General features: G+C 67.2%; 52 protein-coding genes. 27 read left to right on the top strand and 25 right to left on the bottom strand.

The features are described from left to right. Window positions 1–198: 198 nt before the first annotated feature. The 9 genes from rpmH to OSB52_RS12125 all read left to right on the top strand — a co-directional run bounded on the left by rpmH (window position 199) and on the right by OSB52_RS12125 (window position 7867). On the top strand, window positions 199–342 hold the full coding sequence (rpmH, locus tag OSB52_RS12165; protein WP_006337454.1) for a 50S ribosomal protein L34: 144 nt from the start codon (window positions 199–201) through the stop codon (window positions 340–342). Between the two features lie 53 nt (window positions 343–395). Next, window positions 396–833, top strand: a complete 438-nt coding sequence (rnpA, locus tag OSB52_RS12160; RefSeq protein WP_235721477.1) for a ribonuclease P protein component — start codon at window positions 396–398, stop codon at window positions 831–833. Continuing rightward, window positions 830–1210, top strand: a complete 381-nt coding sequence (gene yidD / locus OSB52_RS12155; protein ID WP_372512408.1) for a membrane protein insertion efficiency factor YidD — start codon at window positions 830–832, stop codon at window positions 1208–1210. Before rnpA ends, yidD begins: the two co-directional genes overlap by 4 nt. 3 nt (window positions 1211–1213) lie before the next feature. Next, window positions 1214–2563 (top strand): membrane protein insertase YidC, encoded by a 1350-nt coding sequence (yidC, locus tag OSB52_RS12150; protein WP_235721476.1) that lies wholly within the window; start codon window positions 1214–1216, stop codon window positions 2561–2563. 79 nt (window positions 2564–2642) lie between these two features. Further along, window positions 2643–3350: a Jag family protein gene (locus OSB52_RS12145; protein ID WP_266061882.1), complete on the top strand. Its 708-nt coding sequence runs from the start codon at window positions 2643–2645 to the stop codon at window positions 3348–3350. Window positions 3351–3534: 184 nt separating this feature from the next. Further along, on the top strand, window positions 3535–4281 hold the full coding sequence (rsmG, locus tag OSB52_RS12140; protein ID WP_266061881.1) for a 16S rRNA (guanine(527)-N(7))-methyltransferase RsmG: 747 nt from the start codon (window positions 3535–3537) through the stop codon (window positions 4279–4281). Window positions 4282–4424: 143 nt separating this feature from the next. Then, a complete protein-coding gene (locus OSB52_RS12135; protein WP_266061879.1) occupies window positions 4425–5372 on the top strand; it encodes a ParA family protein in 948 nt (315 codons plus the stop codon). A 458-nt stretch (window positions 5373–5830) separates the two neighbouring features. Beyond that, complete coding sequence (locus tag OSB52_RS12130; protein WP_235721472.1) at window positions 5831–6895, top strand: ParB/RepB/Spo0J family partition protein; 1065 nt, start codon at window positions 5831–5833, stop codon at window positions 6893–6895. A 141-nt stretch (window positions 6896–7036) separates the two neighbouring features. Continuing rightward, the gene (locus OSB52_RS12125; protein WP_266061877.1) at window positions 7037–7867 is read left to right on the top strand and encodes a hypothetical protein; all 831 of its coding nucleotides are present in this window, start codon (window positions 7037–7039) and stop codon (window positions 7865–7867) included. Between the two features lie 81 nt (window positions 7868–7948). On the opposite strand, the gene OSB52_RS12120 is transcribed toward OSB52_RS12125, so the two are convergent. The 6 genes from OSB52_RS12120 to OSB52_RS12095 form a co-directional block, all read right to left on the bottom strand. Further along, window positions 7949–9127 carry an N-acetylmuramoyl-L-alanine amidase gene (locus OSB52_RS12120; protein WP_235721978.1) on the bottom strand — a complete coding sequence of 393 codons (1179 nt, stop codon included), beginning with the start codon at window positions 9125–9127 and terminating at the stop codon, window positions 7949–7951. A 206-nt stretch (window positions 9128–9333) separates the two neighbouring features. Next, complete coding sequence (trxA, locus tag OSB52_RS12115) at window positions 9334–9672, bottom strand: thioredoxin (protein ID WP_235721470.1); 339 nt, start codon at window positions 9670–9672, stop codon at window positions 9334–9336. 75 nt (window positions 9673–9747) lie between these two features. Further along, the gene (trxB, locus tag OSB52_RS12110) at window positions 9748–10740 is read right to left on the bottom strand and encodes a thioredoxin-disulfide reductase (protein ID WP_235721469.1); all 993 of its coding nucleotides are present in this window, start codon (window positions 10738–10740) and stop codon (window positions 9748–9750) included. A 161-nt stretch (window positions 10741–10901) separates the two neighbouring features. Continuing rightward, complete coding sequence (locus OSB52_RS12105) at window positions 10902–11651, bottom strand: RsmA family anti-sigma factor (RefSeq protein WP_266061876.1); 750 nt, start codon at window positions 11649–11651, stop codon at window positions 10902–10904. Between the two features lie 158 nt (window positions 11652–11809). Further along, on the bottom strand, window positions 11810–12370 hold the full coding sequence (gene sigM, locus OSB52_RS12100; protein ID WP_235721467.1) for an RNA polymerase sigma factor SigM: 561 nt from the start codon (window positions 12368–12370) through the stop codon (window positions 11810–11812). A gap of 121 nt (window positions 12371–12491) precedes the next feature. Next, complete coding sequence (locus OSB52_RS12095; RefSeq protein WP_266061874.1) at window positions 12492–13205, bottom strand: TetR/AcrR family transcriptional regulator; 714 nt, start codon at window positions 13203–13205, stop codon at window positions 12492–12494. 156 nt (window positions 13206–13361) lie between these two features. Between OSB52_RS12095 and OSB52_RS12090 the strand changes: the two genes are divergently transcribed. Continuing rightward, the gene (locus OSB52_RS12090; RefSeq protein ID WP_266061872.1) at window positions 13362–14351 is read left to right on the top strand and encodes a sterol desaturase family protein; all 990 of its coding nucleotides are present in this window, start codon (window positions 13362–13364) and stop codon (window positions 14349–14351) included. Here OSB52_RS12090 and murJ read toward each other — a convergent pair. The 3 genes from murJ to OSB52_RS12075 are packed head-to-tail and all read right to left on the bottom strand — an operon-like array spanning window position 14330 to window position 22168. After that, window positions 14330–18205, bottom strand: a complete 3876-nt coding sequence (murJ, locus tag OSB52_RS12085) for a murein biosynthesis integral membrane protein MurJ (RefSeq protein ID WP_235721464.1) — start codon at window positions 18203–18205, stop codon at window positions 14330–14332. The genes OSB52_RS12090 and murJ overlap by 22 nt on opposite strands. Continuing rightward, window positions 18202–20979, bottom strand: coding sequence for a hypothetical protein (locus OSB52_RS12080; protein ID WP_266061870.1), 2778 nt, complete (start codon window positions 20977–20979; stop codon window positions 18202–18204). The genes murJ and OSB52_RS12080 overlap by 4 nt, the downstream gene beginning before the upstream one ends. Beyond that, window positions 20972–22168: an NUDIX hydrolase gene (locus OSB52_RS12075; protein ID WP_266061869.1), complete on the bottom strand. Its 1197-nt coding sequence runs from the start codon at window positions 22166–22168 to the stop codon at window positions 20972–20974. The genes OSB52_RS12080 and OSB52_RS12075 overlap by 8 nt, the downstream gene beginning before the upstream one ends. A gap of 195 nt (window positions 22169–22363) precedes the next feature. Between OSB52_RS12075 and OSB52_RS12070 the strand changes: the two genes are divergently transcribed. Continuing rightward, the gene (locus OSB52_RS12070; protein ID WP_266061867.1) at window positions 22364–23800 is read left to right on the top strand and encodes a CCA tRNA nucleotidyltransferase; all 1437 of its coding nucleotides are present in this window, start codon (window positions 22364–22366) and stop codon (window positions 23798–23800) included. A 55-nt stretch (window positions 23801–23855) separates the two neighbouring features. Here OSB52_RS12070 and OSB52_RS12065 read toward each other — a convergent pair whose 3' ends face one another. Beyond that, on the bottom strand, window positions 23856–24800 hold the full coding sequence (locus OSB52_RS12065) for a diacylglycerol/lipid kinase family protein (RefSeq protein WP_266061866.1): 945 nt from the start codon (window positions 24798–24800) through the stop codon (window positions 23856–23858). Window positions 24801–24820: 20 nt separating this feature from the next. Here OSB52_RS12065 and OSB52_RS12060 point away from each other — a divergent pair, with 20 nt between their 5' ends. Further along, entirely contained in the window at window positions 24821–25459 is a 639-nt protein-coding gene (locus OSB52_RS12060) for a TetR/AcrR family transcriptional regulator (protein ID WP_266061864.1), read from the top strand. Continuing rightward, window positions 25456–26994, top strand: a complete 1539-nt coding sequence (locus tag OSB52_RS12055; RefSeq protein WP_266061862.1) for a glycerol-3-phosphate dehydrogenase/oxidase — start codon at window positions 25456–25458, stop codon at window positions 26992–26994. The genes OSB52_RS12060 and OSB52_RS12055 overlap by 4 nt, the downstream gene beginning before the upstream one ends. Here the strand turns inward: OSB52_RS12055 and OSB52_RS12050 are convergent. After that, complete coding sequence (locus OSB52_RS12050; protein ID WP_266061860.1) at window positions 26988–28079, bottom strand: aminotransferase class V-fold PLP-dependent enzyme; 1092 nt, start codon at window positions 28077–28079, stop codon at window positions 26988–26990. The two genes, OSB52_RS12055 and OSB52_RS12050, sit on opposite strands and share 7 nt — an antisense overlap. 5 nt (window positions 28080–28084) lie before the next feature. Between OSB52_RS12050 and OSB52_RS12045 the strand changes: the two genes are divergently transcribed. The 3 genes from OSB52_RS12045 to OSB52_RS12035 all read left to right on the top strand — a co-directional run bounded on the left by OSB52_RS12045 (window position 28085) and on the right by OSB52_RS12035 (window position 29697). Then, on the top strand, window positions 28085–28330 hold the full coding sequence (locus OSB52_RS12045) for a hypothetical protein (protein ID WP_372512409.1): 246 nt from the start codon (window positions 28085–28087) through the stop codon (window positions 28328–28330). A gap of 240 nt (window positions 28331–28570) precedes the next feature. Further along, window positions 28571–29023: a hypothetical protein gene (locus tag OSB52_RS12040; RefSeq protein WP_266061859.1), complete on the top strand. Its 453-nt coding sequence runs from the start codon at window positions 28571–28573 to the stop codon at window positions 29021–29023. 86 nt (window positions 29024–29109) lie between these two features. Further along, the gene (locus tag OSB52_RS12035; protein WP_235721455.1) at window positions 29110–29697 is read left to right on the top strand and encodes a hypothetical protein; all 588 of its coding nucleotides are present in this window, start codon (window positions 29110–29112) and stop codon (window positions 29695–29697) included. A gap of 26 nt (window positions 29698–29723) precedes the next feature. Here the strand turns inward: OSB52_RS12035 and OSB52_RS12030 are convergent, their stop codons facing one another. After that, complete coding sequence (locus OSB52_RS12030) at window positions 29724–31058, bottom strand: MFS transporter (protein WP_266061857.1); 1335 nt, start codon at window positions 31056–31058, stop codon at window positions 29724–29726. 114 nt (window positions 31059–31172) lie between these two features. Here OSB52_RS12030 and OSB52_RS12025 point away from each other — a divergent pair, with 114 nt between their 5' ends. Next, window positions 31173–31745 (top strand): YqgE/AlgH family protein, encoded by a 573-nt coding sequence (locus OSB52_RS12025; protein ID WP_268899826.1) that lies wholly within the window; start codon window positions 31173–31175, stop codon window positions 31743–31745. A gap of 153 nt (window positions 31746–31898) precedes the next feature. Continuing rightward, window positions 31899–33887, top strand: coding sequence for a CocE/NonD family hydrolase (locus OSB52_RS12020; RefSeq protein ID WP_277615115.1), 1989 nt, complete (start codon window positions 31899–31901; stop codon window positions 33885–33887). Window positions 33888–33895: 8 nt separating this feature from the next. Here OSB52_RS12020 and OSB52_RS12015 read toward each other — a convergent pair whose 3' ends face one another. From OSB52_RS12015 to OSB52_RS12005, 3 genes are read right to left on the bottom strand one after another with little or no spacing between them, the layout of a single operon-like run. Continuing rightward, entirely contained in the window at window positions 33896–34561 is a 666-nt protein-coding gene (locus OSB52_RS12015) for a helix-turn-helix domain-containing protein (protein WP_235721451.1), read from the bottom strand. Window positions 34562–34620: 59 nt separating this feature from the next. Then, window positions 34621–35628 carry a bile acid:sodium symporter family protein gene (locus OSB52_RS12010; RefSeq protein WP_266061853.1) on the bottom strand — a complete coding sequence of 336 codons (1008 nt, stop codon included), beginning with the start codon at window positions 35626–35628 and terminating at the stop codon, window positions 34621–34623. A 5-nt stretch (window positions 35629–35633) separates the two neighbouring features. Next, complete coding sequence (locus tag OSB52_RS12005) at window positions 35634–36077, bottom strand: SdpI family protein (RefSeq protein WP_266061852.1); 444 nt, start codon at window positions 36075–36077, stop codon at window positions 35634–35636. A 152-nt stretch (window positions 36078–36229) separates the two neighbouring features. Here OSB52_RS12005 and leuS point away from each other — a divergent pair, with 152 nt between their 5' ends. Beyond that, complete coding sequence (gene leuS, locus OSB52_RS12000; RefSeq protein WP_266061850.1) at window positions 36230–39109, top strand: leucine--tRNA ligase; 2880 nt, start codon at window positions 36230–36232, stop codon at window positions 39107–39109. A 105-nt stretch (window positions 39110–39214) separates the two neighbouring features. On the opposite strand, the gene OSB52_RS25015 is transcribed toward leuS, so the two are convergent. From OSB52_RS25015 to OSB52_RS11990, 3 genes are all read right to left on the bottom strand, one after another. Beyond that, entirely contained in the window at window positions 39215–39544 is a 330-nt protein-coding gene (locus tag OSB52_RS25015) for a PDDEXK family nuclease (protein WP_308203669.1), read from the bottom strand. Next, a complete protein-coding gene (locus OSB52_RS25010) occupies window positions 39526–39885 on the bottom strand; it encodes a hypothetical protein (protein WP_308203668.1) in 360 nt (119 codons plus the stop codon). Before OSB52_RS25010 ends, OSB52_RS25015 begins: the two co-directional genes overlap by 19 nt. Before the next feature lie 157 nt (window positions 39886–40042). After that, entirely contained in the window at window positions 40043–40375 is a 333-nt protein-coding gene (locus OSB52_RS11990; protein WP_235721448.1) for a TfoX/Sxy family protein, read from the bottom strand. A gap of 84 nt (window positions 40376–40459) precedes the next feature. On the opposite strand from OSB52_RS11990, the gene OSB52_RS11985 reads away from it, so the two are divergent. Further along, window positions 40460–41659, top strand: a complete 1200-nt coding sequence (locus OSB52_RS11985; RefSeq protein ID WP_266061848.1) for an acyl-CoA dehydrogenase family protein — start codon at window positions 40460–40462, stop codon at window positions 41657–41659. Window position 41660: 1 nt separating this feature from the next. Here the strand turns inward: OSB52_RS11985 and OSB52_RS11980 are convergent, their stop codons facing one another. The 5 genes from OSB52_RS11980 to OSB52_RS11960 are packed head-to-tail and all read right to left on the bottom strand — an operon-like array spanning window position 41661 to window position 45201. After that, window positions 41661–42227, bottom strand: coding sequence for a dihydrofolate reductase family protein (locus OSB52_RS11980; RefSeq protein ID WP_266061847.1), 567 nt, complete (start codon window positions 42225–42227; stop codon window positions 41661–41663). 40 nt (window positions 42228–42267) lie between these two features. After that, entirely contained in the window at window positions 42268–43515 is a 1248-nt protein-coding gene (locus OSB52_RS11975; protein WP_266061845.1) for an alpha/beta hydrolase, read from the bottom strand. Continuing rightward, entirely contained in the window at window positions 43512–43772 is a 261-nt protein-coding gene (locus tag OSB52_RS11970) for a hypothetical protein (RefSeq protein WP_235721442.1), read from the bottom strand. Before OSB52_RS11970 ends, OSB52_RS11975 begins: the two co-directional genes overlap by 4 nt. After that, the gene (locus OSB52_RS11965) at window positions 43769–44416 is read right to left on the bottom strand and encodes a VOC family protein (protein WP_235721441.1); all 648 of its coding nucleotides are present in this window, start codon (window positions 44414–44416) and stop codon (window positions 43769–43771) included. The genes OSB52_RS11970 and OSB52_RS11965 overlap by 4 nt, the downstream gene beginning before the upstream one ends. Window positions 44417–44445: 29 nt before the next feature. Beyond that, window positions 44446–45201 (bottom strand): maleate cis-trans isomerase family protein, encoded by a 756-nt coding sequence (locus OSB52_RS11960; protein ID WP_266061842.1) that lies wholly within the window; start codon window positions 45199–45201, stop codon window positions 44446–44448. Window positions 45202–45447: 246 nt separating this feature from the next. Between OSB52_RS11960 and OSB52_RS11955 the strand changes: the two genes are divergently transcribed. From OSB52_RS11955 to OSB52_RS11935, 5 genes are read left to right on the top strand one after another with little or no spacing between them, the layout of a single operon-like run. Continuing rightward, window positions 45448–47556, top strand: coding sequence for a hydantoinase/oxoprolinase family protein (locus OSB52_RS11955; protein WP_266061839.1), 2109 nt, complete (start codon window positions 45448–45450; stop codon window positions 47554–47556). A gap of 27 nt (window positions 47557–47583) precedes the next feature. Next, window positions 47584–49905, top strand: coding sequence for a hydantoinase B/oxoprolinase family protein (locus OSB52_RS11950; RefSeq protein WP_266061837.1), 2322 nt, complete (start codon window positions 47584–47586; stop codon window positions 49903–49905). Next, entirely contained in the window at window positions 49902–51587 is a 1686-nt protein-coding gene (locus OSB52_RS11945; RefSeq protein ID WP_266061835.1) for a (2,3-dihydroxybenzoyl)adenylate synthase, read from the top strand. Before OSB52_RS11950 ends, OSB52_RS11945 begins: the two co-directional genes overlap by 4 nt. Before the next feature lie 10 nt (window positions 51588–51597). Further along, window positions 51598–53178, top strand: coding sequence for an FAD-dependent monooxygenase (locus tag OSB52_RS11940; protein ID WP_266061833.1), 1581 nt, complete (start codon window positions 51598–51600; stop codon window positions 53176–53178). Between the two features lie 18 nt (window positions 53179–53196). Next, the gene (locus OSB52_RS11935) at window positions 53197–53940 is read left to right on the top strand and encodes a TetR/AcrR family transcriptional regulator (RefSeq protein WP_266061832.1); all 744 of its coding nucleotides are present in this window, start codon (window positions 53197–53199) and stop codon (window positions 53938–53940) included. On the opposite strand, the gene OSB52_RS11930 is transcribed toward OSB52_RS11935, so the two are convergent. Then, a complete protein-coding gene (locus OSB52_RS11930) occupies window positions 53937–54383 on the bottom strand; it encodes an SRPBCC family protein (protein WP_266061830.1) in 447 nt (148 codons plus the stop codon). The genes OSB52_RS11935 and OSB52_RS11930 overlap by 4 nt on opposite strands. Before the next feature lie 484 nt (window positions 54384–54867). Here OSB52_RS11930 and OSB52_RS11925 point away from each other — a divergent pair, with 484 nt between their 5' ends. Continuing rightward, window positions 54868–55257, top strand: a complete 390-nt coding sequence (locus OSB52_RS11925; RefSeq protein ID WP_235721432.1) for a nuclear transport factor 2 family protein — start codon at window positions 54868–54870, stop codon at window positions 55255–55257. Between the two features lie 3 nt (window positions 55258–55260). Here the strand turns inward: OSB52_RS11925 and OSB52_RS11920 are convergent, their stop codons facing one another. Next, window positions 55261–55941, bottom strand: a complete 681-nt coding sequence (locus tag OSB52_RS11920; RefSeq protein ID WP_235721431.1) for an SDR family oxidoreductase — start codon at window positions 55939–55941, stop codon at window positions 55261–55263. Window positions 55942–56018: 77 nt separating this feature from the next. Between OSB52_RS11920 and ggh the strand changes: the two genes are divergently transcribed. Next, window positions 56019–57359, top strand: coding sequence for a glucosylglycerate hydrolase (ggh, locus tag OSB52_RS11915; protein ID WP_235721430.1), 1341 nt, complete (start codon window positions 56019–56021; stop codon window positions 57357–57359). Window positions 57360–57671: the final 312 nt, after the last annotated feature.

The following is a 57671-nucleotide window of genomic DNA, read 5'->3' as shown; positions in this document are numbered from 1 at the left end:
CTTGCCATCGGTTCGTTTGATTTGCGGTGCCGTACTCAGTAGTCTCGACTGGTCATCCAGGTGACGGATTTGCGTGATGGCCACCGGTCATCCATCCGGCGTCAGTTCGGCACCGCACCGGGATCAGCAGACCACCAACCAGGGATGTGGTTCGCGCGTGCTGTCGGCGCGATCACACAAGAGCACAAGGAGTCACCCATGGCCAAGGGCAAGCGGACTTTCCAGCCCAACAACCGTCGTCGCGCACGCGTGCACGGTTTCCGTCTCCGTATGCGCACCCGCGCCGGACGGGCCATCGTCAACGGTCGCCGCAGCAAGGGCCGCGCGAAGCTCACGGCCTGAGTCGACGTCGATGTCACCGGCGGTGGCGTTCCCACCGCCGGTTACTCGTATCGATGGTGGCTGCCGCTCATCGGATCTCACGTGGATCCGACTTCGATCGCACGCTGAAGAGCGGTGTGCGGGTGACGACGCGTGATCTCGTCATCCATGTGCTCCCGCTGAACACCTCACCCCCAGCCGACCCCGACGAACGACCCGCCATGGTTGCCACGGTCGGTGGTCCATGGCTGGGGCTGATCGTCAGCAAGGCCGTGGGGAACGCGGTGACCCGGCATCGGGTGGCGCGTCGATTGCGGGCCGCGTTCGCCCGCGTGCACGATCAATTCTCCGTGCCCGAGACGATGATGGTGATCCGCGCACGTCCTTCTACGGCACAACTCGGCAGCGCCGAGCTGTCCGAGCAGATCACCGCGGCGCTGTCACGACGCCGGATCCGTGAGGCGTTCGATGAGCGCCTCTCCACGAGTCATTCGCCTCGGGTCCGATCGTGACCGAGGACCCCGCAGCGCCGGATCCGGGCGCGCCCCGCACCACGTCGCCGCTGCGCTGGATCCATCGCCTGCCCCGGCAGGTGGTCATCTTCGTGATCGAGCTCTACCGCACGTGGGTCTCCCCGATGCGGTTGCCGACATGCCGCTTCGAACCGACGTGCTCCGGCTACGCCGTCGAGGCACTCTCCCGTCACGGATTTCTCTACGGAGGATGGTTGTCGGTGGTGCGGCTGCTGAAATGCGGTCCCTGGCACAAGCCGGGCTACGACCCGGTTCCCGAACGCGGTCGCCGCGAACTCTTCACCACCAGTGAACGACCAGTCACCAGTGAACGATCTGTCGAGGAATCGACACCGTCAGAGGTTAGGGGTAACTGACCCGTGCTGAACTTCATCTACTATCCGGTCTCCTGGATCATGTGGGTCTGGCATTGGCTGTTCAGCCATGTGACGCCGGACTCGCCGGGCGGCGACGGTGTGGCATGGGCGCTGTCGGTGGTGTTCCTCGTGTTCACGCTGCGCGCGATCCTCTACAAGCCCTTCGTGCGGCAGATTCGCACCACGAAGAAGATGCAGGAGATCAACCCGCAGTTGCAGGCGATCCGCAAGAAGTACGCCAAGGATCGCGTGAAGATGACCGAGGAGATGCAGAAGCTGCAGCGCGAGCACGGATTCAATCCGCTGCTCGGCTGTCTGCCGATGCTGCTGCAGATCCCGGTCTTCATCGGTTTGTTCCACGTGTTGCGGTCGTTCAACCGGATGGCGACCGGTCTCGGCCAGCCCGGTATGTCCGCCGAGGAGACGCGGTCACTCGGCAACTACGCGTTCAGCCCGGAGCTGGTGCAGAACTTCCTCGACGCCCGCCTGTTCGGGGTGCCGCTGTCGTCCTACATCACCGAGCCGGTCTCGGAATTCCAGGCCTTCGTCGAGCCGGGCTCAGCCATCGACTTCACCCGCACCCAGATCGCCATCGTGGTGATCCCCATGATGATCATCGCGTCGATCGCCACGCACATGAACTCCCGTGCGTCGGTCGCCCGCCAGCCGGAAGCGGCGCTGGAGAACCCGCAGACCCGCATGATGAATATGCTGGCGCTCTACATCTTCCCGCTGGGCATTCTGGTCACCGGTGCGTTCTTCCCGGTGGCGATTCTCCTCTACTGGATGAGTAACAACCTCTGGACTTACGGTCAGCAGCACATCGTGTTCGGTCGTATCGAACGTGAAGAAGAGGAAGCACGGCGGCTCAAACAGGAGAAGCTGAAAGCGAACGCGCCCAAGCCGGGTGCGCGTCCGGACCGTGCCAAGAAACCCGCGACGGTCGACGGTGACGTGGTGGCGCCCGAGGAAGATGCGACGACGTCGACGACCACGACGACCACGTCGGCGGGTCCGCTGGCCGGTCTGCAGCGCATGCTGGGGCTCGACAAATCGAAGTCCACGGCAGCCGGCTCGTCCGACTCATCTGCTGACACGTCGGCGGCCGCGCAGGGGGGCGACGATGACGCGGCCACCGGCACCGATGCTCATACCGAGTCGGAGAAGGACGATGCTTCCACGACTTCGTCGGGTCCGGATGCCGGCGCGGCACAGCGATCATCCGGTGGCAGATCCGCCGGCCAGGGGCAGAAGTCCGGACCGCAGAAGTCGGGCACCGCTCACGTGGCGGCCAAGAACCGCAAGGGTGGTTCGCGCCGTCGAAAGGGAGGCCGGCCCGGAGGGCGGCACTGACCTGATCGGGTGACCACTCCCCTCCCCCTCGAGTGGAACGCAGACGTTTGGTTGAGAAGCAGAGTTAGGTGGAAGTGAGATGACAGCAGAGACTGCTGCACACGACGAACAGGTTCGCGAGATCGACGACTCGGTGAGTGACGACGCCGGTGTATCGCCGGCGGCCACGGATGCGGCCTCGCAAGCCGACGAAGCGACCGGCCCGGGCTCCTCGGGTGCCGATGCCGAGACCGGATCCGACGCAGCCGCATCGCGGGATGCCGATGATGCCGCTTCGCACGGAGAGTCCGATGACTCAGCCGATGAGGAGGAGATCGACGAAGAGGATCGGCTGGTCGAAGAGGGCGAGATCGCCGGCGACTACCTCGAGCAGTTGCTCGACGTGCTGGACTTCGATGGCGACATCGACCTGGACGTCGACGGTGATCGTGCGGTCGTGAGTATCGACGGCGGTGACGACCTCGACAAGTTGGTGGGCCGCAAGGGCGAAGTACTCGATGCCCTGCAGGAGCTGACGCGACTGGCGGTTCAGCAGTCCACCGGAGTGCGCAGCCGGTTGATGCTCGATATCGCCCGCTGGCGGGCCGACCGGCGCGATCGCCTGGCGAGACTCGGAACCGACGTGGCCGAGCGAGTGCGCAAGTCTGGTGAGCGTGAGGCACTGGACCCGATGACTCCGTTCGAACGCAAGATCGTCCACGACGCCGTTGCGGCAGTGGACGGCGTCGTCAGTGAAAGTGAGGGTGCCGAGCCTAGGCGCCGCGTGGTGGTGTTGCCGTCCGCGTGACGGTCCCCCGAACTCCGACATTGACGAAAGTCCCGGTCCAGGCCGGGACTTTCGTCGTCTCTGGGTATGAGAATTACACGCTTGTGGTTTGGGCCGCTGGCGTCGTTTCACGTGAAACGCTTAGGCCGCGGTTTCACGTGAAACTGTCGGCAGCAGGCTTCCAGCAGCCCAATGCAGTGAGAGGATGTTTCACGTGAAACGCGACGAAGAAGTGGAGATCCCACATGCGCCCGAGGCATCGATCTCGGTCTTCGGTAATAACCAAACCAGGGCCGACCGCTACTGCGCCGCGTTGGCGACGGACGGTGTGCTGCTCGGCCTCATCGGTCCGCGCGAAGTGCCGCGGTTGTGGGAGCGGCACATTCTCAATTGTGCCGTCCTGGGCGACGTAATCGAAGACGCCGAGACCGTCGTCGACATCGGCAGCGGGGCGGGTTTGCCGGGTATCCCCCTTGCCATGGCTCGTCCCGACCTCTCGATCACTTTGGTGGAACCGCTGCTGCGTAGAAGTGAGTTCCTGGAGCGCATCGTGGACGAGCTGGAGCTGAATGTGCGAGTGATCCGTGGACGTGCCGAGGAGAAAGCTGTGCGATCCGACATCGGTGGCGCCGATGTGGTGACCTCGCGCGCAGTGGCACCGCTGGAGCGCCTGTCGAAGTGGTCCGCGCCGTTGGTCCGGGATGGCGGTCGAATGGTTGCGATCAAGGGTTCGTCAGCGGCCGAAGAGATCGAGCGCGACGGTGAGGTCGCACACCGGCAGGGCATTGTCGATCTCCACGTGGAACAGTGCGGTGCCGGCGTGCTGGACGTCGCAACCACCGTCGTGATCGGACACAAGCGGGCCGTCGGCGGTGCCCGCACAACGACGGGTACACAGGGTGCCAGGAGTGCGGCGAAGCGACGCGGGCGTCGTCGCGATCGGAAGGGGTGACCAGATTGGTGTGGAGTTCACGGAGGGCGCAGAATAGACGGCAGACCGGTGATCTGTCGGGTGCCGCTGAAGTCGCCGAGATCTCCGGCGGTGATACCGACCAGGGTGCCAACGGATACGAAGTGGGGCGAAGGAGTCCAGGCGTGGTCGAACAGGACCGAAGTGTTTCACGTGAAACAAGTGCCGATGGAGGCTCCTCCCCTAGGTCGGTTCCCGGATTCGATGACACCCCGATTGCTGCCGCGGCAGCTCGTGCCAGTCAGGTGCTGACGCCCGGTGGCGCCGGGGAGCTCCCCCACCCGCCGTCGCCCCGCATCATCACCATTGCGAATCAGAAAGGTGGTGTCGGGAAAACCACCACCACGGTGAACATCGCCGCGGGACTCGCGCTGCATGGACTCGGAGTTCTCGTGATCGATCTCGATCCGCAGGGCAACGCCAGCACGGCACTGGGCATCGACCACCGCGCCCCCGACATCGCGTCGGTGTACGAGTTGCTCCTCGGCGACGTCTCGTTGCGTGAGGCCACCCAGCAGAGTCCGAACAACGACCGTCTCTTTTGTGTCCCGGCGACCCTCGATCTTGCTGGTGCCGAGATCGAGCTGGTGTCGCTCGTGGCTCGGGAGAACCGTCTGCGCAACGCACTCGATGAGAATCTGCTGTCCGAACTCGGCATCGATTACGTGTTGATCGACTGCCCGCCATCGTTGGGTCTGCTGACGGTGAATGCGATGGTGGCCGCCAAGGAAGTCCTGATTCCGATCCAGTGTGAGTACTACGCACTTGAGGGTGTCGGTCAGTTGCTGCGCAACATCGAACTCGTGCAGGCCCATCTCAATCCGGGGCTGCACGTCTCGACCGTGGTGCTGACGATGTACGACGGACGCACCAAGCTCGCCGACCAGGTGGCCGAGGAAGTGCGTCGCCACTTCGGGGAGACGGTGCTCAACACGATCATCCCCCGGAGTGTGAAGGTGTCCGAGGCACCCGGATTCGGGATGACCATCATCGAGTACGACCCGGGTTCACGTGGAGCCATGAGCTACCTCGACGCGTCTCGTGAGCTCGCCCTGCGAAGCGCGCGCGCATGAGCGCTCGGGCAGCGGGGTGCAGACCGAGTACGACGGTTGCTGCCGGGTGCACGGCCGTGCGGGGAACGGCCGAGTCGGAGGCGTGGGCTCTGCTGATTTCGATACACCCCTCGCCTAGTGTCCCGCGTCGGAAATTCGATGATGATTTCGACGTCCAGGCGGCGCCTCGCTTCGTTGGCGTCGTCGCAGGTACATCCAGTACCTGCATCCTCCGCCGCCTCGCGATGCATCCACCTGGACCGCCGAACTCATGTAACGAATTTCCGGCGCGGGACACTAGCGGCTCGGGGTTACTCAATCAGCGGGTAGTTCACCGGTCGTTTGGCGGCTCGGGGTTACTCAATCAGCGGGTAGTTCACCGGTCGTTTGGCGGCTCGGGGCTGCTCAATCGGCGACGAATTGACCGGTCGTGATGTCGCCGCGAACGGTTTCACGGTGAACACAGGGAGAGGACAACAGTGAGTCAGCGAGAACCCGCACAACGTCGCGGCGGCCTCGGTCGTGGTCTTGCCGCGCTGATCCCCACCGGACCGCCGGAAGGCGACGCACCGTCGGGACCCCGCCTCGGTTCGGCGGCGGCGGACGTGATCATCGGCAAGGGTGCAGGGGCTCCCCCCTCCACCCCGACGACACCTGCGTCCGGGGCATCCGCCGAGGCAACTGACGGTGCTGCCGTCGTGTCGTCGGAGGTCGGTGCGGTGTACCGCGAGATTCCGCCGGCACAGATCCAGCCGAATCCCAAGCAGCCGCGCACGGTCTTCGACGAAGAGGCATTCGCCGAGCTGGTGCACTCCATCAAGGAGTTCGGGCTCATGCAGCCCATCGTGGTGCGGCCGTTGCCCACACCCACCGATGACGGTGTGACCTATCAGCTCGTGATGGGCGAACGTCGGTGGCGGGCCAGCAAAGAAGCCGGCTTCGACACCATTCCTGCGATCGTGCGGGAGACCGCCGACGCCGAGATGCTGCGTGATGCGCTGCTCGAGAACATCCATCGTGCACAGCTGAACCCACTCGAAGAGGCGGCGGCGTACCAACAGTTGCTCGAGGAGTTCGGGGTCACCCATGAGGAACTGGCCAATCGGCTCGGGCGGTCACGGCCACTGATCACCAACATGATCCGGTTGCTGAAGCTACCGATTCCCGTGCAACGGCGCGTCGCGGCCGGCGTCCTGTCTGCCGGCCATGCTCGCGCACTGCTCTCGATGGAGACCGGCAGCGATGCACAGGAGGCCATGGCGGCGCGCATCGTGGCCGAAGGTATGTCCGTCCGGGCCACCGAGGAAGCGGTCACTCTCGCCAACCGGGGCGACGATCAGCCCTCCTCCCCCGCGGGACCGGCGAAGCGTAAGCCGATGCAGATGCCCGGTCTCCAGGACGTCGCCGAACGGCTCTCGGATCGACTGGACACGAGGGTTACAGTCAGTCTCGGGAAGAGAAAGGGAAAGATCGTGGTCGAGTTCGGCTCGGTGGATGACCTCGAGCGGATCGTCGGCGTAATCGATCCACGAGGAACTTCGTGACCGCGTGATCGGCGCACCTATAGGTACCCGGTTGTTACGTCACAGTGACACTTCAGTAGCGAGGACGATAGTGAAAGTACGAAACATCTTGTCGCACATCACTTTCGGCACTTCGCTGCGGCCGACGTGGAGGCCGGCGGCATGAGTCTCGCAGTCACCCGCCTGGATCTCGAATCCTTCGACACGTTGCCGCTCCACACCCGCCGATGTGTTTTCTGGGAAGTCGATCCGGCGTCGACCCGCGAGGCGGAGAAGAGCATCTTCGGAGATTTCGGTTCGTTCGAGAGCGAGTTCGACAAAGAGGCGTGGATCTCGGGAGTGCTCCTCGAATGGGGAACGTGCGCCCAAGTGGCCATCGACGGCCAGACCGGCAAGGTCGTGGGCAATGCGTTCTACGCACCGCCGCGGCGGGTGCCGCGGTCGACCCTCTTCCCCACCTCTCCGGTCAGCGCGGACGCGGTTCTGCTCACTTCGATCCGCACGGAACCCGGCTTCGACGAGGCGGCACCGATTCTGCTCGACAGCGTGGTCACCGACCTGGTTCGACGTGGTGTGCGTGCCATCGAGGCCTTCGGTCTCGTGCGTACACCTGAGGAAGCTGGTCCATCCTCCGAAGTGCCCACTCCATCGGCGGAACCCGAGGACGTCGCGGAGCTGGGCGCTCTGGAGAGCATGACCGAGGACATGCGGTTGTGGGCCGACGAAGCGATCGTCGAGATCACCCGGGTGATGCACGACAATCCGCAGGCGGGATTGTGTCTGCAGTGCATGATCGATGCCGACTTCCTCAAGGACTCGGGGTTCGACTTGATCGCGTCCCATCCGCGCTTCCCACGGTTCCGGTTGGAACTCGATGAGGGCCTGGGGTGGAAGCATGAGGTGGAGCATGCCCTGGAGAAGTTGGTGGTGATGGCAGCACTGGATCTGGCGGGCCGTGAGCGGACGGCGGTACCGGTCGGTCGCCGCAGCTGACCCTGGAGCGCAGGCCTTCAGCTCAGATCATCCGACGAGGCGTGCGGCCGCTGTGTGTCGCCGGTCGGCACTCCGAGTGCGTCAGCTCGAGAGACGTTCTGCGGCAAGTAGTTCCGCGAAGGTGTAAGTGCCGGTAGGACGATCGTCGTCGCCCAGTAGATAAAGACGCTTGACAGCGACCAAGATGGCCTCGGCGATCACGTCGCGCGTCTGTGCGTCCTCGAGAAGCGCGACGTCGGCGGAGTTGGTGATATACCCGACGTCGATCAGAGCGACGGGCATCCTGGTGAGCCGCAGGACATCCCAGGTTCGTTCATGCGTTCGGCAGTCGGTCAGCGAGGTGCGCGCGACGATCTCCCGTTGGATGAACCCGGCCAGATTCCGGCCGATGGTCGAATAGGATCCGTGCGAGTTGCCGAAGTAGAACGACGCCGCCCCATGGGCCAACTCGCTGGGGTAATGGCCGCAGCGTAGTGACACCATCAGGTCGGCGCCGACCATGTTGGCGACGCGGGCACGCTCCTCGTCGCCGGGACGCCCGCGACCGTCGTGCGACAGGAAGGTCTCCATGCCGGCCGCAGCCATCCGTCCCTCGAGCCGGGAACCGAGGTCCCACAGCACCGCCGACTCGGTCTCGGCCCGAGCACCGGTCGAAAGTTTGTGTAGCCCACCGGAACCCGGATCGATCAAGATCCGCTTGCCGGACAGCTGGGGTCCGGAACGGCGCACGTGCTCTTCCTCGCGGATGGCGTGCGGCGAACCACCCGTGACGCGCGTGCCGAGACGTTCCAGCGAGCGCAGGGTGGAGGGCCCGCAGATGCCGTCCGATGACAGGCCGAACTCGCTCTGATACAGACACACCGCGTTGTGTGTGGTCTCGCCGAAGGTGCCATCGACCAGGCCGGTGTAGTAGCCCAGGTTCTGCAGCCGTCCCTGCAGGGTGGCCACATCGTCACCGACCATCGGAGCCGACAGCCGATAAAGCAGGACGCGCGCACCGAGTTGGTAGGAAGCCTCGCGCAGAACGCGGTAGGTGGCCGGGCCGACGATGCCGTCGACGATGAGGCCGCGTTGCTGCTGGAATGCGCGCACAGCGCGGTCGCACGAATCGTCGAAGACGGCTTCGGGCGGTGTCCAGCCGCTGATGGTGCCGGACAAACTCTCCGGTGCGGGTGTTGCAGTGAGCAGCCCGAGACCGACGAGGATGTTGCGGATCTCGGCCACAGCCGAGCCATGATCCCCGAGGCGGAACATCGGCATCAGCAACTCCTCGTCGATTCGGTGCGGCCGTGGCACGGGCGAAAACGCTCCACTCACCGGTGCAGGCCACGTACCGGCGCAAACACCAGGCATTCTTTCAGGTCGTGACGGCACGACCAAATGATGGCGCCGCTCGGGGCGCCATCATCGGTGTCGACGGTGCCGGCCGCATAGGTGCTGCCAGCGTATCGCCAGGTAGACGTGTGTTATGCGGGGGATCCGACCACGTCGTCGAGCTCGCGCAACAGCGCAGCCTTGCCCTTCGCGCCGACGATGGTCTTGGACGGTTTGCCGTTCTCGAACAGGATCATCGTGGGGATCGACATGATCTTGAAGTCCCGCGCGACTGCCGGGTTCTCGTCGACGTCGAGCTTGGCGACGGTGATCTTGTCGGCGTGGTCGCGGGCGATCTCCTCGAGCACCGGCGCGACCATGCGGCACGGACCGCACCAGGTGGCCCAGAAGTCGACCAGCACCGGCTTGTCGGAACCGAGTACCTGATCGGCGAAGGTCGCGTCGGTGACGGCGACGGTGTTTGCTCCCATGGGTGTCCTCCTTGTGGACTGTGGAGTTGGTGTTTGGGGAGTTTGGTGTTTGGGGTCGCGTGACTCGAGGGCCGGTCAGGCGGTGGCGTCGACGACGTACATGTCGCTCTCGACCGACGGTGCCGCTACGCCCTGGTCGGCGAGCCAGCGCTCGGCATCGATCGCCGCCGAACAGCCGCTGCCTGCCGCAGTGATGGCCTGCCGATAGGTGTGGTCCACGAGGTCGCCGCAGGCGAACACCCCGGGCACCGAGGTGTAGGTGGTGCGGCCGTCCACCTGCACATAGCCCTCTGCGTCGAGGTCGATCTGACCCTTGACCAGTTCGCTGCGCGGATCGTGACCGATCGCCACGAACATGCCGGTCACCTCGATGGAGCTGGTCTCGCCGGTCACGGTGTCGGTCAGACCCAGCGAAGTGACGGAGCCGTCGCCCACGACGGACGTCACCGCGGAGTTGGTGACAAAGCGGATCTTGTCGTTGGCGCGGGCGCGCTCGAGCATGATCCGCGAGGCCCGGAACTCGTCGCGGCGATGGATCAGGGTCACGCTGCGGGCGAACTTGGTGAGGAACGTAGCTTCCTCCATCGCCGAGTCGCCGCCGCCGATGACGGCGATGTCCTGGTCCTTGAAGAAGAAACCGTCGCAAGTGGCACACGCCGAGACCCCGCGGCCGAGCAGTTCCTGCTCGTTTTCGACACCCAGGTAGCGGGCCGCGGCGCCCATGGCCAGGATCACTGCACGGGCGCGATGCACCTCGCCAGCGACCTCGACCTCCTTGATGGGACCTTCGAGTCGAACGGTGTCCACGTCTTCCATCCGAAGGTCGGCACCGAAGCGGATGGCCTGCTCACGCATCTCATCCATGAGTGCGGGCCCCTGGATCCCGTTCTGGAAGCCGGGGAAGTTCTCGACCTCGGTGGTGGTCATCAGGGCACCACCGAACTGAGTGCCTTCGAAGACCAGCGGTGCCAGCTCAGCGCGTGCCGCGTAAACGGCGGCGGTGTAGCCGGCGGGTCCGGATCCGATGATGATCAGGTCGTGGATCTGCTGGCTGTCTGCGTGGGTCATCCGTCCTCCGTACTCGTCGACGCTGCTGGGCAGTCAGGTGATCGCGCTGCGTCGGTCTCGGCTGTCTCAACATCAGGGTAAGGGCAGATGTTCCCGCCGTCCGCGCCCGTACCGGCCGCGTCACAGGACGCGGTGTGGTTGTCGTCCGCGTGACCGGCAACTCAGTTGCCGACGGTGGTCCGGGAGATGGTCGACGGATTGTCGGTGGTGCAGTCCGAGCCGACGACCAGGGCGTCGAACACACCGGCCACACCGGTGGACAGCAGGATCGCTACGGCGTCGTCGTGGTCTCGCAGCGACACCCGGCCCGAGCCGACGATGCCGGCGTCGGCTGCGACGCCGTTGGCGGCGGTACAGCGTCGTAGGGCGGCCTCTGAGCCGAACGGGGCGAAGCCGTCGTTGCCGAGCACCGACAGCAAGGTGACCCGCTCCCCCGCGTCTGCGGTCGCCGACGGCTGGGCCTGCACCGGTGTACCCGGTTCGGGAGCGCGCGGCGCGATGACGGAGACCGCGGCGACGACGGCGACAGCGGCCGCGCCTGCCACACCGGCGGCAGCCCATCGCCGGGCGCGATGGTGTCGGCGGGCGGCCACCACTTCGCCGCCCCCGACGGCAGTCACCTCGGCGCCGAGCCGGTCGAGTGTCCGGTGGGTCCGTTCGGTGACGTCGGGTGGGACGGGTACCGGGGCGACCGCGGCGCCGCGCAGGTCGCGGGCGGTCGCATCGAGCGCATCGAGGACCGATTGCGCGTGCGGGTCGTCGACGAGTCGGGACCGGATGTGCGCGGCGACGTCGGGAGCCAGCACGTCGGCGTGCAGATCGGCGAGCAGTTCCACCGAATACGGCGGCTCGGGGTAGCGCGTGAACTCAGCAGAGGATGACGCCTCGTCGTCTGCTCCCGGCGGGACCATCGCTGCACTCTCCCACTTCTCTGGTGCACGTGCCCGGCCAGTTGCCGGGCCGTTCGATCCGACCGTGCGGCGGTCGTCAACTCGTGCTCGTCAACTGTAAGACGCACCGGCCCGCGGTCCGGTTCCATCGGATCGTGTGCAATTCTCGCCGGGGGTGATCAGTCGTCGCGCAGATGACCGAGAATCTGTGCCAACCGCAGGCGACCACGCGAACACCGGCTCTTGATTGTTCCGACCGGCACGCCCAGGCGAGTAGCCGCGTCCACGATCGTCATGCCCTCGATGTCGACGGCGACCACTGCCGCGCGCTGCTCAGGTGGCAACGCGTCGAGCGCCCGGCCGATCGACAGCGACAGATCCACGGCCGCCATCTGATCACGCTCGTCGGGGTACGGCTCGACGTCGTAGTTGGGGATCGGCACGCTCAGTCGCACCCGGTTGCGTCGGATGCGGTCGAGGCAGGAGTTCACCACGATCCGGTGCAGCCAGCTGGTGACCTTTGCGTCGGCGCGGAACTGATCGGCCATCCGATGCGCCTTGAGCAGGGCGTCCTGCAGTGCATCGGCGGCATCGTCGGGGTTGTCGCTGGTGCGGCAGGCGACCGACCAGAGATAGGCGTGATGGCGTTCGATCAGCACCGCGAAGGCGCCGGGATCGCCGTGCACGTGGGCGAGGAGCAGGTCATCGTCGCTGCGTGCATCGACGCTCCCCCGAGTCATGGGAGAAGATTAATGGAAGTGAACCGGCGATGTGCCACTGACCTGCACGTAGTCCACAGAACTGGGGACAAGATGCGTGGTGTGTGGAATCTGGTGTGCACCGCGCGGAACGCGGGCGGTGTCAGCCCAGAAGTCGCTGGTAGGCCGCCACGAACAGTTCCACGCTGACGTCGAGGATGGCGTCGAGTTCGAACAGGTCGGCGTCGGTGGCATCGCCGGGGGCGAACTCCCCCGCCGTGCTCGTATACCAATCCACCAGCAACTGGGTGACGGCGCCGACGAGGCCGATGGCCGCCAGTCGCTGCGGTCGGGCGGCGGACCGTTCGCCCAGGGCGAGCGCAAGGATGAGGTCGGCCCACCCGTGGATCGCCGTGAGCCGTAGCCGCTCGAGGGCCGGATTGACCCCGACGATCTCGACCAGCATCACCCGCGCGCGCCGAGGTTGGTCGGCGAGGGTGCCGATGAAGGCCCCCAGCGCTGCCCGCGCTACGGCTTCGGCGTCGGTGGCGAGAATTCCCACACTCTTCGCGCTCTCGCCCTCACTGACCGCTCCCCCGCTGCCGCCCACGAACGGGGCCCCAGCACCGATCGTGGCCGCCCGGGCGGTGGCGACGCAGTCCTCATACACCGCCGCGAGCAGGGCGAATCTGTCCTCGAAGGACTCATAGAAGTAGCGCTGGGTGAGCCCGGCGTGGTCACAGATCCGTTTCACCGACACGGTGGCGAATCCCTCGGTCCCGAATAGCTCGAGACCGGCGGCGATGAGGTCGCTGCGCCGACGATCTCGCCGCTGCGCCGCGTCGGCGCCGCCGTAGCGCCGTCCCCGGGTGGTCATCGTGCCGGACTCCTGCCGTTTCGGTTGGGAAAGCATCGCGAATACCAAGAACTGTTTACAGCAGCCTATCTGACACGCTACCGTGTCAGAACTATCTGACATGCACTCGTGTCAGAAACCGAAACGGTCTGGTGACCGTCGACCGAGGAGTGGCCGGTGTTGGACTTTCTGCCCGAGGCGATGCGGGAGCCGACGGTGCTGGCTGTTCCGTTCTTCGTGGCGATGGTTGCGCTCGAGTGGTGGGCGGCGTGGAAGCTGGACCACACCGAACGTGACCGGCCCGCACAGCGCGCGCACCTGCACGGGACGCGACGTTCGTCGTCGGCACCCGGCAGTTACAACATCCGTGACGCACGGGCCAGCCTGCTCATGGGTGTGGTCTCGATCGGCACGAGCGCCGCGTGGAAGGCATTGGCGCTCTTGGGATATGCGGCCGTATTCGCCTACGTGGCGCCGTGGCAGCTGCCCGCCGACGCCTGGTACACCTGGCTGATCGCGTTCGTCGGACTCGACTTCCTGTTCTACTGGGAGCATCGTCTCGCGCACCGGGTCCGGTTGATCTGGGCGACCCATCAGGCGCATCACTCCAGTGAGTACTTCAACTTCACCACGGCGCTGCGACAGAAGTGGAACAACAGCGCCGGCATCCTGATGTGGCTGCCACTCCCCCTGCTCGGCGTTCCGCCGGCCCTCGTCTTCGCGGCGTACTCATTGAATCTCGTCTACCAGTTCTGGATTCACACCGAACACCTCGGAAAGCTCTGGCGGCCGATCGAATTCGTCTTCAACACGCCGTCCCACCATCGCGTCCACCATGGCAGTGACAGCGAGTACCTGGACCGCAATTATGGTGGCACCCTGATCATCTGGGATCGGCTCTACGGCAGCTTTGCCGCGGAGGAACATCGTCCGACGTACGGATTGACCACGCCGGTCGACACCTACAACATCTGGCGGCTGCAGACCCACGAGTACGTGGCCATCGCCCGAGATGTGCGGGCCGCCCGAGGCGTGCGGACGCGGTTGGGTCTGGTGTTCGGACCGCCGGGCTGGAAGCCGGCGACGACGAATCCGCCGGTACGCGCAGGTCGTCAGCGGATGCTGGGCTCACCGCACAGGCGGGATCAGCCCGCCATCGAGACCTGAGCGATCTCTGCCTGGAAGCCACCGCCACCCGCCGGCAGCGACGTCAACCACACCATCACGAACGGACTCTCGGTGGGGTTCGGGATGGTGATGGTGGTCGACGGCTGCGACACCGTGCCGGAGGCGACTTCGGTGGTCTCGGCGAAGGTGGGTTGCGCCGACGTCGCGGTCCGGATCGACACATCGAACCCCGGCGTGGGTGTCCGGATGGTGACCGTGGCGACGGACTGGTCGCTGCCGAGGTCGAACATCAGCCCGAGACCATCCTTGAGGCCGCCGAAATCGGCTGAGCCGCGGTAGATGTCGGTGCTCCACGGAGGTGCGACACCACTGATCACATTGCCGAGATTGGTGGAACTGTCCGGCGGTTGGTTCGAGAAGTCGACCAGGTTCACCCGTTGCAGCGGGATGGGGGCCGGTGCTGGCGGCGGGGCCGCGGCCTGTTGCTGGGTCTCGGTCGCCGGAGGTGCCGACGTGGTGGTGAGGATGGAGTCGATGTCCGACGCGTCGCCGTCGGAGCCGAAGATGTTGGTCGCCCACACCACCAGCGCGATGATGACGAACAGCGCCAGCAGTCCGGCGCCGGCGAGCAACGCCACATTGCGTCGTCCGGTGCCCTCCGGCTCGGTACCGGCAGTGGTACGCGACGGCGTCGGGGTCATTGCGACCGGGGCCTGGTCGGTCTCGATCGCCGGCAACATGTCGGTGTTGAGATCGATCACCGTCGCCTGGTCGAGAACGTGCTGAATCGTGCCGGCTGTGCGGATGCCTCGATTGCCGTCGAGGGCTCGCGCGGCGACGGCCGAGATCTCGAACGGCGTGTCCGGCCGCGCCTCCCGGGGTTCGATCGGCGCGCCGTTCTTGTCCGGGCGCGCGATCGGCAGGCCGCCGACCTCGTCGGTCGTGTCGGAGGTGGTCACCAGACGGGTACCGGTGCGGCCGTCGAGCGGCCACCGTGCCAGCAGCAATGCGTAGAGCACCGCACCCAGTCCGCGGACGTCGGAGGATTTGTCGTCACCGGCGAGGGTGCCGGGGAAGGCGAGCACGGCGTTGCCGTCGGTGCTGATCCGGATGCGGTCGGGGTGGTCGATCGACAGCGCCCCACCCGAGCGGTGGGTGGCCTCGGCGGCCGCGGCCAGTGCGCGCACCGCGCGTGCCGCCCCGATGGGGGACGGCTCAGAACGGGCGACCTCGGCCAACGACGAGCCGGGCACCCATTCGGCCACCACGATGCCGCCCGAGGATCCGCGCACCACATCGAGTACACGCGCGACCCCGGCCGACGAGATCTGACCGAGTCGCAAGGTGCGCGACAGCACACCCTGGGGTCCGTCGTCGGTGACCTTGGCGGTTTCGCCGCGGCGCGGTGGCGGCGCGAGCTGCTCGGCGTCGACGAAGGTCAGCGCCACCTCACGGTCGAGATTGATGTCGAGAGCCCGCCAGAACTGCAGACCGCGGGTGCCGCCGTGGTGATCGAGCAGGCGGTATCGGCCGCCGGCGACGGCCGCCCCGGGGACCAGCCGGGGACCCCGCGGCCGCGGCTGGGTGGCCGACGGCATCCGCGTGGTCGCCGGGGCGGGGTTGGCTGGATTGTCCGATTTCGGTGTGTCCGTGGGCTTCTCGGCGCGGTCGGGATCGTCGCGACGGTCCGCGGTCGGGGTGTCCGTCGCGGATGTCTCGGACCGATCCTCGACTCGTACCGAGCCCTGGTCGGCCGGAGAGTCCGGGATGATCTCGGTGTCCTGCGTGGCACCGATCTCATTGTCACTCACGCGCCGAGCTCCTCTCCTGCGATACCGCATGTCGCGTGGCGCGTGGATCCGCATCTCGCCACCATCGCGGAGGCGCGCGGCTCCACCGCTGTGAACCGAGTACGACTGCCATGTGGCAGTGCCCCGGTCGAATCGCCGGAGCACCTGTACCTGACCAGAATACGGGAGCGATTCGTCGGTGACGGTCTGCGGAAACTGAACCGTGATGGTTGCAGTCGATTCTCTTACCGGGCTCTCAGGCGGCGCCAAGGCGGGGACGAATCTGCCCAGCACGCGGCGCACCGTCAGGCCGATCGAGACCACATCGGGCAGGCGGGCGACGGCCAGGCCGGCGTAGGTGACGCCGAGTACCACCACTGCCGTCAACGCCAAGTAGATCAGCGAACCGAACTTTCCGGCCTCGGTCATCATCAGATGTAGTCCGGAAAGCTGGGCGACGGCCCACACGATGGCGCTGATGCCCACCGAGACGACCAGCGTCACCGCGGTGGTGCGGGCGACGTCGGTCAGCCGCGCGTCGTCGAGCCGTCGGCGCAGCAGGAAGTGACCGACCACGGCGCCGACCAGATAGCCGAGCCCGTTGGACAGCGCCAGCCAGCGCACCACCAGTTCCGGGTCGGTGAACAGCACCGGACCCAGCAGCGATGCGGCCACCTTGACCACCGTGATGCCCAGCACCATCACTGTCGGTGTCCACGCGTCCTCGCGGGCATAGAACACCCGCAGCTGGACCAGCGTCATCGAGTAGGGGATGAGCGTGAATGCGCCCCAGGCGAGCACCGAACCGAGCTGGGATGCGATCTCGGCATCGAACCGGCCGAAGTTGAACACGGCCACACCGATGGCCGGGCCGAAGAATGTCATGTAGGCGACGACGGGTACCAGCGCGACCATCGTCAGCCGGGTGGCCAGCGACAGATCGTCGACGACGGCCCGGTTGTCGTCGGCGGCCGCGTTGCGCGACAGTCGCGGCATGATCGCGGTGAGGATGGTGACGCCCAGGACGCCGTAGGGCAGCTGCAGCAGCTGCCAGTGGGTGGCGTAGACGCTGATGCCGGCGGCGTCGGTGTGCGCGGCGATGCGGTAGGTGATGACCAACCCGACCTGCAGGATCGCCACGTACATGACGATCGCGAGCGCCATGTTGCCGAACCGGCGGAGCCGGGCGTCGAGTCCCCACTGCAGCTGCAGGCGGATGCCGGCCCGCTTGAGCCACGGCACCAGGATCATTGCCTGCACCACGACGCCGAGCGTGGTACCGATGCCGAGCACCAGCAGCTGCGGGTCGGTCATTCGCACCGGGTTGAGCGAGATCTCGCCGGGCATCGCCGCGTAGAGCACGAGCGTCGCGATCTGGACGATGTTGTTGAGCACCGGAGCCCAGGCGCCCGGCTTGAAGAACCCCTTCATGTTCAGGATCGCCATGAACAGGGCCGAGAGGCCGTAGAAGAGGATCTCGGGCAGCAGCAGGTAGGCGAGCGCGGTGGTCAGGTCGCGGTTGACGTCGCCGTCGCCGACGTTGAGGAAGGTCAACAGGGGAGCGGCGATCAGCGAGATCACGGTCGCGGCGCCAAGGGTGACCACGGTCAACGTGAAGATGCGGTTGATGAAGGCGCGTCCGCCGTCGGCGTCCTCCGCCTCAGCCCGCACCAGCACCGGGATGACGATGGCGGTCAGCACCGCGCCGAGGACGACCTCGGCGATCATGTTCGGCAGCACGTAGGCGGCCTGGAACGCCGAGGCGATCGCCGGACCGAGCATGGCGAGCACCAAGACGGTGCGCACGAATCCGGTGATCCGGCTGGTCAGGGTCGCCAGCGCGATGGATCCACTGGTCTTGAGGATGCTGGCGTCGGAGTCACGCGACAGGCCGGTCGACGACTCGTCGATCTCGGCCTCGGCGCGGGTCTCCGGGGTCGGTCGGCCGCCGGTCCGGGCGGCGGTGAGCGTGTCCGTACGAGTCGGTGCGGGTCGGCCACGACCGGGTGGGGTGGCGCGGCGTGGCGGCGGACCCGACGGCGCTCCCGGCGGTATCCGACGCGGGGCCGCCCGGTGGGACTCCGGTGGTCGCTGTTCGCTCATGGCCTGTCCCCGTCACTCGAGCTCGTCGTGGTCGGCTCCTGGTGGTCGTCGGTCTCGTCCGCCGAGACATCGTGGTGCTCATGCCCCGGGTGTTCTGTCTGCAGGTTACGGCGGCGTTCCTGATAGGTGGCGCCGGCCAGCAGCCGATCGTGTTCGTTGGGATCGGGCCGGTCCTCGTCGGCGGGGTCGGGTTGGCCGCGGAAGCGGTGCCACAGGCGGCGGGCCACCAACAGCACCAGGGCCACGCCGGCGGCGATGGTCACCCAGAACAACGGTTTGCCGTAGGCGTTGGCGTGCACCGACAGGAAGATCGGCGACCCGACGGAGATGCCGCTGGACGTGGTCAGACCGATGGTCACGGTGATCGCCTCCTCGGAGGTCTCCGCGCGCGTCGGCAACTGGATCTGTCGGGTGCCGCGTGCCGGGATCTCGATCACGCCGAGATCGCCGACGTCGAGTTCGGGCGGTGCGTCGACGTTGATCCGCACCCGGATCGGCAGGGACAGATCGTTGCGCACCACCAGCAGCAGCGGGCTGCGTTCGGACGCCAGCGTGTAGCGGCCACCGGGATCGAGCAGCGTGACGGAGTTGCGCATGCGCTGCAGGGTGGCGTCCACAGCGGTGATGCGTGCGGCGCGCTGCCCGCGCGCCTCGGCACGCAGTGCAGCAGACGCGGTGTCCGGGGTGCGGATCGCGCGCAGCAGATCCTCACGCAGTGGGGCCACATATCGTTCGGGGGTCGCGGCCACATCCGCCGAGCTCATCAACGATGCCTGCAGCTGGAAGGAGAGTTCGGCCTCGTCGTCGATCTGGGCGGCGACGTCGTCGGAGACGGCCATGCCCAGTTCGGCGAGCGGTCGACTGCCCGGCGGTTGGGTCAATCGGGCCGTGGTGGTGGTCGCGTCGAGGGCGCCACGGACATCGGCCAGTGGACTCGGGGTGGCGGCGCCCGACTCGAGCAGCAGCGTCGCGGTGGTGAACAGGGCGTCGGTGTCGTCGGCGGTCGGCGACCAGTACGTCGGCGGCATCACGAACTCGCTGCGTCCGGCGGTGGGCAGGTCGGCCGGGTCGGGCTGGGTGGGTGCGTCGATGGCCGGATATGCCACGGCGGCGACCGCCGCTTGCCGGCGCGCGGTGCCCGATTCACCGTCGAAGGACACCTCCTGGTCGGCCGGCGTGAGCGGTGGTGTCGTGGGGGTGTCGCCGAGACCGGCGAGGGCCGCGGTCAGCGGTGCCTCACTGGTCTGTACTGCCAGGTCACCCACTCGATAGCGGCCGGTGGGGTCCGCGCGCTCGGCGTCGACGCTGCTGGCGGAGGTCACCGCGGCGCCCACCGATGCGGAGGCGAGGACGTCGGCGCCGGTGTTGTCGATCGCGCCGAGCGCCGGCACGGTGATGCCCCGCACGCTGCGCACCCCGAGAACGGCGTCGACGACGTCTGCGGGCCCGGCCAGGGCGGCGTCGGTCAGCCCCGAATCGTTGATCCGCGACAGCGACGTGAGGTCGGCCTGCGCGAACGGCAATGCGACGACGCACATCCGGGAGGCCACGTCACGCAGTTCGGTCAGCCACTGCAGTGCGGCCGGCTGACCGGTGCCCGGGGTGGTCGGCGACGTGGGGTCCATCGGATCCGACGACACCGCATAACCCAGCGACATCGCGCGCACGGTCACCAGCAGGTCCGGGTCCACCGCCAGGCACATACTCTGCGCCAGCCGCGACGGCGCGTCCGGTGATGCAGCGCCTTCGGGTGGTGCGGCTTCTCCCGATGCCGAGGGCGGCGCGGCACCCGGAGCCGACGGTTCGGGCTCCGCCGGTTCAGCGACCGACGGTGTCGGCGACGTGGTGTCGGAAGCAGGCGCCGACCTCGCGCCGGCCGAGGATCCGGCCACCGACCGCGCGGCGTCGAGCAAGGTGTGCAGGCGCCCGCCGTCCGACAGGGAGCGGGCCATCTCCTCGCCGACCAGCCGGACCGGTTCGGTGCTGCCGCCCAACACACCCGGGGTGAGTTGGGGCGGCGCCGCCAGCGGCCACAGCATCGTGAGTTGTGCGGGGCTCGACAGATTCGCCGACACCGATCCGTCGGAGCCGAGATCGCTGTCGATGTTCGCGTCGTCGACGTCGGTGCTGGGATCGACGTACTGATCGGCTCGCGTGGCGTTGGGCGGCAGCGACAGTACCGGCAGCAGCGTGCGTGACTGGGCGAGCTTGGCTGCGTTGCCGTAGTCGGGGACGCCGTTGACGTTGACGTTGAGCGGAAACACTCCGGTTCGCTGGATGTTGAGCCCGTCGGTCGCAGACAGCTGGGTGGTGATGCTGAAGTCATCCGACTCGCCCGGCGCGAGTGCGTCGGTCACCGGGCGGAAGGCGGTGGCCGCGCTCACCGGCACCGGGGTCACCGCGAGGCTGCTGCGCAGCTCGTTGGCGTCGCTGATGGCATCGCCGCGCTCGAGGCGTATCGACAGGTCTTCCAGATCACGGTCGCCGACGTTGCGCACACTGCCGGACACCGTGACGTCGGCGCCGCCTCCGCTGGTGACGATCGACGGGGTGATCTCGTCGATCGTGAGGCGCAGGAAGCCACCGGTCCCGTCGGTGTCGGTGGTGCCGGTCGTGTCGTCGGACACGGGCGCGGCGGTGGCGAACGTGGCCGGTCCGGCGCACAGCACCACGAGCGCCACGACAGCGAACACCACCGCGGATGCGCGCGTGGATCGACCGTGCGTGAATCGATGGAGAACAAGCGGCAGCGGGGGCGGTACCGGGTCAGGCATCGCCGGCCGGTGGACGCCGCGGCCGCCTGCGCCGTCGACGCGACCGCGCCGGGGGCAACGGCTCGTTGCGGCGCTGGTTGCGGGCAGCTGCGGCTCTCTCATAGGCGTTGGGTTCGGTGCGGATGCTCTCGGCCTCGGACTGGGCCAACCGGTTGGGGTCGGCGGCGAGATCGGCGATCACGCCGCGGGCCATCCGGGCCAGTCGCCGCTCGTCAGAGTACGTGAGCTTGCGGGGCAACTCCTCGAGCGGCACCCAGGCCACCTCGCTGACCTCATAGTCGGCGTCCGAGAGCTCTCCACCGATGCTGCGCAGCAGATAATGGTGCACCGTCTTGTGAATTCGACGTCCCTCGCTGACGAACCAGTAGTCGATCTTGCCCAGCGGTGCCACCACGGTGCCGCTGATGCCGGTTTCCTCCGCGACCTCGCGGATCGCCGTCTGCTCGGCCGTCTCGCCGGTCTCGATGTGCCCCTTGGGCAACGACCACATCATCCGTCCGCGACGGTCCATGCGGCCGATCAGCGCCGCACACAATTCCTCGGTCGGCAGGTCCAGATCGGAGATGACCAGCCCGCCCGCCGACGTCTCGCGGACCGTGCGCAGGCGCTCCTGGCCGCGTTCGGGTCCCTTGCCGCCGGTGCGGCGCCGGGTCTTCGACTTCGCGGTCGTCGAGGTCGTCGCCTCGGCGCCGGCGGAGGTGTGGGTCAGTCCGGTCTTGGTGATCTTGGCGGTCACCGCGACAAGGTCGGAGGGTTTCGGGGGAGACACCCGCGTGTGAGTCGGGCGCAACTCCTCCTCGACGTGGTCGGCCTTTCCGGACCGCTTCGGCATCTGCCCGGGATTGGGCGTGTCGCGTCGTTCGGCGGCCGGTGTCTCGTCGTGTCCGGCGTCGGCGGTGCTGGGAGGAGAAGGTCGTCGTCCGCGGCGCCGTCGTCCGCGCCGCCCGCGCCGAGTGGTTCCGCCCGGGTCGTCGGTTGCGGTCGATCCGGTGCCGGTCTGAACACCGCCGCCGCGGGAGTTCGCGCGTGCGAGGTCGGCAGGGGTCACCCGGTGTCCCGTTGAGGTGTCGGCCGATCGTGCCGAATCCTGATGTCCGGAATCACGCCGTCCGGTCCCGTTGGGACCACGCGAACCCGCCATGACGTCGTCGGAGACGTCAGAGGGGTCGGTGGACGGGTCGGCGGACACGTCTCCGATGCTAGCCGCTGGCAACCTGGCGTTTGCCTGGATGGGCCGTGGCGCCGAGGGTGGTGTCGACACGGATGGGCGGCGGTTTGTGCCACGGTTCACCGCGAATCCGCCCGGTTCACCCGGAATCGGGTGGCAATACCGACCAGGGATGGGATGCGGACCCCGGCTGCGTCGACGGTAGGCTGATGTGCCGTGACCGACCCCGATCGCCGAACTCGTCTGCTGGCCGGCGCGGCCGTGTCGCTTCAGACGTTCTCGGATGTATTGGTTCCGCTCGGCACGCTGTTCGCCGATGCCGGCCACGGGCTGTATCTGGTCGGCGGGTCGGTGCGCGACGCCGTGCTGGGCCGGTTGGCCGGCGACCTGGATTTCACCACCGACGCGCGGCCCGAGCAGGTCACCGCGCTCCTGGCCGGCTGGGCGGACGCACAGTGGGACACCGGGATCGAATTCGGAACGGTCAGCGCGCGCAAAGGCGACGCGACCATCGAGATCACCACCTATCGTGCCGATTCCTATGATCGGGTGAGCCGAAACCCGCAGGTCGTCTTCGGTGATTCCCTGCGCGGGGACCTGGTGCGCCGCGACTTCACCATCAATGCGATGGCGGTGCGGATCGGCGCCGACGGTCCGGCCGAGTTCGTCGACCCCCTCGACGGCATGACCGCCCTGCTGGCAGGCGTGATCGACACACCGGCCACGCCACAGGAATCCTTCAACGACGACCCGCTGCGGATGCTGCGTGCCGTGCGTTTCGTCTCCCAACTGGGTTTCCGGGTGGCACCCCGGGTGTTCGAGGCGATCAGCGACATGTCGGAGCAGATCGAGCGCATCACCGCCGAGCGGGTGCGGGCCGAGCTGGACAAGTTGATCCTCGGCGAGCATCCGCTCGAGGCGATCGACGTGATGGTCGACGCCGGCTTGGCCGCTCGGGTGTTGCCCGAGGTACCGGGGATGAAGCTGACGATCGACGAGCATCACCAGCACAAGGACGTCTACCAGCATTCGCTGACGGTGCTGAAACAGGCGGTGGACCTCGAAGACGGCGATCCCGACCTGATCCTGCGCTGGGCGGCGCTACTGCACGACATCGGCAAACCTGCCACCCGTCGGCACGAACCGGGTGGCGGCGTCAGCTTCCATCATCATGAGGTGGTCGGCGCCAAGATGGTGCGCCGGCGGATGCGGGCGCTGAAGTATCCGAAGGCCGTCGTCGACGACGTGTCGCAGCTGGTGTTCCTGCATCTGCGGTTTCACGGCTACGGAGATGGCGCCTGGACCGACTCGGCGGTGCGCCGCTACGTCACCGACGCGGGACCGCTGCTGGATCGGCTGCACAAGTTGGTGCGCGCCGACTGCACGACGCGCAACAAACGCCGGGCGCGGCGGCTGCAGGAGAACTACGACCATCTCGAGCACCGGATCGCCGACCTGCAGGCAGCCGAGGATCTCGAGCGGGTGCGACCCGACCTCGACGGCAACGCCATCATGCAACTGCTCGGACTGCCGCCCGGCCCCAAGGTCGGCCAGGCGTGGCGCTACCTGAAGGAACTGCGTCTCGACCGCGGTCCGCTGACCCGCGAGGAGGCCGAGGAGGCCCTGCGGGAATGGTGGGCATCGCAGGGCTGACGGTCGCTGTGTGGATCGAAGGTGTCCGATGGCGGGCCTAACGCCGCGGCCCTGCTCACGACGGGGCGAACACGTTCGTCGAACCGGGCACAACCTCGAACACCGCCGGTAGCTCGCCGACGATGTCGCCGTCGATCGACACCAGCGCCGGCGGATCGCTGTACAGCTCGATCTCCGCGCCCCGCATTGTGCGGACCATCGGATGGTCGACGTGGGTTCCGCCGAACACCTTCGGGAACACGCGCGCAACGGTGGCGCGGGCGAACCGGTCCGGATGATGGGCGAGCGTGAGGTCGAGCAGTCCGTCGGTCATGGACGCGCGCGGGGTGATGTGCATCCCGCCGCCGTAGGACGTGGTGTTGCCGATGGCGGCGAACACCAGGTCGTCGTCGATCTCGACGTCGTCGGCGCGAACGTCGTAATGGTACGAGGGAAGGCCGGCGAGCTCGCGCAGCGCGGCGAGTGTGTAGCGGGCCTGGCCCTTGGGCCGGCGCATGTCGATGGCCCGCGCGGTCACCGAGGCGTCGAACCCGGTCGCCGCGACGGTGACGAACAGTGCGGTACGACCGTCCGGGAAGGTGACCCGGCCGAGATCGATGCACCGCGTGTGGCCGGTCACGATGATGTCGACCGCGGCGGTGACGTCGTCGCACGGAATGCCCAAGTTGCGGGCCACGTCGTTGCCCGAGCCGGCCGGTACGATGCCCAACGGTTTGTCGGTGCCGAAGGCCGCTTCCACGGCGAGTCGGATGGTTCCGTCGCCGCCGACCACGACGATCCCGTCGGTGTCGCCGCCGGCCGCCTTGCCGGCCTGCTCGGCGGCATCCTGGGCGTCGGCTCCGACGATGATCTCGGTGGCGATGCCACACGCCGCGAATCGTGCGATTGCCGCCTCGGCGACGTCGCCGGCCGCACCGTGACGCGCGTGCGGATTGACCAGCAGGGTCACCTGACCGACCGACCTCCGGTCGGCGCTGTGGTGGTTTGGATCGCCCGCCATGGGTTACGATTTTACACATCATGTCAATCTGTAAAGCGGATATCGGTGAGCAGGTCCTCGACGCCGCCCGGGCCTGCCTGGTCCGCAGTGGCGGACGCAAGGTGACACTTGCCGAGGTGGCGCGCGAAGCCGGCGTCAGTCGTCCCACCGTGTACCGACGCTGGCCGGATATGTCCGAGATCACGCGCGCGTTGCTCACCCGTGAGGTGATGGGCATCGTCACGGCTGTCACCGATGTCACGCCGCTGCGCACGGCGGAGTTCGACGCGACCGTCGACCTGGTGGTGCGAATGGCGGCCGCTCTGCGCGACGACGAGCTGGTCGCGGCGCTGTGGCGGGCCCAGCGCGAATTCATGACGCCGTATGTCTTCGAGCGCCTCGGCACCAGTCAGCAGGGCGTGCTCGCGATCCTCACCGAGGCGATCGCTCACGGTCAACAGCGCGGCCAGGTGCGCGACGGCGACCCGCAGAAGCTGGCGTCGATGGTGCTGCTGATCACCCAATCAGCGATCCAGTCACGCGCGTTGGTGGAGTCGATTCTCGGTGACGACTGGAGTCGGGAACTGCATCACGCGTTGTCGTCTTACCTGCGCCCGACCCATCTGGGTTCCTCTCCGCTGGGCCCGTCCGGCGGCGAGCCGCCGACGATCAGCGGATGACCGGGCTCAACGCCGCCCAGCGGCACCGATGGCAGTCCGCGCTGGCCGACCAGGACCGCCCCCTCGACGTGCTCGTCGTCGGCGGGGGGATCACCGGCGCCGGGGTGGCCCTCGACGCCGCGAGTCGTGGACTGCGCGTCGCGCTGGTCGAGGCGCACGATCTGGCCCACGGCACATCGCGGTGGAGTAGCAAGTTGGTGCACGGGGGATTGCGTTATCTTGCCGGCGGCCATCTGCCGATCGCCTACGAGAGCGCGGTCGAGCGACACCATCTGATGACGACGATCGCGCCGCATCTGATCCGGCCGTTGGCGCAGGTCGTGCCCGATCTCGGTTCGCGCGCCACGTCGGCGATGATTCGTACCGGTGTGCAGGCCGGCGATGTGCTGCGCCGGGTTGCGCGCACCCCAGCACCTGTGTTGCCCCGTCCGCGCCGGCTGTCGGTGGCCGAGACGCTGGCGTTGTGCCCACAGACGACGCGGGCCGGACTGCGGGGTGCCGTGGCGCACTCCGACGGACAGCTCGTCGACGACGCCCGACTGGTGGTCGCGGTCGCGCGTACGGCTGCCGCTTTCGGTGCGATGATCTGCACGTATACCCGCGCCGACCACGTCACCGGCAACGGTGCCCGCCTGACCGACGCCTGCACGGGGGAGTCCTTCGACGTGGCTGCGCGCACCGTAGTCAACGCCACCGGTGTCTGGGCCGGCGAGGTGGATCCGGCAGTCCGGATGCGGCCGAGCCGGGGCACGCATCTGATCTTCGACGCCGCCACCTTCGGGCACCCGGAAGGTGCGCTGACTGTGCCGGTGGCCGGCTCCATCTCACGGTTCGTGTTCGCCCTGCCCGAGCCGCTCGGACGGGTCTTCGTCGGCTTGACCGACGTCGCCGCCCCGGGCCCGATCCCAGACGTCCCGCAGGCGTCGCAGGCCGAGATCGACTACCTGCTCGAGTCCATCAACCCGGCGCTCGACCGGCCGGTGACCCGCTCCGACATCATCGGCACCTACTCCGGGCTCCGACCACTCGTCGATGTTGTCGGCGCGGAGAAGAATTCGAGTACGGGAAGCCTCGCCGACCTGTCGCGGCGTCACCGCATCCAGGTCAGTGACGACACGCTGGTGGGTGTGCTCGGCGGGAAACTCACCACCTACCGTCGCATGGCCCAGGATGCGGTTGATGCCGCAGTCGACGCCGGGGGACTGACCGCGGGCCGCTGCATCACGGCGACGACCCCGCTCATCGGTGCCGCCGCCGTCACAGCACCGCCGGAGCTGCCGGCGTCGCTAATCAGTCGGTTCGGTTCCGAGGCGGCCAAGGTGGTGTCGTCAGCGCAAGTCGAGCGTCCGTTGGATCCGATCGTCGACGACATCGACGTCACCCGCGCGGAGGTGGGGTTCGCGCTCACTCACGAGGGCGCCCTCACCGTCGACGATGTCCTGCACCGGCGCGCCCGCATCGGCCTGGTGGACGCCGACGCCGACCGTGCCCGTCCCGCGATCACCGAGCTCGTCGAGCAGGTTCGAGCTCAGTAACCCATCGTCCGCAGCGCGTCGGCCAGTTTGTCCAAGTCCTTGCGCTCGACGTCGAGGTGGGGGCTGACCCGCAACACCGACTGCTCGGTGGTCAGCGGGGCGCGCCAGGAGTCGGCGCAGGTGACCAGGATGCCCAGCGACAACAGTTTGGCCTGGGCGGCGGCCACGTCGGATGCCTGCCAGCCCGGCGGCGGCGCGAGGGTGGTGGTGGAGCACGGTTCGTCGACCGGCTCGAGCACCTCCCAACTGCCGATGCCGTCGAGGCGTTCGCGGGTGGCCCGGCCGATCGCGGCGAGTTCGCGGAACACGCGCTGCTGCCCGATGGCCAGAACCTCCGACACCGCCATGCCCAGGCCGAGCCGTCCGGCCACGAATGCTTCGGAACTCTCGATCTCCACCGGACGCAACGCATCCTTGCGTACCGCGACGAACCCGACTCCGCGCGGCCCGGTCAGCCATTTGCGGCTGGTGCCATAGACGACGTCGGCGCCGGTGACCGTCGGCACGTGGCCGGCGGTCTGTGCCATGTCGACCACCACGGGAACGCCTGCGGCATGGGCGATCTCGACGATCCGGGTGACGGGCTGCACGATGCCCGACATCGCCCCGATATGACAGATGTGGATGAAGTCGGGCTGCTCGAACTGCAGCATGTTCTCCAGCGCGTCGGTGTCGACGTGGCCGGCGATGTCGGCATCCGGCAGCGGCCGCACCGCGTAGCCGCGGCGTTCGAACTCCACGAGGTTCGGTCCGAACTCGTTCTTGGCCACCCACACGGTGCTCGAGATCGGCAGATTCCAGTAGGTGAGCAGCGCCCGCAGCGCGGCGCGGGCACTCTCGCGGAACGCGAGTTCGTCGGCCGTGTGGCCGATCAGTGACGCGAGATCGCGTTTGTCCCGGGCGATCTCGTCGGCGCGATCGGCAGCCGCGACGTACGACCCCCGCTCGCTCTCGCGCCACAGATGAGCCGAGATGGAGCCGATCACGGCGTTCGAGGATCGACCGGCAGCCGCGGAGTCGAGGTGGACGACCTCCGGGCGCAGGCGCGCACGACGCCATTGTTCACCCAGTTCGCTCACGTACATGACTTCTGAACCTACCGGTGTTGGGGGATACTCGAACCGGGCACCCCTGGTCACTGGCGAACCCGGGTGCGATGACTTCGGCGGGCGCCGCCACCACGTGGACTCCCGTCGTGGACGGAGGCCGGGTGGCCCTGATCGGTGTGGTCACCGGACTGATCGCGGCGACACTGGGTTCGGCCGCGGTTCTTCGTCAGCCGCCGTGGCCGCGCATGACCATTCACACCGATCAGGTGCCCGGTCACCACGCTTGAGCTCGTGCCGAGTTCGTTGACCTGTGGAGCCCGGCGTCGTCCGCAGCACTTCCGGCTGATCCGTCACCGGGTGGCGTGAGACTCGGCGGGAACATAACCGCCCGCCGGGAGCGTCTCATTCGCGAACACCACGCCAACGTGCTGCCCCAAGTTGACCGGGACGGCATACCGGGGACAGGGCAATTCCACCGCCCTCCCCGCCGCGATCATTCACGCCGCATGATGCCGAGAGGACAAATGATGACCTACTACCCGCCCACACCGACGCCACCGCGTGATCCGGCGGTACTGCGCCGCCGGGCCTCGGGCGCGCTCCTCGGCGCGACCCTGCTGTGGGCGCTGGTGGGCGTGATGATTCTCGGCGCGATCGGCCGGGCGGCCTCGGGACCGATCACACCTGCCCCGAGTTCGGGTGCTGAGGCCCTCGGCCGGCTCGTCGGCATGATCGGGCTTCCCATCGCGGCAGCGATCGGCGCCATCGCGCTGCACCGTCGCCGCAGACGCCTGTTGCGCCGAGCATGCGCGGCCGAGGCCGGCCACGTCGTTGCGGGCGTTGCGAACCACGGGCACTTCGTTCATGGATACCCGCCGCACTACGCCCCTCCGAACTTTCCGCCACCGAACTTTCCGACCCCGAACTTCCCGACCCCGAACTATTCCGGCCCCCACCAGCGACGCCCCGACGGTCACTGACAGCCGGGCGACCTGCAGGCGAGCCACCGCTGGGTCAGAAGTCGGGCCGCACGGAACCACGAGTGCCCCCCGAGCGTCCAAACACCATGGACCCCATCGAGTACGTCTTCGGGACCGGTGACGGTGTCACCACAGCGTGGGTGTCGCCGCCCGACATCGACCTCTCCGGTGACGGCACGCTCGACGCGGTGGGTCTCGACTTCGACGGTGACGGCCGGCGCGACGATGCCATGTGGGACAGCGATGCCGATGGGATCGCAGACGTCGTCGCGCTCGACCGGGACGACGACGGCCGCGGCGACGAGTTCTATCGGGACGACGGATCAGGAGTGTGGGGCGAGACTGCTCAACGACCGACCGAGCTTGCGTCACCACCACCGGAACCGGAGGTGACGCCGGCGCCAGGCCGGGTGGCCGATCCGGCGCCGCACCGCGACGGTGAGCCGACCGACACCGACGACGCCGTGGTGGTCCGCTCAGCAGACCTCGACGGCGACGGCACCGCCGACATCGAACTCGTCGGCACTCGCCGCGCAGGCATTCCGGTGGCAGACCGGCTCTACGTCGACGCCGACGGCGACGGCCGTTTCGATCGTGTGCTGGTGGACTCCGACGGTGATGGCCGCGCCGACGTCAGCTTCGATGACCGGTCGCCTCGATTCGAAGCTCGGTGACGGTCGGTGGGTCGCGGAGCCCGATGTCAACTGTGATGACCGGTCGGCTGAATCGGATGGTCGGTAACGGCCAACGGCCCGTGGTGCGGTGGCGTGTGCACCAACCGCACCACCACCGCCCCGATCAGGTAGAGCACGACACCGAGGACCAGCAGCCCGGCCGAGCGCCCGTCATCGGGGATCGCGACCGCGGCGATCGTCACCGCACCCACGTAGGCGATGTTGAACACCGCGTCTTGCACCGAGAACACCTGGCCACGCACCATGTCGCCGATGTCCACCTGCATGGCGACATCGCCGCACAGTTTGGCGACCTGCCCGATCAATCCGAGTACGAACGCGCCGATGCAGAACACCGCCGGATGGAAGGTGAGCAGCGAGGCCTCCGCCACCGCGCCCACCAGCATGGCGGCAATCAGCGTGGGCCGTCGGCCGTAGCGTTCCACCGAATACGGCGTCACCACCGCGGCGAGGAAGGCGCCGCCTGCGGTGAATCCGGCGACCACCGACACGCCGGCCAGCCCGTCGCCGACGCCCGCTTGTTTGCTCAGCACCAGCAGCATCAGTGTGTTGATCCCGAAGACCAGCCGGTGGGCGCCGATCGCCGACAACGCGGCCGCCACGGTGCGCGAATGAGCGACCGCCCGGACCCCGTGTAGCAGGCCGACGGTGATGGCATGCACCGCCGAGCGCCCGGGGTCATCGGGCTCGTCGGGTCCGAGTTGCAGTCGACCGAACCCGTGCGCGAGGGTCGCCGCGATCAGCGCGATCACCACACCGCCGAGGGTGGTGAATGCACTGCCGGAATTGTCGGGCCCGAAGATGATCCGCAGGACTGCAGCGATGCCCGCGCCGACCGCGAGCATGCCGGCTCCGAGGGTGGTGAACAGCGCGTTGGTCGCGACGATGACGTCGCGGTGCGCGACGTGTGGGAGCGACGCCGACAGGCCCGATGCGACGAACCGACTAGCGCCGGTGACCGCGAGCGCACCGAAGAGCACCACGGTGTCGCTCGCGCCGGTGGCGATGGCCAGCGCTACGAGAGAGATGAGCCCGGCGCGAAGCACATTCGCGAACATCAGCACATTGCGTCGATCCCAATGGTCGAGCAGTGCCCCGGCGAACGGACCGATCAGCGAGTACGGCAGCAGCAGCACCGCGAGTCCGCCCGCCACGGCCAACGGATCGGCGTGTCGCTCCGGGTTGAACAGGATCGAGGCGAACAGCGCCGCTTGGAAGACACCGTCGGTGATCTGGCTGGTCAACCGCACCGCGAGCAGCCGCCCGAGCCCGGGCGAATGCCCCAGCGAGCGGATGAACCCCCGCAGACCGGGGGAGGTGTGCGGCGAGCCTGACGTCACTGATTCAGAGTACCGACCTCGACCGGTGAGCCATGCCATGATGGGTGGGTGGCCGGCGGCGACGACTCAGAGGATCCGACCCCCGAGTTCTACTCGGAGGGTGCTGCACCCGACATGCCCGCGGCCGGCCGAGTCCGGCCCGGGACGCTGTTGATCGCGTCGACCGATCTGATCGAACCGACCTTCGCGCGCACCGTCATCTACATCATGGAGCACAACGACGCCGGCAGCCTCGGTGTGGTGCTCAACCGGATGAGCCAGACGGCGGTGCACAATCTGCTGCCGCAGTGGACCGACCTGTCCGCGTCGCCGCGCGCGCTGTTCGTCGGCGGGCCGGTGAAACAGGACGCCGCCCTCTGTCTGGGGGTGGTGAAGTTGGGCGCCGACATCTCCGGGTACGAAGCGTTGCGGCCGGTGGACGGTCGGGTGGTGCTCGTCGACCTCGACGCCGACCCCACCGAACTCGCCGACGTCCTGGAAGGAGTCCGTGTGTTCGCCGGATACTCCGGCTGGGGTGAGGGCCAGCTCGACGCCGAATTGCAGCAGGACAGCTGGCTGCTGGCGTCCGCGCTGGCCGGTGATCTGCTGGTGCCGACGACCACCGACCTCTGGGGTTCGGTGCTGCGCCGCCAGCCTTGGCCGACGCCGCTGCTCGCGACGCACCCGATCGACATCGCGCGCAACTGACAGGGCAGCCACCGCGATTCCAGTGACGCAGGGCACACTTCCTGCTACCTTTTGGTCGCTTGTTCAACTCGACCGGGGGTCAGCGGCGTGGGGGTTGCAGTCAGAAGTGTGCGGGTGGCTCGTGGGGTCGGGGTGCTCATCGTCGCGGTGACGATGCTGGTCCTGCCCGCAACCGCGGGGGCACAACCGTCTGCAACCGGTGGGGCGTCGGCCGCACGATGGGCCACGTCGCACGACGGTCCGCAGCCGTATGCCGGGGTGTCGGTGAGCTGGGATGTGCCGATCCGGATGAGTGACGGGACGGTGCTGCGCGCAAACGTCTACCGCCCAGCCGACAAGTCGGGTCGGGCGACGTCGCAACGCCACCCGGTCGTCGTCAACATGACCCCGTACACCAAGCTCATCACCGCCGTTGGTACGGCAGTCACGCAGCACCCGGTGCTCGGTCCGTTCCTGACGCAGTTGGTGGACGGCATCAGTCAGATCGCGGCGCCGATCCGCGACATCGCCGACGTCTCGCAGCTGACCAATACCCTGCGCGATGGTGGTGCGCGCACGTTCCTGGTCGACGAGGATCTGGTACGCAGCGGTTACACCCAGGTCGTCGTCGATGTCCGTGGAACCGGGTTCTCCCAGGGCCGATGGGATGTGTTCCAGAGCCGCGAACAGGCCGACACCGTCGAGGTCATCGACTGGGCTGCCAAGCAGCGGTTCTCCAACGGCAAGGTCGGCATGTCCGGGGTCTCCTATTCGGCGATCAACCAGATTCAGGCGGCCAACAAGAACCCGGCTGCGCTCAAGGCGATTTTCCCCGTGGAGCCGGGCGGCGACCTCATCCGCGACATCGTCGCCCCGGGTGGTGCGCTCGGCGTCGGCTTCCTGCCGATGTGGCTGACCCTGGTGAACAGCACCAAGATGGTGCCCAACGTCGCGTCGATGCTCGACGGCACCTTCGACTGGACGTGGTTGGCCGACCGCATCTCCGATCCGTTCACTTTCTACCCGGAGCTGTTCGCAGCGCTGCTCACCCCCGACATCCCGTCGGTTCCACCGCAGCTCGACGAGCTCCTCACGACCAACTCGGAGCCACGCACGTCGTGGCTCGACCATGCCGAGCGCATCACCACGCCGACGTTCATCTACGGCGGCTGGTTCGACCTGTTCACCAACAGCGAGGTGCGGATGTATAACAAGATCCCGCTCGCGCCGGGCCGCAAACAGCTCATCATGGGCGACGGTTATCACCTGACCATCGGCGGCGGCCAGCAGGGCCGTGCCGGCACCCCGCCACGCCTGGACGTCCTGCAGAAGGCGTGGTTCGACAAGTGGCTCAAGGGCATCGACAACGGCATCGACCGCTACGGACCGGTCAACCTCAAACAGGTCGGCGACGCGTGGATGACCGCCCAGCAGTTCCCGCGCGCCGGGATGACCCGACAGCGGCTCTACCTCGATGATCGGCGCAGCGGGACCGCGCCGCATGCGGTCCGCGACGGCAGCCTCACCACCGCGCCGACCGGCTCGCGAGGCCGGCTGACGATCTCACCCGGTGTGCTGACGTTGTGCTCTCGTGACTCCGCACAGCAGACAGCCGGCGCCACGGCCTTGTTCCCGTGGTGCGCCGAAGACGCACGGATCTCCGAACGCAACGCGCTCACCTTCACCAGCGCCCCGGTGCGCACCACGCGCAGCGTGTCCGGGTACGCGAATGTGCGGGTGAACGCGGTGATGGATGCGACCGACGGGTACTGGACGGCCACCCTCAACGATGTGGCACCCGACGGGACGTCGAAAGTGATCAGTTCCGGTCAGGTGGTCGCGTCGCTACGCAACTACGAGCGGTCCCGGTCGCAGTTCGCGTCCAACGGTGATGTGACCGACCCGTTCTACACCTTGACCCTGGATTCGCGGGAGCGAGTGCGACCCGGCCGTCCGGTTGCCATCGACATCGGGTTGCTGCCCACGGAGGCATTGATCAAGGCCGGTCACCGGCTGCGGGTCGACGTGTTCGCGATGAACCTGCCGCGTGGATTGCCGCTACGGCCGTTGCTGAACGAGTCGCAGCTGAAGCCGCAACACATTCAGCTCGATCCGCGGCGGCCGAGTTTCTTGAATCTGCCGGTCTCGCAAGCGATCGGGTAGCCGCTGCGCTACTCGTCGCGGTGATTGTCCGGATACGCCGTGACGGCCAGGAAGCGGATCGGCAGCCGGACCAGATCATGCGGCCCGTGGATGCCCTCCCCGTCGAGGAGCAGACAGTCACCCGGCCGCAGCGTGTACTCGGCGTTGCCGTGCCCGTAGACCATGACGCCCTCGAGCATGTACAGCATCTCGGTGCCGGGGTGTTGAAAACGGGGAAACACCTCGCTGTCGTCGGTCAGGGTGACCAACACGGGTTCGAGTCGCTTGTGCTGCCCGCGCAGACCGCCGAGCAGTTCGTAGTGATGGCCGACGCGGGTGCCGCGGCCCACGATCACCGCGCCCTTGCCCGCTTCGGTGTAGATCGCCTCGCGCTCGACGTCGGCGCCCCGGAACAGCGAGGTCACCGGGACGTCGAGTCCGGCGGCGAGACGCGCAAGAGTCGAGAGACTGCACGAGGTCTGGGCGTTCTCGATCTTGGAGAGCATGGCCTTGGAGATGCCGACCTTGGCAGCCATGTCCGCGACCGACATCCCGGCGTTGCGGCGCAGCATCCGGACCTGATGCGCGATCGCGGCCTCCAGGTCGCCGCCGGTCGGCGCGTCCCCGTCGACCTCTCGATGCACGGGCGCGGGGTCGCCGGTGTCCCGGATCGTCTTCGTGGAGTCGGCAGCCATCTGGCCAGTGTAGCTAGTTTCTGTTTCCTCGCAGTAGACGAAACGCCGAGCGTCCTCTACTACGAAACGGTCGCCGCGTCTGCCTCGCGACCGTAGCGGGTGGCCAGCCATGAGCAGAGGATCAGCTGGATCTGGTGGAAGATCATCAGCGGGAGCACGATGAGGCCGACCGTCGAACCGGCGAACAGCACCGTCGCCATCGGTAGACCGGTGGCGAGACTCTTCTTGGTGCCACAGAACTGGATGGCGATCACGTCTTCGCGGGAGAATTCGAGGCGTTGCGGCACCCATCGGGTCACCAGAAGCATCACCAGCACCAGGATCAGTGAGATCACCGCGACGGCTACCAGTTGCCCGGCGTCGACGATCGACCAGATGCCCTCCCGGACGCCCTCGCTGAACGCCACGTAGACCACCAGCACGATGGTGCCGCGATCGGCGAGTTTGGTGATCTTGGCGTGCCGGGCGAAGAACGGGCCCACCCACGGACGGGCGATCTGGCCGACGATGAACGGCAGCAGGATCTGACCAAGGATCTTCAGGACCGATGTGCCGTCGATCGTGACGTCGCCGTCGGTGGTCATCAGCAACACCACCAGCAACGGGGTCAGCACCACACCCAGGATGTTCGACGCCGACGCGCTGACGATGGCCCCCGGCACATTGCCGCGGGCGATGGAGGTGAACGCGATCGACGACTGCACCGTGGACGGCACCAGGCACAGGAACAGCAGGCCGGCGTACAGGTCGTCGCCGACGATCGGCTCGACGAGCGGACCTATGGCGAGGCCCACGAGCGGGAACACCACAAAGGTGAACGCGAGGATGGTGAGGTGCAGGCGCCAGTGCTTGAGGCCGTCGAGGGCCTCCCGCGGATGCAGTCGGGTGCCGTAGAGAAAGAACAGCGCGGCGATCGCCACCACGACCACCCAGTCGAGGACCTCGGCGGCGTCGCCCTTCGCCGGAAGCAGTGCGGCGACGATGACGGCACCGAGGATCGCGAGGATGAAGCCGTCGACGGGGGAGCGGTTGAACCAGTCGTGTGCGACGCGCAGGGGTACTGCCACGCGAGTCAGGCCTGAGCGGACTCGTTCGAGCAGACTCCCCGTAGGCTGCAGGCGCCACAACTCGACGTGCCGCAGTCGTCGGCCGGGTTGTCCTCGGGCACGGCGGCCGCAGCGCGCACGCCGTAGGCACTGACGATGCCGACGACGAACAGGGCGGCGACCACTCCGATGACCGCGAACACCAACGCCCAGTAGCCACTCACTCCGAGGGTGAGGATCCCGGCGAGCACGAGGATGCCCGCGGCGGCCAGCTCACCCGGCGCAGCCACCCGGTTCGCGACGGCAAACGCCTCGTCGGAGCGCATGGTCGCATCTGCACGGACACCCACCCACCGATTGCGTCGCAGCCGGCCGGTGATGGCCAGCGCGCCCACCACGAGCCACATCGCGGCCAGCGCAAAGACGATGACGGCAGCGACAACAAGCAGGACGTTCACAGCGACAACCATACGACTGACGGTCGTAGCAGCACGAATCGTCGTCTGTGCGCCCGCCGACCATCGGTTCGCCCGGGCGGCGTCGTCGAGGAGGCGGGACGCAGTATGCGCGACGATCCACTCCCCACGACAGCCCACCGCCGGGGACGATTTACGCTGGTCGGGTGACTTCAGCTGATTCTGCCCGCACCGCATCGACGGCCCCGGAGGCGAATGTGCCCGGCCACCGGTACACCGCGGAGCTCGCCGGTGAGATCGAAGCCCGGTGGCAGCGCACTTGGGCGGACCAGCACGCCTACGAGGCACCCAACCCGGTGGGGCCGCTGGCCGGTGACCTCAGCACCGTCGGCGGCGCCGCACCCGACGCCCCGGACAAGATGTTCATCCAGGACATGTTCCCGTACCCGTCGGGCGCCGGCCTGCACGTCGGGCACCCGCTGGGTTTCATCGCCAGCGACGTCTTCGCTCGCTATCAGCGGATGACGGGCAAGAACGTGCTGCACACGATGGGCTTCGACTCGTTCGGGTTGCCCGCCGAGCAGTACGCGGTGCAGACCGGTACCCACCCGCGCACCACGACCGAGGCCAACATCGAGCGGTACCTGGGTCAGATTCGTCGCCTGGGACTCGGCCACGACGAACGGCGCCGGGTGGCCACCACCGATGTCGACTTCTACCGCTGGACGCAGTGGATCTTCCTGCAGATCTACAACGCCTGGTACGACGTCGACCAGAGCAAGGCGCGGCGCATCGACGAACTGATCGCCGAGTTCGATTCCGGTGCCCGCGCGGTGGGTGACGGCCGCGAGTGGGCGACATTGTCGGCCGCCGAGCGGACCGAGGTCATCGACTCCTATCGGCTCGTCTACCAGAGTGACTCGCTGGTCAACTGGTGCCCCGGGCTGGGCACGGTGCTGGCCAACGAAGAGGTCACCGCCGACGGCCGCAGCGACCGCGGCAACTACCCGGTGTTCCGTAAGCACTTGCGGCAGTGGATGATGCGGATCACCGCGTACTCCGACCGACTGCTCGACGACCTGGAACTGCTGGACTGGCCCGACAAGGTCAAGACCATGCAGCGCAACTGGATCGGACGCTCGCGCGGTGCCCAGGTCCGGTTCGCGAGCGGACCGCACGCCATCGAGGTGTTTACCACCCGTCCCGACACCCTGTTCGGCGCCACCTACATGGTGCTCGCGCCGGAGCATCCGCTCGTCGACGCGCTGACCGCCGAGGGGTGGCCCGCCGATACCGACGAGCGCTGGACCGGCGGCGCGGCTGACCCGGCTGCGGCGATCAAGGGCTACCGCGCCGCGATCGCGGCCAAATCTGATCTGGAGCGTCAGGAGAACAAGGAGAAGACCGGTGTGTTCACCGGCTCCTTCGCCACGAACCCGGTGAATGGGCAGCAGATCCCGGTGTTCATCGCCGATTACGTGCTGATGGGCTACGGGACCGGCGCCATCATGGCCGTGCCGGGCCACGACGCGCGTGACCACGAGTTCGCGTCTGCTTTCGGGCTGCCGATTCGCGAGGTCATCGGCTCCGAGCAGGGCGTGGAGTCCGAGGCCTATACCGGCGACGGACCGCTGGTGAACTCCGACTACCTGAACGGGCTGTCGGTGGAGGATGCCAAGGCGGCCATCGTCGAGCGTCTGGAGGCCGAGGGCGCCGGTACCGGGACGATCCAGTACAAGCTGCGCGACTGGCTGTTTGCCCGCCAGCGCTACTGGGGCGAACCGTTCCCCATCGTCTACGACGCCGATGGCGTGGCCCATCCGCTGCCGGAATCGATGCTGCCGGTGGAACTCCCGGAGGTCGACGACTACGCGCCGGTCTCCTTCGATCCCGAGGACGCCGACAGTGAGCCGTCGCCGCCGTTGGCCAAGGCGACCGACTGGATGACCGTCGAACTCGATCTCGGCGACGGTTTGCAGACCTACACCCGTGACGCCAACGTGATGCCGCAGTGGGCCGGCAGCTCCTGGTATCAGCTGCGCTACATCGACCCGACCAATGAAGAGACGCTGTGCGCCAAGGAGAATGAGGCCTACTGGATGGGCCCGCGGCCGGCTCTGCACGGGCCCGACGATCCGGGTGGGCTCGACCTCTACATCGGCGGCGTCGAACATGCCGTGCTGCACCTGCTGTATTCGCGGTTCTGGCACAAGGTGTTGTTCGACCTCGGCTTCGTCACCAGTAGGGAGCCGTATCGGAAGCTGTTCAACCAGGGCATGATCCAGGCCTACGCTTATACCGACTCGCGTGGACTCTATGTTCCCGCCGAGGAGGTGGAGGAACGCGACGGCGCCTTCTTCTACAACGGCGAGAAGGTGACTCAGGAATACGGAAAGATGGGCAAGTCGCTCAAGAATTCCGTTGCACCCGACGACATCTGCCGAGACTACGGCGCCGACACGCTGCGCGTGTACGAGATGTTCATGGGTCCGCTCGATCAGTCACGGCCGTGGGCGACCAAGGACGTCGTCGGATCGCAGCGCTTCCTACAACGTATCTGGCGCCTGGTGGTCGACGAGGAGTCCGGGGCCCTGCGCTGCAGCGACACCGAACCCGACGACGACACGATCCGGTTGCTGCACAAGACGATCGCCGGTGTCCGCGAGGACTACGCCGAACTGCGCAACAACACCGCGGTGGCGAAGCTGACGGTGCTGACCAATCACCTGACGAAGAACTTCGAGAAGACCGGCGCGCCACGTGCGGTGGTGGAACCGCTGGTGATCATGCTGGCGCCGCTGGCTCCGCACCTCGCCGAAGAACTCTGGCATCGGCTCGGCCACGACGGATTGCTGGCGCGGGGTCCGTTCCCCGAACCAGATCCTCAGTGGTTGGTCGAGGACACCATCGAGATCCCCATCCAGGTGAAGGGCAAGGTGCGCAGTCGCATCACCGTTGCCGCCGACGCCGACGAGGCGACTGTGCGGGCCGCCGCCCTGGCCGATGAGAAGATCGCCCCGCTGCTCGACGGCGAGCCCCGCAAGGTGATCGTGGTGCCCGGCCGGATGGTCAACGTCGTCCCGTAGCGCGGGGCCGTGTGGCGCGCGCCTGTCCAACCGCGCACCCATCGCGCTCGCGCGCACGTCGCGACATGCGCGCGAGCATGACGGGTGCGCGGATAAATTCGATGCTCAGGCGGCCGAGAGGCTGAGTCGGGCGAGCCAGTCCCGGATCAGTCCGACGACTCGCCCCTGCTCGAGGTCGTTCCAGGTCCAGCGGATCACCATGATCCCCATCTTCCGCAGCTCGTCCTCCCGGTTCTTCTCTCGCTTCATCGCGTCGAAAGGCGATTCTCCGGGTTTGAGGTGTTTCCGGTACTTCACGTCTCCGTCGAACTCCCCGACGAGGAGTCCGCCCCAGTCGTAGTCGGTTCGCGCGACCAGCTTTCCATTCTCGCCACGGAACTCATGCTGCAGGCGTGGGATCGGCAGTCCGGCTTCGATCATCTGCGCGCGTCCCATGACTCGCCGGGGTTCTCCGATGCCCCGTCGGCGTGATGCAATGCCCGGCGTGCCTGGGCGATGCCGGGACGCCGACGCCGCAGCATGACCGACATCGCCGTGTGGTCGGCGCCCAGGCGAAGCGCGGCATCGAAGACGGCGAGCGCACCGGCGAAACCCATTGACGTGGTGCACGCGATGTCGACGGCGGTGCGTTCGAGTGAGGTGACCCGGATGCCGTCGACGAGTACGACCTCTGTTGGTTTGAGTTCGCCGACATGTGCGTGCCGTGTCACGCTGCGGTGACCGCCCGACTTCGAACCGGTCGTGACGTGGACGCGGCGCAGGTTCGGCTTCAGCATGGGCAGATCGTGGACGGTGGCCGCGGTCTGTCGGCCGCCGTATTGGGACTGGCGAGGGATTGTCGCCAGCGGTGGTTGCCCGGGGACACCTCGGTCGTCTTATTGGGTGTCTGGCCGCGCAGATCGGGCATCTGATGGCGCTGCGGGGCGGTGCGTGCTACTTCGGGGGCAGCTTGCGCGCGTAGTCGGAGCCGAGGGTGACCCAGCGCTGCAGCTGACGTTCGGTGCGGATGCCCTCGTCGGAGACGCGCAGCCATCCGCGTGCCTCGCGGCCGGACATGACCATGGGCTCGGTGTGGTCGAACTCCAGCAGACCCTGGGTCTGCTCGGGCGGGACGCGCACCATGATGCCGCCCTGGCCGCTGGCGGCCAGGGCCATGTTGCCGTTGATCAGGAAAGCGAGGCCACCGAACATCGACCGCTCGTCGACCCCGCATTCGGTCGAGAGCATCCCGCGGATGCGATAAGCGAGATCGAGGTCGTATGCCACGCGTAAGAGCCTAAGTCCTCAATGAGGGTTGCAAAAGAACCGCGCGGGGTTGGAAATGAACTTACTCCCCAGTAAGATGTGCGCATGGCGATCAACCTGGAGCTCCCGAAGAAGTTCGATTCGACGGTCGAGCGCACCCATCTGGCGGCGGAGCACATCTTCCGTCCGATCTCCCGCAGGTACGACAAGGCCGAACACGAGTACCCGGCCGAGCTCGATGATCTGGGCAAACTCGCCAAACAGTCGCGGGCGCAGGAGCGGGAATCCGACGGGGAGGCGACGTCAGCAGAGGCCGATGGCCCGTCGGCGAACGGCCCCAACATGCGCGCCCTGATCTCCGCTCGCGAGATGAGCTGGGGCGACGTCGGCCTGCTGCTGTCGATCCCGGGCCAGGGACTCGGCAACGCCGCGATCGCCGCGGTCGCCACCGAGGAACAGCTCGAGAAGTTCTCCGGGGTGTGGGCCGCGATGGCCATCACCGAACCCAGCTTCGGTTCGGATTCGGCCGCGGTGTCGACGACGGCCACCCGCGACGGCGACGACTACCTGATCAACGGCGAGAAGATCTTCGTGACCGCCGGTTCCCGCGCCGACCACGTGGTGGTGTGGGCGACGATCGACAAAAGCGCCGGCCGTGCCGCCATCAAAAGCTTCGTCGTCCCGGTGACCACCGATGGGGTGACCGTCGCCCGCCTCGAGCACAAGCTCGGCATCAAGTCGTCGGACACCGCCGTGATCCGCTTCGAGAATGCCCGCGTGCCCGCCGAGAACCTGCTCGGATCGCCTGAGGTGGACACCAAGAAGGCGTTCGGCGGGGTGATGCAGACCTTCGACAACACGCGTCCCGTCGTCGCCGCGATGGCGATCGGTCTGGGACGTGCCGCGCTCGAAGAACTGCGACGCATGCTGGAGGAAGCGGGCCGCGAGATCGACTACGACGCACCGGCAGCCTCCCAGCATGCATCGGTGTGCGAGTTCATCCGCCTCGAATCCGACTGGGAGGCGTCGTGGTTGCACACGCTGCGGGCAGCGTGGATGGCCGACAACAAAGAACCGAACTCGGCTGAGGCGTCGATGTCGAAGGCCAAGGCCGGTCGCACCGTCACCGACATTACCAACAAGGCGGTGGAAGTCGGTGCCACCGCCGGCTTCTCGGAGACCATGCTGCTGGAGAAGTGGGCACGTGACTCGAAGATCCTCGACATCTTCGAAGGCACCCAGCAGATCCAGCAGTTGATCATTGCGCGGCGGGTGTTGGGGAAATCGAGCGCGGATCTGAAGTAGATCAGTCGCCCTGGACCTCATACCGCAACAGCACGATTCCGCCCGGAAAAGTGCGGTTCTCCACCAGCCGCAGCGAAATCCAGGACGGCAGCGACGGGAAGAACGGGAGTCCGCCGCCGACAGCGGTGGGAGCAACCACCAGGCGGAACTCGTCGACCAGCCCGGCCCGGATGATCGGCGCGGCCAGAGTCGCGCCGGCCACCTCCATTTGGCCGTCGGTCTCGGCCTTCAACTTCGTCACCACCTCGACCGGGTCGCCGCGTTCGAGGCGGGAATTCCAATCGACCGACTCCAGGGTGTTCGAGAAGACGACCTTGGGCATGTCACGCCACACCTGGGCGAAGTCGGTGGTGATCGGGCCGGCGTCCGGGTCCTGATCGGCGGTCGGCCAGTACGCGGACATCAGTTCGTAGAGCCGCCGCCCGTACAGCGACAGGGCGGTTTCCCGCTCGAAGTCATTCCAGTACTGATGCAGTTCATCGCTGGGTTCGGACCAGTCGATGCTGCCTTGTGCGTCGGCGATGTAGCCGTCCGCCGAAACGGTGAAGCCATAGATGAGTGTGCCCATGAAAGTAAGACTGCACCGGATCGCAGAACTCATCGGGGCTTCAGCCGAACCGCTGCGCCAACCACCCCCCGATCTCCGCCGCCGCCAGGCTCGCCCCGGTCGGCGCGCCCTTCCGTATGGGTCCACCGAAGTGGGTTCCCTCGACGCGGACGTGGGTGACATCATCCGCGCCGAAGGCGTTCACCATCTCCACCGCATCCTCGGGGAAGCAGGCCTGATCGCCGGTCAGTTCGACGAACAGGGTCGGTACCCGCACCTCGGGTGCGCAGCGGAGAAAACCTGCGTTGCTGGACAGGCCCGACCACGTCGAGAGCCACGCCTCGGGTGTGGCGAGTCGGCCGAAGCCGACGAGTCCGTAGTCGGTGAGGTCGGGGCGACGGCCGAACAGCGACCCGTACGGGCGGTCGTTCGGATTCAGCGAGAGGTCGACGAAACGGAGGTCTGCGTCGGTGCGGTAGACGGTCATCACCCGCGGCGCCAACGCCGCACGACGATCGGCCGGGTCGCCGGAGACCGTGAAGTGCGCACGTGCGCGGCCGGATTCGGCGACGAAGTCGCGAGCGACGGCGTCGATGCGCGCCACCCGGTTCCGCTGTGCGGTGCGGTAGCGTTCGATGAACTCCGCAGAGTAGGAGGACGATTCGGGTGGTTCGGCGAACCCGTTGGCTGGGTCGAACGGGTTGAGTGACGGGTCCACACTCAGTGGGTCGTTCTCGTCGCTCACCGACGGGTCGATGAGCCTCAGCAGCAGCTGTCCCTGGCCGGGATGCGGGGCCAGGAAGATCGCGCCGTCGGGAACGGGCATGTCGGCACCGGCGAGGTCGATCGGACGTCCGGCCGGTGTGGCCGCCAGACGATTATCCGGGGCGAGTCCCGCCTGTTCGTGATAGAAGGCGAACAGCGCACCACCTCCTGAGTGTCCCAGCGTCAGAACCGAGCCGAAGCCATTGTCGCGCAGAAAGACCTGACCTGCCGCGGCATCGAGTAGTGCCTGCTCATGGACGAGGTTCAAGTCGTTGTTCACCGACCGCGTGCCCTGCGTCCACACCGCGAAGCCGCGCGCGAGCAGCTCTGGCACCAGCACGTGATGGGTGAGGTCCTGACGGGGATGCATCAGCGCGATCACCGTCGACGCGCCGGGAACCGTGCGCAGCACCCCGGTGACCTTCGCGCCGTCGGCCGTCGACAGCTCGTGCACCGACGTCGTCGTGTTCGCGGGCTGCTCGGCGGACTCGATGTAGCGGCCCGCGCCGATCCCACTCGTTGCGGGCGGTGTCGAGACGATCATCGGCCGGACACCACGCTCGGTTCGACCCGCAGGGCGTCCTTGTCCCACTGGGTGATCCGCGAATCGAGGAGACCGGCGACGCTGCTGTACCAGACCGCATGCCGACATCCGGTCGCACGACGGTCCACGACGATGGCGTCATCGGCGGTGATGCGGAAATACGGTCCGAGGTGCTCGACGGTCACGTCCGGGTCTTCGCCGGCCACCGCGGCAACGGGCTTGTTCTCAGGTACGTCCAGAATGAACAGGGTGGTCATCGAACCGACACCGCCTCGCGCTCGGTGTGCTCCTCTTGCCAGGTCGCTGCGCGTTCGACGATCTTCTCCGCCTTGCGCGCCAGCAGCGCGGCCATGCTCGGATTCGGTTGCGATACCACGTCGATCAGGGCGTCGATGGTGAGATTGGCGTCGAGGTCCTCCTGCGGGGTCACCGGCCGCATCGCCCGGGTGACCTCGATCATGTAGCCGTTCGGGTCGTGGGTGTAGATCGATTCGATGGTCTCGTGTTGGATCTGCATCTCCACCGGCCACTCGCTGCCGTCGAGGCGGCGGCGATATTCCAGCAGGTCCTCCTCGCTGTCGACGTGAATCGCCAAGTGCCGGGACCGGATGAACCAGATCGGCACGTCCTCGGCGAACCGCGAATACGAGTCACCCTGCGGTCCACCGTCGAACGGTTCGAGGCCGAAGTAGTAGAAGAACGCGAGCCGGTCGTCGTTGCCGATGTCGAAGAAGAAGTGGATGAAGTCGGGATGTTTGTCCGGTCCCCAACCGGCGGCACAGATCGAGTGGACCACCGGGAAGCCCAGGACGTCACGGTAGAACCGCACCGTCGCGGCCGGATCGAAGGTCGGGTAGGCGACGTGGTCGACGCCACGCACCTTATGGACGAGTTCGCTCATCATTACTCCTTGGGTTGAGCGGGAATGGTTCAGGCGGGTACGGACGCCAGGTCGGCGCGCAGCAGACTGCCGGCTCCGTCGATCGAGGCGGACAGGCCCAGGCCGCGCAGAATGCTGTAGGCACCGGCGGTGGCCGCCGACAGCACCGGGATGCCGAACTCGCGTTCCGCATCGTCGATCAGGGGGAGCGACGGCATCTGCACACAGCACGACAGCACCAGTGCGTCGACGTCGGTGAGGTCGAGCGATCGGGCCGCGTCCATCACCCGGTCGCCGGGAATGCAGCCGACCTCGGCGTTGTCGGCGACCTCCAGGGCCCGCCAGTCGACGACGGTGAAGTCCTCGGCCTCCAGATAGACGACGACCTTCTCGGCGAGTGGCCGCATGTACGGCGTGACGATCGCGATCCGCTTCGCATCCATTGCCCGCAACGCCTCCACGAGGGCTCCGGCGCTCGAGCGGATGATCGCGTCGGAGCCACCGGCGGCGAGTTGTTCGGCGACGGCACTCTCGACGCGTTGATGCTCGCCGGGTCCGCCGACCATGAGTGCCACGAGACACGCGTAGAGGATCGCGTCGGGCGACGCGTCGGCGATCTCCATGACGCAGCGTTCGCGCTGCGCATTCATCGCCGCGAGTTCTTCGGCCGACACCTGATGCATCCGCATCCGGGTCGAGTGGAAGGAGAACGCGGATACCGGATGGCGGTTCAGCAGCGCCGGCATCTCGGTCTCCACGGTGACGTTCGAACTCGGCACCACGAGGCCGATGCGATGGACACCCATGTGTCTGTGGTCCTTTCGATTTCGGCCGACGAACGGGCCGCTCGACGTCACGTTGACGCCAACGACAATTATTCGACGCAAACGAAAATTCGTCAAGGGTGCGCCACAACCGGTCCTGAACTGGGCAAACAGCCGCGACACGGGCACAATCGGGTGACCGTACTCACATCCAAGCCTTGACAGTGAGTCGTCGGCGTCGAATACTCAACGCCAACGTCAATCCAGCTGACAAAGGAGTACCTGGCCATGGCATACGTGATCGGAGTGGACGTCGGTGGGACGTTCACCGATGCCGTTCTCGACGACGGGAACGGCCTGGTGGTCGCCGGTAAGGCGCCCTCGACACCACCCGACTATTCCGAAGGCGTGATGGATGTCCTCGCGGTGCTCGCCGAGCAACTCGGCCGACCGCTCGACGACATGCTCGCCGATACCCATCACATCGCGCACGGCACCACGTCGTCGCTGAACGCGTTGGTGATGAACAAGGTCCCCGACGTCGGGTTCCTCACCACCAAAGGTCACCGCGACTCGATCTACATCATGAACGTGGAGGGCCGCTACCTCGGTCGGTCGCCCGAGCAGTTGCAGAACGTGATGGCGCAGAGCAAGTCCCACGGACTGGTGGACAAACGCCATGCGCTGGAGGTGACCGAGCGGGTGGACCGCGACGGTCGGGTCATCGTGAACCTCGACGAGGACGAGGTCCGTGCGGCGGTGCGCACGTTGCTCGACCAGGGCATCAGCGCCATCGCGGTGTCGCTGCTGTGGTCGTTCCGCAATCCCACCCATGAGCAGCGCATCCGGGACATCGTGCACGAGATCGACCCGACGGTGTTCGTCTCACTGTCCAGCGAGGTCAGTCCACGCATCCGGGAGTTCGCGCGCAACGCGACCACCATCATGAGCACCCAGATCGGGCCGGGCCTGCGCGACTACCTCGGCGAACTCGAGGGTCGACTCCGCGAACACCAGCTGGCCGGTCCGCTGCTGGTGATGCAGAGCAACGGTGGTGCGGTGGCCGCGTCGGAGGCGCCGGGCAACGCGATCTCGACTGTGGGTTCGGTGCTCACCGGTGGTGTCGTCGGCTCGGTGTCGCTCGGCCGCCAACTCGGCCACGACAACATCATCGCGACCGACGCCGGCGGCACCACGTTCCTCGTCGGCCTGGTCGTCGATGGCGAGCCGGTGCGGTCGTCGACGACGATCATCAACCACCATCCGATCAACGTGCCCACGCTCGAAGTCCACGCGATCGGCGCGGGTGGCGGAGCGATCGCCTGGCTGGATGCCGGTGGCAACCTGCAAATCGGTCCGCACAGTGCGCAGGCCGTTCCCGGCCCCGCCTGCTACGGCCAGGGCGGCACCGAGCCGACCAACACCGACGCCAACCTGGTGCTGGGCATCCTGCCCGAACGCGGCTTGCTCGGCGGGCGTAAGGCGCTCGACATCACCAAGGCACGCGAGGCCATCCGGACCCGCATCGCGGAACCACTCGGCCTGTCTGTCGAGGACGCTGCCGCCGCCATCTACGCGGTGCAGAACGCGCAGACCGGCGACCTGCTGCGCAAGACCGTCGTCGAAGCCGGCCACGACCCCCGCAACTTCATCGTCTACGCCTTCGGCGGTTCCGGGCCTGCGCACTGCGGGCTGTACGCGCAGGAGATCGGGGCATCGCGGGTCGTCGTCCCGCTCGGTCAGGTCGCCTCGGCGTTCTCCGCCTACGGCCTGGCATCGTCGGATATCGTTCTCGCCAAGGAACTCTCGGACCCGGCCGCGATGCCGCTGGATCCCGCCCGGGTGGAGCAGAACTTCAAGGTGCTCGAGGAACAGGTTCGTGACCAGCTCGACCGGCAGGGCCTGCACTTCGCGTCTATTGTGATGGAGCGCGAGATCGACATGCGCTACACCATGCAGCTGGCCGAGGTCGCCACGCCGCTGCCCGACGGGTCGCTCACCTCCACCGAGATCGCCGATGCAGCTGAGGCATTCGAGAAGAAGTATGCGGACCTGTACGGCAAGGACAGCGGGTTCCGCGAAGCCGGTATCCAGGCCATCACCTACCGCGTCCGCGGCACCGGCGTCCTGCCGTTTTCTCCTGAACTGCCAGAACTCGCCGTCGCCGACTCCGCCGACCCGAGCGACGCGCACGTCGGGATGCGCAAGGTGTGCCTCGACGGCCGCCGCGGATTCGTCGACACCGACATCTACGACTACGCGGGCCTGCGCGCCGGTCACGTCATCGCCGGGCCCGCCGTCATCGAGGTGCCGACCACGACGGTGGTGATCCCGCACGACACCACCGGCGAGATCGACCGCCTCGGCAACCTCACCATCACCGTCGACCAGGCATAAGCCAACAGCCACAGGAGTTCTGTATTCATGACCGCACCCATTCCCGGCTCGGAGGTCTTCTCCAGCCGCCCGACAGACCTCGACGCGCTGGCCCGCTCACTGCCGCCGTCGCTGCCCGTTCACACCGTCACCCAGGAACAGATCGACGCCGTCGATCCCCTCACCTACGAGGTGATCCGGCACCGCCTGTGGTCGGTGACCGACGAGATGGGCGAAGCGCTCAAGCGTATGTCCGGATCACCGATCGTGACCGACGCCAACGACTTCGACTTCGCGGTCAGCGACGAGATCGGCCAGGAGGTCCAGGTGGGCCTCTACAACACGATGCTCGTCGGCGCCGTCGACCTCGCCATCTACTGGACGCTGCAGAACCGGTCGACCAACCCCGGCATCACCGAGGGCGACATGTTCCTCTGCAACGACCCGTGGGTCGGCGGCGGACTGCACCAGAGCGACGTCATCGTCTACCAGCCGGTGTTCTACGACGGCCAGCTGTTCGGCTGGACCAGCGCCATCTGCCACGAACCCGACCTCGGTGGGTCCGGACTCGGCTCCTTCGACCCGGCCGCCAAAGATGTCTTCTCCGAATCGCTTCCGACGCCACCGATCAAGGTGGTGCGTGACTTCGAGTTACAGCGCGACGTCGCCGACGTCTGGGTCCGGCGGTCGCGGGTGCCGATGCTCGTCGGTCTCGACCTGCGCGCCAAGATCGGTGCCAACAGTGTGGGTCGCGACCGTCTGCTCGCCGTCATCGAACAGTACGGTGCGGACACGGTGAAGGCCGTGATGAAACGGATGATGGCCGACGCCGAGAGTCGGCTGCGCGCCAAGCTGACCGACCTGCCCGACGGTACCTGGCACGCCACCGGATACCAGGATCAGGCGCAGACCGGTGACCGCGAGGTCCACAAGATCACCGTCGCGATGACCAAAGAAGCCGACCACCTGTCGTTCGACTTCACCGGTACCGACCCGCAGACCGGCGTCATCAACTGCACCTACGCCGGTATGCGGGGCGGGGTGATGCTGGCGCTGCTGCCGATCCTCGCCGGGGACATCCCCTGGTCGGCAGGCGGATTGATGCGCTGTTTCGACATGATCGCCGAGGAGGGGACGATCAACAACGCCACCTTCCCGGCCGCGGTGAGTCGCGGACCGATCGGCCCGGCCTGGCTGACCGGCAACCTGATCGCCGAATGTCTGGCGCAGATGCTGGACCGCCATCTCGAACTCGGGAAGAACGTGCAGGCGTCGTGCTGCGGCACCTGGGACACCGCCGTCGTCGCCGGTCTCGACGAACGTGGCGAGCAGCCGGTGCCGTTCCTCAACATCATGATGGAACCGATGGCCGGTGGCTACGGGGCCCGGCCGGTCGCCGACGGGATGGACACCGGCGGCCTGTTCTGCATCCCGATGGGCCGCATCCCCGACACCGAGATGACCGAGTTCCTTTACCCGCTGCTGACCCTGTGGCGCCGTGAAGAACCCGACTCCGGCGGGCCCGGACGGCATCGTGGCGGTGTATCGGCGTCGTTGGCGGTCACCCCGTATGGAACGAGTCTGCCGATGGGACTGGTGTTCGCGTCTGCCGGGAAGGCAGTCGCGCAGAACTCCGGGCTGGCCGGCGGTCTGCCCGGCAACACCGGGCTGGAGATCCTCGCCCGCGCATCCGGGGTGCAGGAGCTGTTGGCGCAGGGCACGATTCCGGCAACACTGGAAGATCTGTCCGGCGACAAGGAACTCGGCCCCTGTTACGCCGAAAGCTACCTGGCGCCCGGCGAGGTGCTGTACATGCACTGGCAGGGCGGTGGTGGCTACGGCGATCCACTGCGTCGCGAGCCCGACGCGGTGGCCGACGATGTCCGCAACGGCAAGGTCACCGCGACTGGCGCGGCCGACAACTACGGCGTCGTGCTCGCCAGCGGACAGGTCGACGAGGCCGGCACCGAGAAGAAGCGCAACGAGCTGCGCGAGATCCGCCGCGACCGGTCCGATGTCCCGCAGAGCCAGGAGGCGAACCTCGACCTGAGCCATGCGCGTCGGCTCGACGACAACCTCGTCGAGGTCACCATCGGGGAGTCGCGCGCAGTCGGATGTGCCCACTGTGGACGGCTTCTCGGTGACAGCAAGTCCGGACGCCTCGACCTGGCTCGCTACGACGGTCCGTCGAGCGACGCGGGACCGCAGGTCACCTCCGATCCCGGTGAGTACGTCGACACCGAGGTCGTGTTCCGGCAGCAGTGTTGTCCCGGCTGCTGGACCGCGATCTACTCGGGCATCGTCCCGGTCGACCATCCCGATCGGGTCGCCGAACTCGCCCAGCTGCTCCCCGCGGTGGCGGGCCGATGACGATGACGAAGCCGGCCGGTCGAGCGCGATGGGGCGATCGGCTGGTCGGGTACCCCGCGGACCGCGCCGAGGCATACCGGAGGGCGGGGGAGTGGACGGATCGGCCACTGGCACATCGCCTGCAGGACAGTGTCGACAGATATGCCGACCGGCCTGCCGTGACCACCGATGCCGGCACGATCACCTACCGCGAACTCGGGCGGCGTACCGATCAGATCGCCGCCGGGCTGCTCGACCTCGGATTGTCTCCGGGGGAGCCAATCATCTTCCAGGCGACCAATCGGCTGGAAACGGTGCTCACCTGGTACGGCTGCATCAAAGCGGGACTGGTGCCGGTGGCCACCCTCGCCGCGCACCGCGGACACGAGATCGGTCACATCTCCCGCGCCGTCGGCGCCGTGGGTCACGTCGTCGAGGCGGGCCTGTCGTTCGACCTCGTCGACTTCGCTCGCGAGCAGGCACAAGGACATCCGACTCTGCGGACGATGCTCACCATCGGTGCACCCGCAGGTGAGGGGACCCCGGTGGAGACGCTAGGCGCTGACATCGCACCCGACGACGCCCGCGCACGGGTCGCGGCGGTGCAAGCCGAGATCGATCCGCTCGACGTCGTCGCGTTCCAGCTCTCCGGCGGTACCACCGGCGTGCCCAAGGTGATCCCGCGGCGCCACGTCGAATACTGGGACAATGCGCGGCTCTACGCACGCCGCCTCGGCTGGACCGAGGACACCCGTGTCGCACACCTGATCCCGATCATCCACAACGCCGGGATCAGCTGCGGGCTGCACGCCGCACATTCCGTCGGTGCCTGTCTGATTCTGGCGACCGCCGATGTCACCCAGGCATTTCCGTTGATGGCGCGAGCACGGGCCACCGACGTCCTCATCGGCCACGGCCACTATCAGGCCGTCGCGAGTCCGGCGTTCGACGAGGTCCGACCAGTGCTGCGCACCGTCATCCTGTCCGGCGCCAAGGTGAGCTCCGAGCTGTTCGAGCGCGTCGACGACGGCGAGAAACGATGGGCGGGGCAACTGTTCGGGATGTCGGAAGGTCTGTTCACCGTCTCCCCGCACGAGTCGCCGGCGTCGGCGAGGATGACCACGGTCGGCACACCGATCGCGGACACCGACGAGATCCGCATCCTCGAACCCGGCACCGAGACCGAGGTGGCAGACGGCGAGGTCGGCGAGCTGACCTGCCGCGGGCCGTACACCATCCCGGGCTACTACGATGCACCCGAACACAATCGGATGGCCTTCACCTCCGACGGCTTCTATCGGACCGGAGATCTGGCGTCCATCGTCGTCATCGACGGCGTCCGGTATGTCTCGATCGACGGGCGCATCAAGGACCTGATCAACCGCGGTGGCGAGAAGATCAACGCCGAAGAGGTCGAACAGCTGCTGGTGACACACCCGAACGTGGCGAACGCGGCGGTCGTGGCCATGCCCGATCCACGTCTGGGCGAGCGCACCTGCGCATATCTCGTGACGGTGGACGGTGCAGTCCTGTCGATGTCCGAGATGCGCGAGCATCTCCAGGCGCGCGGCGTGGCCAAGTTCAAATGGCCCGAACGTCTCGAGTTCGTGCGTGCGTTTCCCCAGACGAATGTGGGCAAGATCGACAAGAAGCGGCTCCGCGCCGACATTGTCGCCAGGCTTGCCGAAACTCCAGATCAGTGAGGAAAGACCGATGAATCTCAGGCGCATCGCCGTGCTCGGCGGCGGGCCGGGCGGCCTGTACGCGGCACGGCTGCTCAAGCGCAGCCACCCCGACGCCGACGTCACCGTCTACGAACAGGGCTCGCCGGACACCACATTCGGGTTCGGCGTAGGGCTGGCGTCGCGAACCCAACGCAATCTGCGGGAGGCCGATCCGGCGTCACTCGACGCCATCGTCGACGTGTCGCATCCGCACGAGATGTCGATGCAGGTCGGCGAAGATGTGGCACGGCTGTCCCACGGTGAACTGCTCGCCATCGCACGGACGACCCTGCTCGAGGTACTGCAGAGGCATGCTGCCGACGTCGGTGTGCGGCTGGAGTTCGGGCAGCGCCGCTCCGTGGGTGAGATCGACGCCGACCTAATCATCGCCGCCGATGGAGTGAACAGTGCCACCCGTGCCGACCTCGCTACCGAGTTCCGACCGCACATCACCACCGGTGACGGCCTCTATCTCTGGTGCGGAACCGATTTCGCCCTCCCGAGTGCGATCTTCACCCCGGTGACCACCGAACACGGCACCTTCGTCGCCCACGCCTATCCGTATGCCGCCGACCGCAGCACCTTCCTGATCGAGACCGATGAGAACACCTGGTGCGACGCCGGTTTCGACGCATCGACCGACGCGACGGCGGCTGCCGACAGTGACGAGGCGTCGCTGCGGTATCTGGAAAAGGCGTTCGCACAGACCCTGGGCGGGCACCGGCTGATCGGCAACCGCACCCGCTGGATGCGGTTCCGCACGGTCGCCTGCGAGCAGTGGCACAGCGGGAACGTCGTGTTGCTCGGGGACGCTGCGCACACCGCCCACTATTCGATCGGCTCGGGCACCAAGCTGGCGATGGAGGACGCCATCGCGCTCGACCGCGCCGTGGGAGACGCATCGAACCTCGAGGATGCGCTGACGGCGTATGAGGCCGCCCGTCGTCCGGGCGTCGAGTATCTGCAGTCGATCGCCGCTCGCAGCGAGCTGTGGTGGGAGTCGTTCCCGAGCCGCACCGACATCCCCGTCGAGCAGTTGATGATCGCCTACATGACCCGGGCCGGGAAGGTCGGGTTGGATCGGTTCGTGTCGTCGGCGCCCGACGTCGCCACCCGCGGTCTTGCGGACTACGCCGGGGTGGACCCGGCGCGCGTCCCCGCCGAGCGACTGGCCGACTGGGTGTTGGCGCGGCCGCTGGCCAGGCACGGGTTGACCTTTCCGCGGCGGACCGCTCCGCAGTCGCTGCGGGATGAACCCGGCACCGAGGTGATCACCGTGGACCTCGGTGCCGCGTGGGGGGCCGGCGCCGACGACATCGTCGCGCGATCGGCGGGTGCATCCGTGCTGTGGCTGACCGGCAGTGCTGACCGCAGTGCGGTGCTGACCCGCCTCGATCTCGGTGAACGGTTGCGGCGCGAGACCGCTGCGGTGGTGGTCGTCGAGGCGCCGACCGACGCCCAGGACGACTTGGTGGCCGGGCTGGTGAGTCTGCGTGCCGATCTGGTGTGCATCGCCGATGCCGCCAGGCGGGGTGGCGTGTCCGAGGTTGTGCACACCGCCGCGGTCTGACGGCACTATTCTTCGCCTATGACCAGCTCGACGCCGAAGGCGACCACCGAGGACACGGTGGCCACCGCCGCCAAGGGCGGCCGAAGCAACTCCCGGCGCGAGCTGGTCGAGCGCGAGATCATGGAGCAGGCCACGCGGCTGTTCGCCGAGAAGGGTCTGGCCAGCACCACGCTGCAGGACATCGCCGAAGCGACCGGGCTGACCCGGCCGGCGCTGTATCACTACGTCGCGAACAAGGACGAACTGTTCTCCCGGCTGGTCAGTGAGATTGCCGAGGAGCCGGCGGTGTTGCTGCACGAGATCAACCAGCGCGACGATCTCGACCCGGTCGCCAAGGTGCACGAGATGGCGATGTCGATCGCGTTGCACCAGACCCAGACGCTCGATCGGTTCCGAGTGCTGATCCGGTCCGAGGCCGAGCTGCCCGCCGGGGTGGCCGACACCTATCGGCAGAGCCGTCGGCGGGTGCTCAAGGAGTTGGTCGCCGCCGTGGAGGAGGGGATCGACGCGGGGCAGTTCCGGCCGGCCGATCCGCGGGTGTCGGCGCTCGGCATCGTCGGCATGCTCAACTGGATCGCGTGGTGGCATCATCCGGGCGACGCCGAGGCCGACCGCACCATCGCGCGGCAGCTGGCCGACATGGCCGTCCACTCCGTGCTCGACCCCGTTGCGGGCGACACCGAGCCGGGAGCGGAACGGGTGATCGCGCAGATGCGGCAGGGGTTGGACTATCTCGAGAGGTCGGTGCGGGCCGAGGGTTAGGGCGAGTCGGCGAGCAGTTTGTCCAGCGTTTCGAACGCAGCGTGCCATCCGGACGCGGCGTACCCGTACTGCTCGGGCGTGAGGTTTCCGCCGGTTTGGCTGAACCGAAGTTCGGTACCGCTGTCGATGGCTACGAAGTCGGCGGTGAGGACTTCGCGATCGTCACCAGATTCGTCGGTCATGGTCAGGACAAGCCTGTGGGGCCGCTGTACCTCGAGATACGCACCGTGCCAGTGGAGGTCGGGCATCTCCTCGCCGAGGATCATGGTGGCCATCCAAGTGCCGCCGGGGCGCGCGTCGATCGAGACGGAGTCGACGGGCACCTCGTTGGCGCTGCCGCCAAACCACGTCGAGAAGAGTGTCGGAGTCGTCCACGCGTCGAACACGGCATCTGGAGTGGCGTCGAAGGTATGGGTCAGTGTTGCGCCGGTCGCGTCGGTCATCGTGAACCTCGTCTCCTCGCGATGCCTGTGGACATCGGCGATATCAGCGCGGACGGGTTCGTCCGCCGTGACTACAGACGTCGAGAGTGGCCAGAATTCATCGCTCATTCCGGCAAGAGCCGACTCGCCACCATGGACTGGCTGCTCACGCCTCTCGGCGATTCTCAGTACCGCTCGATGCCAGGCGGATTCCAGGTGTAATCGAGCACCGGTGCCTTTGGTGCAGCAGCTGTGGCTGTCGAGTTGGTGGCCCGCGAGGTCCGTGCGCGACGCATCGACACCCTCCAGTCGATCCGCGACATCTCCGCCATGTGCTGCGGCTCCTGTTGCTGGGACGTCTGCCCGACGTCGACTGATGCACTTCGGTGGTGACCGAAGAATGCCTGCCGATCCGGGATCTGGCCGAACGATGGGTGGCCCACCAGCCCGCAGTGCTACCGTCACGAACTAGAACACGTTCTACTTCGACGACGAAAGGCCGGCCATGACGGTGGAACAGGGGACCCTGAGCGAGCAGATCAACGCGACGGTGGACGCGTACGTGGAGCTGTTGAACAACGGCACGGCCGAGCAGATCGCCGATCTCTACGCGCCCGACGCCACCGTCGAGGACCCGATCGGCGCTGAACTACGCACCACCCGCGAGGAGCTGATCGAGTTCTACTCCGTCATCACCGGGATGGACGAGCGCACCGCGACACTGAAATGGAAGAAGATCGCCGGGGACACTGGGGTCTTCGAGTTCACCCTGGTCACAGGCACCGCCGGGATGAAGTTCGAGATCACCCCGATCGACATCATGGTGTTCAACGCCGACGGCAAGGTGTCGTCGATGCGAGCGGTGTGGGAGCAGTCCGACCTCAAGCAGCTGTAGCGGTCAGCGCCGGCCGGTCGGGCGCAGCACGATCTCTTCTGGATGGGCGTCGGCCGACGTGGTGACCGCATGCACCACCGCCGACGCGACGGTGGAGGTGGTCAAAAACCGCTTCGGATCGTAATCATCGCCTTCATTGGCGACGATGTCGCGCTGCATGTCGGTGTCGATCCGGCCGGGGAAGATCGAGGTCACGCGCAGCGTGGGTTCCTCGGCGCGCAACGCGTCGGCGAGCGCACGCAGGCCGAACTTGCTCGCCGCGTACGGCGCCCAGCGGGGATTGGCGCGGCGGCCGGCGCCGGAGTTGATGAACACCACATGCCCGCCCGCTGCGCGCAGTGCGGGCAGCAGCAGCCGTGTCAGCTCGGCAGCGGCCACCAGGTTCACTTCGAGTACCTGATGCCATTCCTCGACCGGGGTGTCGGCGACGGTCTCCAGGCTGCTGCCGACGCCCGCGTTATGGACGAGTACGTCGAGCGACGAGATGGCCTCGACGGCGGCCTCCACCTCCTCGTAGTCGGTCAATTCGACGGGGAAGGTGCTCGCCCCGTCGAGCGAGGCGGCGAGCTGGTCGAGTTCGGGTGAGGGGCGACCGCCGAGCAGCAGATCGTGGGTCGGTGCGAGCTGTCGGGCGATCTCGGCGCCGAGGCCACGGCTGGCCCCGGTGATCAATGCGGTCGACACGGCATCGACGTTACCCCGGCGCGCATCTGTGACCTCCTCGCTGCGCGACGACCGTCGACCCGGTGCAGAATCGACGGGTGGCCCGGTATGGATTCACCCCGACTCAGTTGTCAGCCCGCGCCGCGTACCTGCTACGCGGCAACGATCTGGGCACGATGACGAGCGCCGCGCCCAAGCTGTACCCACATATGTGGAGCTGGGACGCCGCTTTCGTCACCGTCGGACTTGCGCCGTTATCGGTGGAGCGGGCGGTGATCGAGATGGACACCTTGCTGTCGGCGCAGTGGGACAACGGCATGATCCCGCACATCGTGTTCGCCAACGGCCGCGACGGGTACTTCCCCGGTCCGGCGCGCTGGGAATGTGCGCGCCTTGCGCCGGCGGCCCCCGACGCGCCGGACACCTCCGGCATCACCCAGCCGCCGGTGCATGCGATCGCCGTGCAACGCATCCTCGACCACTCGCGCCGCCACGGGCGCACCACACGGTCGGTGGCCAACGAGTTCATCGACCGTCGCTGGGCGTCGCTGGTGCGGTGGCATCGCTGGCTCGCCCATGCACGCGACCCGCACGGCAACGGCCGCGTCACCCTGTTCCACGGCTGGGAATCGGGGATGGACAACTCGCCGCGCTGGGACCGGCCGTATGCCAACGTGGTGCCCGGGGTGGATCTGCCCGCCTACGTGCGTGCCGATCTCGACCACGTCGGTGACTTGTCGATGCGGCCGTCGGACCTCGAATACGACCGCTACCTCTGGCTGGTCGAGCAGATGAAGCGCTCCAACTACGACGACGACCTGCTGCCGAAGGTGATGAGTTTCGCCGTCGAGGACGTCTTCGTCAGCGCCATCTTCTCGGTCGCCTGCGATGTGCTGGCCACCATCGGCGAGGACTACTCCAAACCGCGCTCCGATGTTCGCGACCTACGCGCGTGGGCCGACCGATTCCGCGCGGGTGTGGTGGCGTCGGCCAACGAACGCAATGGCGCCGCCCGCGATTACGACCTGCGCACCGACCAGTGGATCAACACCGAGACCCTCGCGGTGTTCGCGCCGCTGATCTGTGGCGGGCTCTCGCGTGAACGCGAGCGCGCCCTGCTGCGGCTGTTCGACGGCCCGCGGTTCTGTGGCCATCCTGATCTGCGGTACGCGGTGCCTCCGTCGACGTCGCCGATCTCGATGGACTTCCGGTCGCGCGAATACTGGCGCGGGCCGGTATGGCCGGTGATGACGTGGCTGTTCAGTTGGGCGTTCGCCCGTCGCGGCTGGACCGAACGATCGGCCCGGCTGCGGGAGGAAGGCTTGCGGCAGGCCACCGACGGCGCGTTCGCCGAGTACTACGAACCGTTCACCGGCGAGCCGCTGGGCAGCATGCAGCAGAGCTGGACGGCGGCCGCGGTGCTGGACTGGTTGGACTGAGCTGGGCGGTCACGCTCACACTTGTCTCGCTGCTCCTGGGTGACCCGTCTCGCTGATTGTGGGTGACTTCGTTCGCTGATTGTGGGTGACCTCGTTCGCTGGTCGTGGGCAACCTCGCTCGCTGAATGTGGGCAATTTCGCTCGCTGATTGTGGGCAATTTCGCTCGCTGATTGTGGGTGACCTCGCTCGCTGATCGAGTAGGTGACGAGCGCAGCGAGGAGCCGTATCGAGATCAGGTGACGTCCGACGATGGTCGAGCATTCATGTGACGCAAGTGGTCTCGATACGCCGCCTCGCCTAGCGGCTCGGTG

The sequence above is a fragment of the Gordonia aquimaris genome, from assembly GCF_026262595.1.
GTDB classification, from domain to species: domain Bacteria; phylum Actinomycetota; class Actinomycetes; order Mycobacteriales; family Mycobacteriaceae; genus Gordonia; species Gordonia tangerina.
Note: the sequence above shows the minus strand (reverse complement) of the source record. Positions and strands in the feature narration are given on the sequence as shown.

Excerpts from the sequence above, each read along its gene's own strand:
- OSB52_RS12020 (WP_277615115.1), top strand. The coding sequence starts at position 31,899 with ATGCTGGTCCTGCCCGCAACCGCGGGGGCACAACCGTCTGCAACCGGT.
- OSB52_RS12015 (WP_235721451.1), bottom strand. The coding sequence starts at position 34,561 with ATGGCTGCCGACTCCACGAAGACGATCCGGGACACCGGCGACCCCGCG.
- OSB52_RS11945 (WP_266061835.1), top strand. The coding sequence starts at position 49,902 with ATGACGATGACGAAGCCGGCCGGTCGAGCGCGATGGGGCGATCGGCTG.
- OSB52_RS11950 (WP_266061837.1), top strand. The coding sequence starts at position 47,584 with ATGACCGCACCCATTCCCGGCTCGGAGGTCTTCTCCAGCCGCCCGACA.
- OSB52_RS11965 (WP_235721441.1), bottom strand. The coding sequence starts at position 44,416 with ATGAGCGAACTCGTCCATAAGGTGCGTGGCGTCGACCACGTCGCCTAC.
- rsmG (WP_266061881.1), top strand. The coding sequence starts at position 3,535 with ATGTTTCACGTGAAACGCGACGAAGAAGTGGAGATCCCACATGCGCCC.
- rnpA (WP_235721477.1), top strand. The coding sequence starts at position 396 with ATGGTGGCTGCCGCTCATCGGATCTCACGTGGATCCGACTTCGATCGC.
- OSB52_RS12035 (WP_235721455.1), top strand. The coding sequence starts at position 29,110 with ATGGACCCCATCGAGTACGTCTTCGGGACCGGTGACGGTGTCACCACA.
- OSB52_RS12060 (WP_266061864.1), top strand. The coding sequence starts at position 24,821 with ATGTCAATCTGTAAAGCGGATATCGGTGAGCAGGTCCTCGACGCCGCC.
- OSB52_RS12025 (WP_268899826.1), top strand. The coding sequence starts at position 31,173 with ATGCCCGCGGCCGGCCGAGTCCGGCCCGGGACGCTGTTGATCGCGTCG.
- trxB (WP_235721469.1), bottom strand. The coding sequence starts at position 10,740 with ATGACCCACGCAGACAGCCAGCAGATCCACGACCTGATCATCATCGGA.
- OSB52_RS12120 (WP_235721978.1), bottom strand. The coding sequence starts at position 9,127 with ATGCCGATGTTCCGCCTCGGGGATCATGGCTCGGCTGTGGCCGAGATC.
- rpmH (WP_006337454.1), top strand. The coding sequence starts at position 199 with ATGGCCAAGGGCAAGCGGACTTTCCAGCCCAACAACCGTCGTCGCGCA.
- OSB52_RS12050 (WP_266061860.1), bottom strand. The coding sequence starts at position 28,079 with ATGTACGTGAGCGAACTGGGTGAACAATGGCGTCGTGCGCGCCTGCGC.
- OSB52_RS11960 (WP_266061842.1), bottom strand. The coding sequence starts at position 45,201 with ATGGGTGTCCATCGCATCGGCCTCGTGGTGCCGAGTTCGAACGTCACC.
- OSB52_RS11975 (WP_266061845.1), bottom strand. The coding sequence starts at position 43,515 with ATGATCGTCTCGACACCGCCCGCAACGAGTGGGATCGGCGCGGGCCGC.
- OSB52_RS11940 (WP_266061833.1), top strand. The coding sequence starts at position 51,598 with ATGAATCTCAGGCGCATCGCCGTGCTCGGCGGCGGGCCGGGCGGCCTG.
- OSB52_RS12105 (WP_266061876.1), bottom strand. The coding sequence starts at position 11,651 with ATGGTCCCGCCGGGAGCAGACGACGAGGCGTCATCCTCTGCTGAGTTC.
- OSB52_RS11985 (WP_266061848.1), top strand. The coding sequence starts at position 40,460 with ATGGCGATCAACCTGGAGCTCCCGAAGAAGTTCGATTCGACGGTCGAG.
- OSB52_RS25015 (WP_308203669.1), bottom strand. The coding sequence starts at position 39,544 with ATGGGACGCGCGCAGATGATCGAAGCCGGACTGCCGATCCCACGCCTG.
- murJ (WP_235721464.1), bottom strand. The coding sequence starts at position 18,205 with ATGAGCGAACAGCGACCACCGGAGTCCCACCGGGCGGCCCCGCGTCGG.
- OSB52_RS12040 (WP_266061859.1), top strand. The coding sequence starts at position 28,571 with ATGACCTACTACCCGCCCACACCGACGCCACCGCGTGATCCGGCGGTA.
- OSB52_RS12080 (WP_266061870.1), bottom strand. The coding sequence starts at position 20,979 with ATGCCTGACCCGGTACCGCCCCCGCTGCCGCTTGTTCTCCATCGATTC.
- OSB52_RS12065 (WP_266061866.1), bottom strand. The coding sequence starts at position 24,800 with ATGGCGGGCGATCCAAACCACCACAGCGCCGACCGGAGGTCGGTCGGT.
- OSB52_RS11970 (WP_235721442.1), bottom strand. The coding sequence starts at position 43,772 with ATGACCACCCTGTTCATTCTGGACGTACCTGAGAACAAGCCCGTTGCC.
- OSB52_RS11935 (WP_266061832.1), top strand. The coding sequence starts at position 53,197 with ATGACCAGCTCGACGCCGAAGGCGACCACCGAGGACACGGTGGCCACC.
- OSB52_RS11955 (WP_266061839.1), top strand. The coding sequence starts at position 45,448 with ATGGCATACGTGATCGGAGTGGACGTCGGTGGGACGTTCACCGATGCC.
- sigM (WP_235721467.1), bottom strand. The coding sequence starts at position 12,370 with ATGACTCGGGGGAGCGTCGATGCACGCAGCGACGATGACCTGCTCCTC.
- OSB52_RS12055 (WP_266061862.1), top strand. The coding sequence starts at position 25,456 with ATGACCGGGCTCAACGCCGCCCAGCGGCACCGATGGCAGTCCGCGCTG.
- OSB52_RS12095 (WP_266061874.1), bottom strand. The coding sequence starts at position 13,205 with ATGACCACCCGGGGACGGCGCTACGGCGGCGCCGACGCGGCGCAGCGG.
- OSB52_RS11925 (WP_235721432.1), top strand. The coding sequence starts at position 54,868 with ATGACGGTGGAACAGGGGACCCTGAGCGAGCAGATCAACGCGACGGTG.
- trxA (WP_235721470.1), bottom strand. The coding sequence starts at position 9,672 with ATGGGAGCAAACACCGTCGCCGTCACCGACGCGACCTTCGCCGATCAG.
- OSB52_RS11980 (WP_266061847.1), bottom strand. The coding sequence starts at position 42,227 with ATGGGCACACTCATCTATGGCTTCACCGTTTCGGCGGACGGCTACATC.
- OSB52_RS12145 (WP_266061882.1), top strand. The coding sequence starts at position 2,643 with ATGACAGCAGAGACTGCTGCACACGACGAACAGGTTCGCGAGATCGAC.
- OSB52_RS12125 (WP_266061877.1), top strand. The coding sequence starts at position 7,037 with ATGAGTCTCGCAGTCACCCGCCTGGATCTCGAATCCTTCGACACGTTG.
- OSB52_RS12005 (WP_266061852.1), bottom strand. The coding sequence starts at position 36,077 with ATGGTTGTCGCTGTGAACGTCCTGCTTGTTGTCGCTGCCGTCATCGTC.
- OSB52_RS11930 (WP_266061830.1), bottom strand. The coding sequence starts at position 54,383 with ATGACCGACGCGACCGGCGCAACACTGACCCATACCTTCGACGCCACT.
- OSB52_RS25010 (WP_308203668.1), bottom strand. The coding sequence starts at position 39,885 with ATGCTGAAGCCGAACCTGCGCCGCGTCCACGTCACGACCGGTTCGAAG.